The organism is Stenotrophomonas sp. TWI819, from assembly GCF_039673075.1.
Taxonomy (GTDB): Bacteria; Pseudomonadota; Gammaproteobacteria; order Xanthomonadales; family Xanthomonadaceae; genus Stenotrophomonas; species Stenotrophomonas rhizophila_B.
In genome coordinates, this window is record NZ_JBDJKY010000002.1 from 1 (window position 1) to 56,556 (window position 56,556).

Annotated in this window: 52 protein-coding genes and 1 rRNA gene (1 of these 53 only partly in view); 34 read left to right on the plus strand and 19 right to left on the minus strand. The window is 66.2% G+C overall.

Annotated elements, in window-relative coordinates; genetic code table 11:
* A 5S ribosomal RNA gene (gene rrf / locus ABE463_RS02670) occupies positions 1-108 on the plus strand; the annotation flags it as partial.
* A 451-nt stretch (positions 109-559) separates the two neighbouring features.
* Here the strand turns inward: rrf and ABE463_RS02675 are convergent.
* Together ABE463_RS02675 and ABE463_RS02680 are read right to left on the minus strand one after the other, a co-directional pair.
* A complete protein-coding gene (locus tag ABE463_RS02675; RefSeq protein WP_346467172.1) occupies positions 560-2,290 on the minus strand; it encodes a M28 family metallopeptidase in 1,731 nt (576 codons plus the stop codon).
* Between the two features lie 54 nt (positions 2,291-2,344).
* Positions 2,345-3,007: a hypothetical protein gene (locus tag ABE463_RS02680; RefSeq protein ID WP_346467173.1), complete on the minus strand. Its 663-nt coding sequence runs from the start codon at positions 3,005-3,007 to the stop codon at positions 2,345-2,347.
* Between the two features lie 52 nt (positions 3,008-3,059).
* Between ABE463_RS02680 and ABE463_RS02685 the strand changes: the two genes are divergently transcribed.
* Together ABE463_RS02685 and ABE463_RS02690 are read left to right on the plus strand one after the other, a co-directional pair.
* Entirely contained in the window at positions 3,060-4,430 is a 1,371-nt protein-coding gene (locus tag ABE463_RS02685) for a peptidoglycan DD-metalloendopeptidase family protein (RefSeq protein WP_346467408.1), read from the plus strand.
* 126 nt (positions 4,431-4,556) lie between these two features.
* Positions 4,557-6,071 carry a S41 family peptidase gene (locus tag ABE463_RS02690; protein WP_346467174.1) on the plus strand — a complete coding sequence of 505 codons (1,515 nt, stop codon included), beginning with the start codon at positions 4,557-4,559 and terminating at the stop codon, positions 6,069-6,071.
* Positions 6,072-6,165: 94 nt separating this feature from the next.
* Here the strand turns inward: ABE463_RS02690 and ABE463_RS02695 are convergent, their stop codons facing one another.
* Positions 6,166-6,858: a rhomboid family intramembrane serine protease gene (locus ABE463_RS02695; RefSeq protein ID WP_313212749.1), complete on the minus strand. Its 693-nt coding sequence runs from the start codon at positions 6,856-6,858 to the stop codon at positions 6,166-6,168.
* 225 nt (positions 6,859-7,083) lie between these two features.
* Between ABE463_RS02695 and ABE463_RS02700 the strand changes: the two genes are divergently transcribed.
* The 3 genes from ABE463_RS02700 (at position 7,084) to ABE463_RS02710 (ending at position 9,872) form a co-directional block, all read left to right on the plus strand.
* Complete coding sequence (locus tag ABE463_RS02700; RefSeq protein ID WP_259262086.1) at positions 7,084-8,427, plus strand: outer membrane protein transport protein; 1,344 nt, start codon at positions 7,084-7,086, stop codon at positions 8,425-8,427.
* Positions 8,428-8,625: 198 nt separating this feature from the next.
* Entirely contained in the window at positions 8,626-9,150 is a 525-nt protein-coding gene (locus ABE463_RS02705) for a Rossmann fold nucleotide-binding protein (protein WP_346467175.1), read from the plus strand.
* An 89-nt stretch (positions 9,151-9,239) separates the two neighbouring features.
* Complete coding sequence (locus tag ABE463_RS02710; protein WP_346467176.1) at positions 9,240-9,872, plus strand: hypothetical protein; 633 nt, start codon at positions 9,240-9,242, stop codon at positions 9,870-9,872.
* A gap of 55 nt (positions 9,873-9,927) precedes the next feature.
* Here ABE463_RS02710 and putA read toward each other — a convergent pair whose 3' ends face one another.
* A complete protein-coding gene (putA, locus tag ABE463_RS02715) occupies positions 9,928-13,167 on the minus strand; it encodes a bifunctional proline dehydrogenase/L-glutamate gamma-semialdehyde dehydrogenase PutA (RefSeq protein WP_346467177.1) in 3,240 nt (1,079 codons plus the stop codon).
* A 21-nt stretch (positions 13,168-13,188) separates the two neighbouring features.
* Between putA and ABE463_RS02720 the strand changes: the two genes are divergently transcribed.
* From ABE463_RS02720 to ABE463_RS02750, 7 genes are all read left to right on the plus strand, one after another.
* Positions 13,189-13,359: a hypothetical protein gene (locus ABE463_RS02720; protein ID WP_346467178.1), complete on the plus strand. Its 171-nt coding sequence runs from the start codon at positions 13,189-13,191 to the stop codon at positions 13,357-13,359.
* An 84-nt stretch (positions 13,360-13,443) separates the two neighbouring features.
* Positions 13,444-13,920: a DUF2244 domain-containing protein gene (locus tag ABE463_RS02725; RefSeq protein ID WP_121042248.1), complete on the plus strand. Its 477-nt coding sequence runs from the start codon at positions 13,444-13,446 to the stop codon at positions 13,918-13,920.
* 11 nt (positions 13,921-13,931) lie between these two features.
* The gene (gene coxB / locus ABE463_RS02730) at positions 13,932-14,867 is read left to right on the plus strand and encodes a cytochrome c oxidase subunit II (RefSeq protein ID WP_346467179.1); all 936 of its coding nucleotides are present in this window, start codon (positions 13,932-13,934) and stop codon (positions 14,865-14,867) included.
* 64 nt (positions 14,868-14,931) lie between these two features.
* Positions 14,932-16,542 (plus strand): cytochrome c oxidase subunit I, encoded by a 1,611-nt coding sequence (gene ctaD / locus ABE463_RS02735; RefSeq protein WP_019185997.1) that lies wholly within the window; start codon positions 14,932-14,934, stop codon positions 16,540-16,542.
* A gap of 8 nt (positions 16,543-16,550) precedes the next feature.
* A complete protein-coding gene (locus ABE463_RS02740) occupies positions 16,551-16,685 on the plus strand; it encodes a hypothetical protein (protein ID WP_259462181.1) in 135 nt (44 codons plus the stop codon).
* Positions 16,682-17,269, plus strand: coding sequence for a cytochrome c oxidase assembly protein (locus tag ABE463_RS02745; protein WP_121042251.1), 588 nt, complete (start codon positions 16,682-16,684; stop codon positions 17,267-17,269). The genes ABE463_RS02740 and ABE463_RS02745 overlap by 4 nt, the downstream gene beginning before the upstream one ends.
* A gap of 20 nt (positions 17,270-17,289) precedes the next feature.
* The gene (locus ABE463_RS02750; protein ID WP_259262093.1) at positions 17,290-18,165 is read left to right on the plus strand and encodes a cytochrome c oxidase subunit 3; all 876 of its coding nucleotides are present in this window, start codon (positions 17,290-17,292) and stop codon (positions 18,163-18,165) included.
* A gap of 40 nt (positions 18,166-18,205) precedes the next feature.
* On the opposite strand, the gene ABE463_RS02755 is transcribed toward ABE463_RS02750, so the two are convergent.
* Entirely contained in the window at positions 18,206-18,424 is a 219-nt protein-coding gene (locus tag ABE463_RS02755; RefSeq protein ID WP_019185993.1) for a twin transmembrane helix small protein, read from the minus strand.
* 57 nt (positions 18,425-18,481) lie between these two features.
* Between ABE463_RS02755 and ABE463_RS02760 the strand changes: the two genes are divergently transcribed.
* From ABE463_RS02760 to ABE463_RS02785, 6 genes are all read left to right on the plus strand, one after another.
* A complete protein-coding gene (locus tag ABE463_RS02760; protein ID WP_259262094.1) occupies positions 18,482-19,216 on the plus strand; it encodes an SURF1 family protein in 735 nt (244 codons plus the stop codon).
* Between the two features lie 27 nt (positions 19,217-19,243).
* On the plus strand, positions 19,244-19,819 hold the full coding sequence (locus ABE463_RS02765) for a hypothetical protein (protein WP_102788907.1): 576 nt from the start codon (positions 19,244-19,246) through the stop codon (positions 19,817-19,819).
* Between the two features lie 11 nt (positions 19,820-19,830).
* On the plus strand, positions 19,831-21,042 hold the full coding sequence (locus tag ABE463_RS02770; RefSeq protein WP_152153735.1) for a COX15/CtaA family protein: 1,212 nt from the start codon (positions 19,831-19,833) through the stop codon (positions 21,040-21,042).
* 4 nt (positions 21,043-21,046) lie between these two features.
* Positions 21,047-21,937: a heme o synthase gene (gene cyoE, locus ABE463_RS02775; RefSeq protein WP_121042261.1), complete on the plus strand. Its 891-nt coding sequence runs from the start codon at positions 21,047-21,049 to the stop codon at positions 21,935-21,937.
* 72 nt (positions 21,938-22,009) lie between these two features.
* The gene (locus ABE463_RS02780) at positions 22,010-22,834 is read left to right on the plus strand and encodes a calcium-binding protein (protein WP_346467180.1); all 825 of its coding nucleotides are present in this window, start codon (positions 22,010-22,012) and stop codon (positions 22,832-22,834) included.
* 491 nt (positions 22,835-23,325) lie between these two features.
* Positions 23,326-24,192 carry a hypothetical protein gene (locus ABE463_RS02785; protein ID WP_346467181.1) on the plus strand — a complete coding sequence of 289 codons (867 nt, stop codon included), beginning with the start codon at positions 23,326-23,328 and terminating at the stop codon, positions 24,190-24,192.
* 98 nt (positions 24,193-24,290) lie between these two features.
* Here the strand turns inward: ABE463_RS02785 and ABE463_RS02790 are convergent, their stop codons facing one another.
* The 3 genes from ABE463_RS02790 to ABE463_RS02800 form a co-directional block, all read right to left on the minus strand.
* Positions 24,291-25,271 (minus strand): bile acid:sodium symporter family protein, encoded by a 981-nt coding sequence (locus ABE463_RS02790; protein ID WP_152153742.1) that lies wholly within the window; start codon positions 25,269-25,271, stop codon positions 24,291-24,293.
* Positions 25,272-25,371: 100 nt separating this feature from the next.
* Positions 25,372-27,102 carry a DNA primase gene (gene dnaG, locus ABE463_RS02795; protein WP_346467182.1) on the minus strand — a complete coding sequence of 577 codons (1,731 nt, stop codon included), beginning with the start codon at positions 27,100-27,102 and terminating at the stop codon, positions 25,372-25,374.
* Between the two features lie 64 nt (positions 27,103-27,166).
* The gene (locus ABE463_RS02800) at positions 27,167-28,090 is read right to left on the minus strand and encodes a YihY/virulence factor BrkB family protein (RefSeq protein ID WP_313212962.1); all 924 of its coding nucleotides are present in this window, start codon (positions 28,088-28,090) and stop codon (positions 27,167-27,169) included.
* A 138-nt stretch (positions 28,091-28,228) separates the two neighbouring features.
* Between ABE463_RS02800 and ABE463_RS02805 the strand changes: the two genes are divergently transcribed.
* Entirely contained in the window at positions 28,229-29,164 is a 936-nt protein-coding gene (locus ABE463_RS02805; RefSeq protein WP_259262099.1) for a hypothetical protein, read from the plus strand.
* A gap of 69 nt (positions 29,165-29,233) precedes the next feature.
* Here the strand turns inward: ABE463_RS02805 and ABE463_RS02810 are convergent, their stop codons facing one another.
* Positions 29,234-29,680, minus strand: coding sequence for a GatB/YqeY domain-containing protein (locus ABE463_RS02810; protein WP_176990535.1), 447 nt, complete (start codon positions 29,678-29,680; stop codon positions 29,234-29,236).
* Positions 29,681-29,816: 136 nt separating this feature from the next.
* Positions 29,817-30,032 carry a 30S ribosomal protein S21 gene (rpsU, locus tag ABE463_RS02815; protein ID WP_002808376.1) on the minus strand — a complete coding sequence of 72 codons (216 nt, stop codon included), beginning with the start codon at positions 30,030-30,032 and terminating at the stop codon, positions 29,817-29,819.
* Positions 30,033-30,199: 167 nt separating this feature from the next.
* On the opposite strand from rpsU, the gene tsaD reads away from it, so the two are divergent.
* Positions 30,200-31,225, plus strand: coding sequence for a tRNA (adenosine(37)-N6)-threonylcarbamoyltransferase complex transferase subunit TsaD (gene tsaD, locus ABE463_RS02820; RefSeq protein ID WP_259262101.1), 1,026 nt, complete (start codon positions 30,200-30,202; stop codon positions 31,223-31,225).
* A gap of 24 nt (positions 31,226-31,249) precedes the next feature.
* Here tsaD and ABE463_RS02825 read toward each other — a convergent pair whose 3' ends face one another.
* Positions 31,250-31,903, minus strand: coding sequence for a hypothetical protein (locus ABE463_RS02825; protein WP_346467183.1), 654 nt, complete (start codon positions 31,901-31,903; stop codon positions 31,250-31,252).
* A gap of 393 nt (positions 31,904-32,296) precedes the next feature.
* On the opposite strand from ABE463_RS02825, the gene folB reads away from it, so the two are divergent.
* From folB to ABE463_RS02845, 4 genes are all read left to right on the plus strand, one after another.
* The gene (gene folB / locus ABE463_RS02830) at positions 32,297-32,665 is read left to right on the plus strand and encodes a dihydroneopterin aldolase (RefSeq protein WP_123731362.1); all 369 of its coding nucleotides are present in this window, start codon (positions 32,297-32,299) and stop codon (positions 32,663-32,665) included.
* 26 nt (positions 32,666-32,691) lie between these two features.
* Complete coding sequence (locus tag ABE463_RS02835) at positions 32,692-33,966, plus strand: mechanosensitive ion channel domain-containing protein (RefSeq protein WP_346467184.1); 1,275 nt, start codon at positions 32,692-32,694, stop codon at positions 33,964-33,966.
* 137 nt (positions 33,967-34,103) lie between these two features.
* Positions 34,104-36,278, plus strand: a complete 2,175-nt coding sequence (locus ABE463_RS02840) for a glycoside hydrolase family 3 N-terminal domain-containing protein (RefSeq protein WP_346467185.1) — start codon at positions 34,104-34,106, stop codon at positions 36,276-36,278.
* Positions 36,279-36,396: 118 nt separating this feature from the next.
* A complete protein-coding gene (locus ABE463_RS02845; RefSeq protein WP_346467186.1) occupies positions 36,397-37,053 on the plus strand; it encodes a hypothetical protein in 657 nt (218 codons plus the stop codon).
* 69 nt (positions 37,054-37,122) lie between these two features.
* On the opposite strand, the gene ABE463_RS02850 is transcribed toward ABE463_RS02845, so the two are convergent.
* The 7 genes from ABE463_RS02850 to ABE463_RS02880 form a co-directional block, all read right to left on the minus strand.
* A complete protein-coding gene (locus ABE463_RS02850) occupies positions 37,123-38,277 on the minus strand; it encodes a PQQ-dependent sugar dehydrogenase (protein ID WP_346467187.1) in 1,155 nt (384 codons plus the stop codon).
* Positions 38,278-38,424: 147 nt separating this feature from the next.
* Entirely contained in the window at positions 38,425-38,772 is a 348-nt protein-coding gene (locus ABE463_RS02855; RefSeq protein WP_152153756.1) for a hypothetical protein, read from the minus strand.
* A gap of 105 nt (positions 38,773-38,877) precedes the next feature.
* Complete coding sequence (locus ABE463_RS02860) at positions 38,878-40,179, minus strand: amino acid permease (RefSeq protein ID WP_346467188.1); 1,302 nt, start codon at positions 40,177-40,179, stop codon at positions 38,878-38,880.
* Positions 40,176-40,934, minus strand: a complete 759-nt coding sequence (locus ABE463_RS02865) for a L,D-transpeptidase family protein (protein ID WP_346467189.1) — start codon at positions 40,932-40,934, stop codon at positions 40,176-40,178. The genes ABE463_RS02860 and ABE463_RS02865 overlap by 4 nt, the downstream gene beginning before the upstream one ends.
* A gap of 18 nt (positions 40,935-40,952) precedes the next feature.
* Positions 40,953-41,801: a MurR/RpiR family transcriptional regulator gene (locus ABE463_RS02870; RefSeq protein WP_121042293.1), complete on the minus strand. Its 849-nt coding sequence runs from the start codon at positions 41,799-41,801 to the stop codon at positions 40,953-40,955.
* A 10-nt stretch (positions 41,802-41,811) separates the two neighbouring features.
* A complete protein-coding gene (locus ABE463_RS02875; protein ID WP_123731355.1) occupies positions 41,812-42,921 on the minus strand; it encodes a dipeptide epimerase in 1,110 nt (369 codons plus the stop codon).
* A complete protein-coding gene (locus ABE463_RS02880; protein WP_346467190.1) occupies positions 42,922-44,367 on the minus strand; it encodes an SH3 domain-containing protein in 1,446 nt (481 codons plus the stop codon).
* A gap of 134 nt (positions 44,368-44,501) precedes the next feature.
* Between ABE463_RS02880 and ABE463_RS02885 the strand changes: the two genes are divergently transcribed.
* From ABE463_RS02885 to ABE463_RS02925, 9 genes are all read left to right on the plus strand, one after another.
* Positions 44,502-45,986 carry a transglutaminase domain-containing protein gene (locus ABE463_RS02885; protein ID WP_346467191.1) on the plus strand — a complete coding sequence of 495 codons (1,485 nt, stop codon included), beginning with the start codon at positions 44,502-44,504 and terminating at the stop codon, positions 45,984-45,986.
* A 43-nt stretch (positions 45,987-46,029) separates the two neighbouring features.
* Positions 46,030-49,056 (plus strand): TonB-dependent receptor, encoded by a 3,027-nt coding sequence (locus tag ABE463_RS02890; protein ID WP_346467192.1) that lies wholly within the window; start codon positions 46,030-46,032, stop codon positions 49,054-49,056.
* 138 nt (positions 49,057-49,194) lie between these two features.
* Positions 49,195-50,772: a serine hydrolase domain-containing protein gene (locus tag ABE463_RS02895; RefSeq protein ID WP_346467193.1), complete on the plus strand. Its 1,578-nt coding sequence runs from the start codon at positions 49,195-49,197 to the stop codon at positions 50,770-50,772.
* Positions 50,726-51,463, plus strand: a complete 738-nt coding sequence (locus ABE463_RS02900; protein WP_346467194.1) for a M15 family metallopeptidase — start codon at positions 50,726-50,728, stop codon at positions 51,461-51,463. The genes ABE463_RS02895 and ABE463_RS02900 overlap by 47 nt, the downstream gene beginning before the upstream one ends.
* 43 nt (positions 51,464-51,506) lie before the next feature.
* Complete coding sequence (locus ABE463_RS02905; protein WP_121042305.1) at positions 51,507-51,884, plus strand: hypothetical protein; 378 nt, start codon at positions 51,507-51,509, stop codon at positions 51,882-51,884.
* Positions 51,885-52,103: 219 nt separating this feature from the next.
* Positions 52,104-52,520 carry an EF-hand domain-containing protein gene (locus ABE463_RS02910; RefSeq protein ID WP_259262113.1) on the plus strand — a complete coding sequence of 139 codons (417 nt, stop codon included), beginning with the start codon at positions 52,104-52,106 and terminating at the stop codon, positions 52,518-52,520.
* Between the two features lie 109 nt (positions 52,521-52,629).
* A complete protein-coding gene (locus ABE463_RS02915) occupies positions 52,630-53,382 on the plus strand; it encodes an HAD family hydrolase (protein WP_123731350.1) in 753 nt (250 codons plus the stop codon).
* A complete protein-coding gene (locus tag ABE463_RS02920; protein WP_346467195.1) occupies positions 53,379-53,924 on the plus strand; it encodes a hypothetical protein in 546 nt (181 codons plus the stop codon). Before ABE463_RS02915 ends, ABE463_RS02920 begins: the two co-directional genes overlap by 4 nt.
* A gap of 99 nt (positions 53,925-54,023) precedes the next feature.
* Positions 54,024-55,391 carry a VOC family protein gene (locus ABE463_RS02925; RefSeq protein ID WP_346467196.1) on the plus strand — a complete coding sequence of 456 codons (1,368 nt, stop codon included), beginning with the start codon at positions 54,024-54,026 and terminating at the stop codon, positions 55,389-55,391.
* Positions 55,392-55,431: 40 nt separating this feature from the next.
* On the opposite strand, the gene ABE463_RS02930 is transcribed toward ABE463_RS02925, so the two are convergent.
* Positions 55,432-56,556: the 3' portion of an acetyl-CoA hydrolase/transferase family protein gene (locus ABE463_RS02930; RefSeq protein ID WP_346467197.1), read on the minus strand. The gene runs 390 nt beyond the window's last position; 1,125 of the gene's 1,515 nt are visible here — the last part of the coding sequence; its start codon lies beyond the right edge, outside the window; it ends in the stop codon at positions 55,432-55,434.

Sequence of the window (56,556 nt, forward strand, 5' to 3'; positions counted from 1 at the left end):
AAATTAGCGCTGTGGAACCACCCGATCCCATCCCGAACTCGGAAGTGAAACGCAGCTGCGCCGATGGTAGTGTGGCCTAAGCCATGCGAGAGTAGGTCATCGCCAGGGTTTACACCCAAAACCCCGCTGCTCACGCAGCGGGGTTTTTTTTGTCCTTCTCCCAACGGATGGGAGCGCCTCATTTCATGTGCCACAGCAGATGAGCACGGCCATGCGTATGCGGCCAGTGTCCCCCGGTCCCCCGGCCGCCGCCTGACGGCGACGCCCTCCTCGTTGATTCTGCCCAGGGACCTACCGGCCGCTACGACGCTCGGATGCGGTACGCGCACTGCTAACCGGAGCTTGCTTTGAGGCGCCAGTGGTCTCCACACGTGGGGCGCGATGCCCTTGTGGGCGAAATCAAGGAGGAGGGCGTCGCCGCAAGGCGGCGGCCGGGGGCGTCACCGGCAAGGGTATCGCGCCCCAAAGCCCGACCAACCCAGCCGCCGACCCAAAAAAAACGGCGCCTAGAAAGGCGCCGTTTTCATGAAGCAAAGATCACGTCACAGCAATCAACCGCTCAGCGTGCAGACTCCGCGGCCGGCGCCTCAACGCCCTTGCCCTTCATCATCGCATCGCGTGCCGCCTTGAACGGATTGCCTTCATACCAGTTCGGCCACCGGTCGCCGCCAGCCAGTTCCTTGCCAACCCCGTACAGCAGCTGCAGGTCCTCAACCGTGCCATCCAGCTTCCAGGTGGCCGGATCGAACTCGTCCTTCGGGCCGTGGTAACGGTTGCTGCCATAGTCTTCGGCGGCCTTGCGGCCCGCCTCGACACCGCCGTCGCGCAGATCCTCACCCCCGTCCGCATAGAGCGCCGGCACACCCGCCTTGGCGAAGTTGAAGTGATCCGAACGGAAGTAGAAGCCGCTCTGCACCGCCGTTTCGCCGTGCAGGGTACGACCCTGATTGGCCGCCAGCGGCTTGAGGATGTCTTCCAGCTCGGAGCTGCCGAAGCCGGTCACGGTCATGTCCTTGGCACGGCCTGCCACCGACATCGCATCGATGTTGATCACACCGGCGATCTTGTCCAGCGGGAAGGTCGGGTGGCTGACGTAGTACTTCGAGCCCAGCAAACCGGACTCTTCCAGCGTCACTGCCAGGAACACCACCGAACGCTCCGGTGCTGGCTGCTGGTGCACCATCGCGTCAGCGACTTCCAGGATGCCGGCCACGCCGGTCGCGTTGTCGACAGCGCCGTTGTAGATGTTGTCGCCCTGCTCACCCTCGTGCTTGCCCAGGTGATCCCAGTGCGCCATGTAGAGCACGGCTTCATCGGCACGCTTGCTGCCCGGCAGGACACCGACCACGTTGCGCGACTTCTTCTCGGCGATGGTGCTCTTCAGATCGAAGGAGACCTTGGCCTTCAGCGGGACCGGCTTGAAGCCGCGCTTGCTGGCGTCCTTGTAGGCCTTGTCCAGATCCAGGCCGGCCTCAGCGAACAGCTGACGGGCGGCATCGGCGCTCAGCCAGCCCTGTGCGGGCAGACGCGCTTCCGGGTCGTCCTTGGCCGGCAGGTCGTACTGCGGGCCGGCCCACGAGTTCTTGACCACGTCCCAACCGTAGGATGCACCGGCGGTGTCATGCACGATCAGCGCGGCGGCGGCGCCCTTGCGTGCGGCCTCTTCGAATTTGTAGGTCCAGCGCCCGTAGTAGGTCATGCGCTTGCCGTCGAACAGCTTCTCATCGTTGACGTGGAAGCCGGGATCATTGACGAACATCACGACCGTCTTGCCCTTCCAGTCCTGGCCGGCATAGTCGTTCCATTTCTGCTCGGGCGCATCCACGCCGTAGCCGACGAAGACCAGATCGCTGGCCTCGACCTTGACGTCCGGCTGGCCGCTGCGGGTACCGATCACCATGTCGGTGCCGAACGTCAGCTCGCGGGTCTTGCCGGCCTGGTCCAGCGTCAACACGGTCGACTCATCGGCCGTGGTCTCGGTCATCGCCACGTCCTGGAACCAGCTGTCGCCGTTGCCCGGCTGCAGGCCGATGCGCTGCATCTGGTCGCGGATGTAATTGACGGTCAGCTCTTCGCCCTTGCTGCCCGGCGAACGACCTTCGAACTCATCGGAGGCCAGGGTCTTGACCAGCTCGGCGAAGTCGCCGGCGTTGATCTCGGGCGAGAAGGCATGGCCCGGCGCGGTCGGTGCCGCGTCAGTGGCGGGTGCCGCGGTGGGCGCGGTGGATTCGCCCTTGCACGCGGTCAACGCAGCGGCAGCGGCAAGGCACAACAGAAGTTTGCGGGGCATCATCGGTTCCTGGAACGGGAAAGGCGGGTGCGCAGCGCACCAGCGACCACCATATCAATCCTGTGGCGCGGTGTCGGTATCGAAGGGAACGGCCACGGCGCCGCTGATCGGGCCGATGCGGGCAGTGCGGTGCACATACAGGGTGACCTCGCGCTCGAACTGCAGGGATCCATTGACCGACGCGTTCGGTCCGATGATCACGCGCGGTTTGCGGCCGGGCGTCAGCGACAGATTGAAGTTCGGCTTCTTGACCTCGATCCCGCCCTCGACCTGCGAGCCCACGCCGACGGTGATGTCGCCGTTGACCGTCTCGATGCCGCGCGCCACGCGCGTTTCGACCAGGCCGATGCTGCCATTGACGGTTTCCAGGCTGCCGTCGACCTGGGTGCCACGATCGAGGAAGATGCCGCCATTGACGGTGTCCACCCCGCCGCTGGCAATCACTTCGCGCCCGACCCGCACACTGCCGTTGACGGTGGAGATGCCGCCGGTACGTGCGCGATCGGCGACGCGGATGCCACCGTTGACCGTTTCAATGCGGCCGGTGACGACGCCTTCGGCGACCTTGATGCCGCCATTGACGGTCTCCAGGTTCCCGTAGGTCTGGCCGGCCTCGGCGGAGATGCTGCCGTTGACCTTGCTGATGTTGTCGTTTGCGATGGCCGGCGCACAGGGCAGCGTCAGGGCCAGCAACAGCGGAAGCAGGGAGCGTTTCATGAGGACCTCGATGGTGGAGCGCGGCTGGCAGGCCGCCTGCAGGAATGTCACCATGCATCGTTGCAATCCGCATCTGCCTGAAGTCACTGGAAAGCCCTTGCGCCACAACGCTTTTTCCTCACGCCGGGATAACAATCCGACCGATGGACGCGGTCGCACGCAGTGGCTGACCCCGGCGTTGCGTGCACTGCTGCTGGCGGTGGCCGTTCTGGGGGCCAGCCCGCTGGCCGCGCAGTCCTCCAAGGAAGCCGAGCGCAAGCTGCAGAAACTGCGCAGCGAGCTCAAGGGCGTGGCGCAGGAACGGCGGAATCTGGAAGGGCAGCGGGGACAGGCCTCGCGCCAGCTGCGCGAAGCCGACGAAAAAGTGGCCCGCACCGGGCGCGTCTTGGCCCAGACCGAAACCGCGCTGCAGCGCGAGACCCGCGCGATGAACGAACTGCAGGCCAAGCGCGATGCGCTGCAGGCCGGCCTGGAGCAGCAGCGCACCGAGCTGGCCTCGCTGCTGCGCGCGGCCTACCGCATCGGCAACAACGCACCGCTGAAACTGCTGCTGTCGCAGGACCGCGTCGCCGATGCGAACCGCAGCCTGGCCTATCACCGCTACCTGCAGCGTGAGCGCGCGCAGCGGATCCAGTCGCTGACGGCCGACCTCACCGAGCTGCAACGCGTGGAGACGGAGATCGTCGAGCGCCGCAAGGCGCTGGAAGGCACACGGCAGCAACAGAAACAGCAGGTCGCCACGCTGGCCGATGACCGCCGTGAGCGCGCGGCCACCGTGGCCACGCTGGACGAACGCTACAAGGACCGCAGCGAGCGTGAGAAGGCGCTGGGTCAGGACGCCAAGGCATTGGAAACCCTGCTCGCGAACCTGCGTGCGGCCGCCGCCCGTGCCGAAGCCGAGCGTCGTGCTGCCGCGCGACGTGCCGCTGCGGAGAAAGCGGCTGCCGACAAAGCCGATCGCGCGGCGGCTGCCAGCGGTACCCGCCCGCCGCCGCGAGCGACCAAGACGCCCCCTCCCGTTGCCTCTGCGCCTGCCCCCAAGGTGGGCGGTCTGGGCTGGCCGTTGTCGGGCAATCTGCTCGCCCGCTACGGTGGCAAGCTGCCCGATGGACGCACCAGCAGTGGCGTGCTGATCGGTGCACCCGCTGGCAGCACCATCACCGCCGTGGCGGATGGCACGGTGGTGTTTTCCGACTGGATGACCGGCTACGGCATGATCCTGATCGTGGATCACGGCAACGGCTACATGAGCCTCTATGCGCACAACGACACGCTGCTGCGTGATGCCGGCGCCACGGTGAAGAAGGGCGAGGCGGTGGCCAAGGTCGGCAATTCCGGTGGCCAAGGCGTGACCGCGCTGTACTTCGAACTGCGCCGCAATGGACAGCCGGTGGACCCGGGCAGCTGGCTGCAGCGGCGATAAACCGCGCCCAACACGGGCGCGCCGCCAGGCACGGGGTTCAACGGGAATTTATCGTCGCTTCGCGCATAATCGGGCGACGCGCCCCTGTGCGTGGTCAACCGTCCCCCGCTCATCCTGGAGTGCTTCATGCGCGTAGCCCGTTCCGCCACCTTGCTGCTGGCCCTGTTGCCCGCGGTGTCCTGGGCGCAGCAGACCGCCGAAGCGCCGGCACGCGGGGCCGATGCGGCCACCACGGAAGAAGCGGTGACCTCACGGGTTCCGTTGGAAGAGATCCGCCGCTACGTCGCCGTCTACAACGCGGTGCGCGCCGCCTATGTGGATCCGGTCGACGACAAGAAGCTGATGCAGTCCGCCATCCGTGGCCTGCTGCTGGACCTGGATCCGCACAGCACCTATTTCGACAAGGAAGACGCCGAAGCCTTCGATGAGCAGGCCAACGGTGCCTACGATGGCATCGGCGTGGAGCTGCAGCAGCAGCCCGACAACAGCAGCCTGAAAGTGATTTCGCCGATCGACGATACCCCGGCCGCACGCGCGGGCATTCTCGCCGGCGATCTGATCATCGCCATCGACGGCAAACCGATCAGCGCGATCGAAGCCACCGAACCGCTGCGCGGCGTGGCCGGCACCAAGGTGGTGCTGACCCTGGTGCGCGAAGGCAAGCCCAAGCCGTTCGATGTCACCGTCACCCGCGAGACCATCCGCGTCACCAGCGTGCGCAGCAGGATGCTGGAACCCGGCTATGGCTACATCCGCCTGAGCACCTTCCAGGCCGACACCGGTGCCGATTTCCAGAAGCACGTTGGCCAGTTGCAGCAGCAGGCCGGTGGCAAGCTCAAGGGCCTGGTGCTGGATCTGCGCAGCAACCCGGGTGGCCTGCTCACCGCCGCTGTGCAGGTGGCCGACGATCTGCTCGAGAAGGGCAACATCGTCAGCACCCGCGGCCGCATCTCGATCAGCGATGCCCGTTTCGATGCGACCCCGGGCGATCTGCTCAAGGGTGCGCCGGTCGTGGTGCTGGCCGACGCCGGTTCGGCCAGTGCCTCCGAAGTACTGGCCGGCGCGCTGCGCGACAACGGCCGCGCCCGCGTGGTCGGCAGCCGCACCTTCGGCAAGGGCTCGGTGCAGACCGTGCTGCCGCTGGACAATGGGGACTCGGTGAAACTCACTACCGCGCGGTATTTCACGCCGAGCGGCAAGTCGATCCAGGCCACCGGCATCATCCCCGACGTGCTGCTGCAGCCGGAAAAGCGCGCCGGCGATGACGACCTGCCAGCCAGCCTGACGGACTACAGCGAAGCCACCTTGCCCGGCCACCTGCGCGGTGACGAAGAAGGCACCGAAGGCTACAAGGCCGGTGACGTGCTGCCCGGCGATGGCCCGATCAATGACGCGCTGGCCGAATTGAAGCAGCCCGGTTCGGTGCTGGCCAGGCAGAAGGCGGACGCGGCGAAGAAGCCGGCGGTGGCAGCGGTCAAGCCGGCAGATACGAAGCCGGCCGACGCGAAGTCATCAGATGCGAAGCCGTCAGAGACGAAGCCGTCAGAGACGAAGCCGGCCGAAGCACCTGCGGGTGCACCGGCTCCTCCCGCGCCTGCCAAGCCGGATGCACCGGCGTCGACAGCACCGGTCAAGCCCTGAACGGTAGTGCCGGCCGCTGGCCGGCTCAGCAGAAATCCAACCGTACGTGGAGCCGGCCAACGGCCGGCACTACCCGTAGGCCATGGCTGTTCTTCTAGAACCCATGCCGCTTGCGCAGCCGCCGCGCGATCGCGGCGCGCACATACACGCCGTAGCCCAGACCGAACACGAAGCCGGCGATATGCGCCCACCAGGCCACCATGCCGAAGGTCGGGCCGATGTAGGCGAACACCACCTGCAGCGCCGCCCAGACCCCGATCAGCAGATAGGCGGGGGCGCGGACGAATTCCAGGAACAGGCCCAGCGGGATCACCACGCCCAGCCGCGCGCCCGGGAACAGGGCCAGGTAGGCGCCGATCAAGGCCGACACCGCGCCGCTGGCACCGATGATGATCTGGTCCGGGTTGCCCATGGTGTAGATCGCGGTCAGATTCGAGATCGCTCCGCCGACCAGGAACAGCAGCATCAGCCGCCACGGCCCCAGCACGCGTTCGGCCGGCAGCCCGAAGATCAGCAGGAACACCAGGTTGCCCAGCAGGTGCGACCAGTCCGCGTGCAGGAACAGCGCGGTGAACAGCCGCAGCACGCTGCCATCCTGCAGCGTCGCCCACCAGTCCAGCGGGTGGGTGAGACCGGTCGATAGCGCCCCCCAGTCCATCCATAGGCTGCGGCGGGCATCATCCGGCCGCGAGATCGACCACAGGAAGGCCACCCACAGCGCGGCGAACAGCAGGGGAGTGGCCCAGCGGTAGGCGGCTTTCTTGCGGGAGGGGGTGGACACGAACATGCGGCACTAGCCTAGCGCGGAGGCCGACCTGACGGGGATATGTCGCGTTCAGCATGAATAGCCATAACGGCCAACCGCGTTATTGTTTCATTAACCGCTCTCGGTATACTCGCATACGGCGTCGTATGTCGGGAGGGGAATCCGGCGCGTTGTCCTGACCTGAAAAGGGAAGGGAAACGCAGGCGCGCGTTGCCAAACATGATCGCTATCCGGAGAGAACCAACAATGCATACCGCTTCCACGCTTGCCCGCGTCACCGCCCTGGCTGTCGGCATTGCCGGCGTCCTGGCCGTCGGCCACGTCCACGCCGCCGCCTTCCAGCTGAAGGAAAACAGCGCCAAGGGCCTCGGTCGCGCCTTCGCCGGTTCCGGCAGCGCCGCCGGCGATGCCTCCATCATGGCCGTCAACCCGGCTGGCATGCGCCAGCTCGAAGGCATGCAGGTCCAGGGTGACCTGAGCGCCATCAGCTTCTCGGCCAAGTTCAACGGTACCGGCCGCAAGCCGACCGGCCAGCCGCAGACCGGCGGTGACGGCGGCGACGCCGGCATGATCGCTCCGGTTCCGGCCGCGTACTTCCACATGCCGATCGGTGAGAAGGCCCATTTCGGCGTCTCGCTGACCGCGCCGTTCGGTTTCAAGACCGATTACGACAATGGCTGGGTCGGCCGCTACAGCGGCATGAAGACCGACATGAAGGCCATCGACCTGGGCTTCGCCGCGTCCTATGACGTCAACCCGTACGTGTCCTTCGGTGCGTCCGTGTTCGTCGAGCACCTGACCATCGAGCTGAGCAACAACATCGACTTCGGTACCGCACTGGCGCAGTCGCGCGTGCCGGGCTTCGCGCCGGGCAGCGCCGATGGCAAGCTGACCGTGGAAGGCGACAACAATGCGGTGGGCTGGACCGTCGGCGGCTTGTTCAGCCCCGATGAGAACACCCACATCGGCATCAGCTACCGCTCCAAGGTCGAGCACAAGATCACCGGCGGCGATGCCACCTTCGATGTCCCGACCAACGCTGCTGCCGTGCTGGCTGTCGCTCAGCCGGGCCGCTTCACCAGCACCTCGGGCAAGGCGACGCTGACCCTGCCGGCTTCGGCCACGCTGAGCGTCACTCACAACGTCAACGACCGCTGGACCGTGATGGGTGATGTCACCCGTACCGCCTGGTCGACCGCGTTTGACCAGGTCACCATCGATTACGCCTCCAACCAGCCCGATTCGGTGCTGGAGTTCGGCTACCGCGATACGACCTTCGTCTCGCTGGGTACCGACTTCAAGCTGAGCGACACCGTGACCCTGCGTGGCGGTATCGCGCTGGATCAGACCCCGACCACCAACGCACACCGCGACGTGCGCGTGCCGGACACCAGCCGCAAGTGGCTGTCCGTGGGCCTGGGCTGGACCCCGTCGGCGAACACCGAGTACAACTTCGGTTACACCCACCTGTTCACCAAGGATCCGGACGTGAACATCGCCGGTACCACCAACAACCAGGGCAACTCGCTGACCGGCAAGTACAAGGTCCGTGGCGACGTGCTGGCCGCTTCGTTCAACTACAAGTTCTGATCAACGCAGCACTGATCGGTTGAATGCAGCAGCAGAAAACCCCGCGAAAGCGGGGTTTTTTGTTGTCTGCGCCCTGCTCGTGCGGCATCCGCTGCGCGCAGCGTCCACGGTATCGGCGTTCACGTCGAAGGCGTGACGCGATAGGATCGCACTCCTGTGCCGACCGCTACACCGGCACGATCATTTAAAAGGACATGAATGAAGTCTCCGCATCGACGACCGCAGGTCTGCATTCTGGGCAGCGCCGAACCGGGTTCCGCCGCGTACGAATTGGCTGGAGACGCTGGCGCGTTGATGGCCAGACTCGGCATCACTGTCGTCAGCGGCTGTGGAAGTCCTGCCACCCGTGTGGCCGCCGAGCGCGCGATAGCCGCAGGCGGCCTGGTGGTCAGCATCATTCCCCCTGATGTGATGCCGGCGGCTGACTGGCCGGCAACCGTCGTGTTGCCGTGTGGCATGGGCGATGCCCGCAACCTGATGATGGCCTTGGCCGGCGATGCCTGCATCGTCATTGGCGGTCGCGCGGGCACCATCTCCGAAGTCTGCCTGGCGTGGCTGCACAAGCGGCCGTTGTTGCCGCTGGAAGGATGCGGTGGCTGGTCCGATACGTTGCGGACGCATCCGCCGGATGAGCGTCAGAATTCGCCCATCCTGCCGTGGACCAGCCTGCAGACCCTGGAAGCGCAGCTGCGCCACCTCGATCTGGCATCACTGCCGGCCTAGGTATCTCCATTGAATCAACCTCCCGTTGGCGACGCAGGTCGCCAGCGCAATGCCGTTTCGCCTCCACTCTTCTCCCCACGGGTTCTCCCATGACGTCTGCTCTGCTCCGCTCCACCCTTGCCATGGCACTCGCCGCCATCTCGCTGCCCGCAGCGGCCGCGCCGGATTTCGCTGCCTGTTTCACCCTGACCCCGGGGCTGTCCTGGTCCAACGCCGATGAAACGCTGACCATCGAAAAAGTCACCTTCGCCGGCCAGAACGCCATCAAGATGCACAGTGCTGGTGGTGGCATCGGGATGGCCACGTTCCATGACATCAGCGGCCGCCAGCTGCTGGGCCAGGAGCGTTACAGCATGTCCAGCGACGGCCCCACGCGGACCGATACCTTCAAGCCGGCGCCGACGTTCCCGCAGAGCGCCAAGCCGGGCGATCGTTTCGAGGTCACCGGCACGGGCGAGCGCACGAACCATGTCGACGAAACCGTTGAACCGGTCGACTACGACGGCTTCTCCGACTACACCTTCGTCGGATTCGAAGACATTGACGCGGACGTCGACAACCAGCCGCGCACGTTCAAGGACACCTGCCACGTCACCGCGACCTTCGAAGACAACCGCATCGAGGCGTGGTACGCCGCCGGCTTCGGGCGCATCAAGTTCGAGCGTTACATGGGTAACGAGCTGCTGATGCAGGACCAGATCGAGTCCATCGAAAGCCCGTGACCTACAAAAAACCCCGCTTTCGCGGGGTTTTTTGTTTACCGCAGGACGCCGGAGATCAGTCGCCCAGGGTCAGCAGCGAGGCATTGCCGCCGGCTGCCGTGGTGTTCACGGTGACGGTCTTCTCGGTGGCAAAGCGCAGCAGGTAGTGCGGGCCGCCGGCCTTCGGGCCGGTGCCGGACAGGCCCTGGCCGCCGAACGGCTGCACGCCGACCACTGCACCGATCTGGTTGCGGTTGACGTACACATTGCCGACATTGATGCGCGATGAAATGCGGTCCACGGTTTCATCGATGCGCGAATGCACGCCCAGGGTCAGGCCGTAGCCGGTCGCGTTGATCTGGTCGATCACCGCATCGAGCTGATCGCCCTTCCAGCGGATCACGTGCAGCACCGGCCCGAAGATCTCCTTGTGCAGCTGGTCCAGGTTCTTCAGCTCGTACGCACGCGGGGCGAAGAAGGTGCCGTGCGCGGCGGCGTCGCTGAGCGTGGCAGCGGCGATCAGGCGGGCGTCCTTCTCCATGCGCACGGCGTGATCCTTGAGGATCTGCAGCGCGTCGGCGTCGATCACCGGGCCGACATCGGTCGACAGCAGGCCCGGGTCACCGACCTTCAGTTCGGCCATCGCGCCGGACAGCATGGTCATCACCTTGTCGGCGATGTCGTCCTGCACGAACAGCACGCGTGCGGCCGAGCAGCGCTGGCCAGCGGAGGTGAAGGCCGATCCGATCGCATCCTTGACCAGCTGCTCCGGCAGCGCCGAGGAGTCGGCGATGAAGGCGTTCTGGCCGCCGGTCTCGGCGATCAGCACACCGATCGCAGCTTCGCGTGCGGCCATCGCGCGGTTGATCGCACGGGCGGTGTCGGTCGAGCCGGTGAAGGCCACGCCGGCCACGCGCGGGTCGGCGGTCAGTGCGGCACCGACGGTCGCGCCGTCGCCCGGCAGGAACTGCAGCACGCCTTCCGGCACGCCGGCATCGAGCAGCAGCTTCACCGCGTAATAGCCGATCAGGTTGGTCTGCTCGGCCGGCTTGGCGATCACGCTGTTGCCGGCGGCGAGCGCGGCGCTGACCTGGCCCAGGAAGATCGCCAGCGGGAAGTTCCACGGGCTGATGCAGACGAACACGCCGCGGCCGTGCAGCTGCAGTTCGTTGGATTCACCGGTCGGGCTCGGCAGCTTTTCGGCGTGGCCGAACTGCTCACGCGCCTGCTTGGCGTAGTAGCGCAGGAAGTCGACTGCTTCGCGCACTTCGGCGATGCCGTCGGGCAGGCTCTTGCCGGCTTCCTTGACGCACAGCGCCATGAACTCGGGCATGCGCGCTTCCAGCTGGTCGGCGGCGTGTTCCAGGATCGCCGCGCGGCTGGCGGCCGGGGTGCGGTTCCAGGCCGGCTGCGCGGCCACGGCATTGGCCAGCGCCTTCTCGACGGTGGCGCTGTCGGCCGGCTGCCACTGGCCCACCACCTGGCGCGTGTCGGCCGGGTTGGTCACGTTCAACAGTGCGCCGGTCGGGTTGGCACCCGGCACCAGCGGCGCGGCGTGCCACCCGCTCTTACCCGGCGCGGGCACGGCGGCGTTGAGCTGCTCGGCCAGGGCGCGCAGATCGTTGTCGTTGGCGAGATTGACGCCCATGGAGTTCTTCCTGTCATGGTTCTGGCTGCGCAGCAGATCGACCGGCAGCGGGATTTTCGGATGCGGGATGGACGCGAACGAGGAGACCACCTCGACCGGATCGCGGATCAGGTCGTCGATGGCCACGTTCTCGTCGGTGATGCGGTTGACGAAGCTGGAGTTGGCGCCGTTTTCAAGCAGACGACGCACCAGGTACGGCAGCAGGTCCTCATGCGAACCGACCGGCGCATACACGCGGCACGGCACGTTCAGACGGTCGGCCGGCACCACTTCGGCATATAGGTCATCGCCCATGCCGTGCAGTTTCTGGTGCTCGTACTGGCCGCCCTTGGCGATCGCCTGCACGGCCGCGATGGTGTGCGCGTTGTGCGTGGCGAACATCGGGTAGATCGCATCGCTGTGCGTGAACAGACGCTTGGCGCAGGCCAGGTAAGACACGTCGGTGTTCTGCTTGCGGGTGAACACCGGGTAGGCCGGCAGGCCGTCGATCTGCGCGCGCTTGATCTCCGCATCCCAGTACGCGCCCTTGACCAGGCGCACCTGCAGGCGGCGACCGATGCGACGGGCCAGGTCGGCCAGATAGTCGATCGTGTACGGGGTGCGCTTCTGGTACGACTGCACGACCACACCGAAGCCTTCCCAACCGGCCAGCGAGGCATCGCTGACCACGGTCTCGATGATGTCCAGAGACAGTTCCAGACGGTCGGTTTCTTCGGCATCGACGGTGCAGCCGATGCCGTAGGACTTGGCCAGCTGCGCCAGTTCCAGCACGCCCGGCACCAGGTCGGCCATGACGCGTGCGCGCTTGGCGTGCTCGTAGCGCGGGTACAGCGCGGAGAGCTTGATCGAGATGCCCGGTGCCGAATTGACGTCGCCATCGGGACGGCCGCCGCGGGCCTTGTGGTCGCCGCCGATCGAGTGGATCGCGCGACGGTAGTCTTCCAGGTAACGCTTGGCGTCCTTCATGGTCAGCGCGCCTTCGCCGAGCATATCGAACGAATAGCGGTAGCTGGCGTTGTCGCCCTTGTGCGAGCGCGACAGTGCTTCGTCGATGGTGCGGCCCATGACGAACTGGTGGCCCATGATCTTCATCGCCTGGCGCACGGCCAGGCGGATCACCGGCTCACCCACGCGGCCGATCAGGCGCTTGAATGCGCCCGGCACATCGGCGCGGGTGGCATCGTTGATCTGGACCAGGCGGCCGGTCAGCATCAGGCCCCAGGTGGAGGCGTTGACCAGCACCGAGTCGCTGCCGCCCATGTGCTTCTTCCAGTCGGCATCGCCGAGCTTGTCGCGGATCAGCTTGTCGGCGGTCTCCTGGTCCGGAATGCGCAGCAGGGCTTCGGCCACGCACATCAGCAGCACGCCTTCTTCGCTGCCCAGATCGTACTGGCGCATGAAGGCTTCGATCGCGCCCTGGTCCTGGGCGCGCACGCGCACGCGCTTGACCAGATCGGCAGCGGTGGCCTGCACCTTGGCCTGCTCGGCGGCCGGCAGACGTGCCTGCTCGAGCAGCTCGCGCACATGGGTGGCCTCGTCCTTCAACCAGGCATCGGTGATCGCCTGGCGGAACGCGTTGGGAACGGCCGGCAGCTCGGGGGCGAGCAGCGGCGGGCGGGCGGCGCCGGACGATGCCGGGGCAGGGGGAAGGACAGAGGATGCAGTCATGCCGGTCGGCTCGTGGAGAACTTGACCATTTTAATCGTTTTTTTGGCGAGTCAAGGGGTTTTCATGGTCGCGCCCATGCGGCGCATAGCCTTTCATACAGGGGGATTCGGCGGATTCGACCCGGCTGCCATTTATTATGCTGTTTTCGTCAAAACCGCCGCCGCAGGCAATGCTGTATTGCAACATTTCTGAAACTGTGAATGGACCCTTGCTACTCGCTGGAGAGCGGGGCTACCATCGAGACGTTTCCCGCGGCAGGAAAAACGCGGTTGCGACATGATCGAGGTGCTCATCGCTCCGGACGGATCAGGGACGCAACTGCGGCTGCGCCCCCCACGGGCGCTCGATGCCCGGCAGTTCGTCCTGTTGTTTGTGGTGTTGGCGGGGGTGATGTGGCTGGCGGCCGGCCTGGGCTGGTTCACCGGCAATGTATTCGCCCCCGTGTTTGCTCTGCTGTACAGCGTGTTGCTGGCAGTGGCGCTGCGCACGGTGTGGCGCAGTGGAGAACGTCAGGAAGAGATCCGGGTAGTGCCGGCGTGCGTGGAAGTGATTCCCGCACCCGGGCATTCGCCGGTGTTCAGCGCCCACCCGCACTGGGTGAGGCTGATCGCCGACGAACGCAGAGTCCGGCTGGCATCCAGCGGTCGGCAGGTGGACGTGGGGAGTTTCCTCGCACCGGCCGAACGTCAGGTACTGGCTCAGAAACTAGAAGGCTTGCTCGCGGCCAATGACGGCCGCAACCGACGACGCTAAGGGTCTAGGCAATGAAGCAATGCAGAAAGTGGGGCAGGACGTTCGGGAAGTCAGTGTTGGGCGGGGCTGCGCTGCTGGCGCCGGCCATGGCGTGGGCCCAGGCGGCCGACCCCAAACCGTGGCAATTGAACATGGGCAAGGGGGTGACCCAGAGCTCGCGGTTGGCGTGGGAGTCCAACCTGTTCTCGCTGTGGGTCTGTACCGTGATCGGGGTGCTGGTGTTCGGCGCGCTGTTCTACGCGATCTTCAAATTCCGCAAATCCAAGGGCGCGGTGGCCGCCACCTTCAGCCACAACACCAAGGCCGAGATCATCTGGACGGTGATCCCGGTGATCATCCTGGTGGTGATGGCCTGGCCGGCCACGGCCAATCTGATCAAGTTCTACGACACCCGCGATTCGGAAATGACCGTCAAGGTCACCGGGTATCAGTGGATGTGGAAGTACGAATACCTCGGCGAGAACGTCAGCTTCACCAGCCGCCTGGACCGTGAGTCCGACCGTGTGCGCCAGAGTGGCGTGGTGCCGACCCGCGACAGCCATCCGCATTACCTGCTGGATGTCGACAACCGCCTGGTGCTGCCGGTCGATACCAAGGTGCGCTTCGTGATCACCTCCGACGACGTCATCCACGCATGGTGGGTGCCGGCGCTTGGCTGGAAGCAGGATGCGATTCCCGGCTTCATCAACGAGGCCTGGACCAACATCGAACAGGTCGGCGTGTACCGCGGCCAGTGCGCCGAGCTGTGTGGCAAGGACCATGGCTTCATGCCGATCGTGGTCGAGGCGGTTTCCAAGGAGGATTACCAGAAATGGCTGGCCTCCAGGAAGCCTGCGCCGGCCCCTGCGCCGCAGGCCGCTCCGGCGCCTGCGCCGGCTGCCCCGGCCGAGGCCACCCCGGCACCGGCCAGCGAGCCTGCCGCGGCAGCAACAGACAGCAACGCCTGAAATCGAGCCGCGTCCGCCAGCCGGCGGATGCGGGTACCACCGGATACAGTGAGGTGTAGTTGCGATGGCGCATTCCGCAGTTGACCACGACGGGCATCACGGGCATCAGCAGGGGTTCTTCGAGCGTTGGTTCTTCTCGACCAACCACAAGGACATCGGCACGCTCTACCTGCTTTTCAGCTTCATCATGTTCATCATCGGTGCGGCGATGAGTGTGATCATCCGCGCTGAGCTGGCGCAACCGGGCCTGCAGTTCGTCAAGCCCGAGTTCTTCAACCAGATGACCACCGTGCATGCGCTGGTGATGATCTTCGGTGGCGTGATGCCGGCCTTCGTCGGCTTGGCCAACTGGATGATCCCGCTGCAGATCGGGGCGCCGGACATGGCGCTGCCGCGCATGAACAACTGGTCGTTCTGGCTGCTGCCGGTGGCCTTCAGCCTGCTGCTGCTGACCCTGTTCCTGCCCGGCGGCGCACCGGCCGGTGGCTGGACGCTGTACCCGCCGCTGTCGCTGCAGGGGGGCTACAACGTGGCCTTCAGCGTGTTCGCCATCCACGTGGCCGGCATCAGCTCGATCATGGGCGCGATCAACATCATCGCCACCGTGCTCAACATGCGCGCGCCCGGCATCGATCTGCTGAAGATGCCGATCTTCTGCTGGGCCTGGTTGATCACCGCCTTCCTGCTGATCGCGGTGATGCCGGTGCTGGCCGGTGCGGTGACGATGCTGCTCACCGACAAGTTCTTCGGCACCAGCTTCTTCAACGCCGCCGGTGGCGGTGACCCGGTGATGTACCAGCACATCTTCTGGTTCTTCGGGCACCCGGAGGTCTACATCATGATCCTGCCGGCGTTCGGCGTGGTCAGCGAGATCATCCCCACCTTCAGCCGCAAGCCGCTGTTCGGCTACCAGGCCATGGTCTACGCGATCGCCGCGATCGCGTTCCTGTCCTTCATCGTCTGGGCTCACCACATGTTCACCGTGGGCATGCCGTTGGGCGGTGAGATCTACTTCATGTTCGCCACGATGCTCATCTCCATCCCGACCGGGGTGAAGGTGTTCAACTGGGTCAGCACCATGTGGCGCGGCTCGCTCACCTTCGAAGCGCCGATGCTGTGGGCGGTGGCCTTCGTGATCCTGTTCACCATCGGCGGCTTCTCCGGCCTGATGCTGGCGATCGTGGTGGCCGATTTCCAATACCACGACACTTACTTCGTGGTCGCACATTTCCACTACGTACTGGTCACCGGTGCGGTGTTCGGGTTGATCGCCGCGGTGTACTACTGGTGGCCGAAGTGGACCGGGCGCATGTACAGCGAAACCTGGGCCAAGGTGCACTTCTGGTGGTCGATCGTGTTCGTGAACCTGCTGTTCTTCCCGCAGCACTTCCTCGGCCTGGCCGGCATGCCGCGGCGTATTCCCGATTACAGCGTGGCCTTCGCGGACTGGAACCTGATCAGCTCGATCGGCGCGTTCGGCATGTTCGTCACGCCCTTCATGATGGCCGCGATCCTGTGGCACTCGCTGCGTCACGGCGCGAAGGCCGCCGACCGCTGCTGGGAAGGCGCACGTGGCCTGGAGTGGACGATTCCCTCGCCCGCACCGGCGCATACCTTCACCACGCCGCCGACCATCCGTCCGGGTGATCTGGCCCATGACGACATCACCCATTGAGGCCGCTCATGACCAGTACCACCCGCACGCCGGATGAGCAGGCCCTGCAGCGTCGCCGCGCGCATCGCACCGCGTGGGCGGTCGGGATCGTCGCGCTGATGGTCTATGGCGGCTTCATCCTCAGCGGGGTGATCGGGCGATGAGCGATCCGCGCCCGGCACCCGCGCGTCATGCGGGCCTGCCCCGCCTGATCGGGGTGGCGCTGGCGGTGTTCGTGCTGACCTTCTCGCTGGTGCCGCTGTACCGCATCGCCTGCGAGAAGGTGTTCGGCGTGCGCCTGGAGCGTGGCCCCGGCGCGGCGGCAGGCACTGCAGCCGCCACCGGCAAGCGCACGGTGCGGGTGGAGTTCGATGGTGGCGTGAATTCCAAGTTGCCGTGGGCGTTCCATCCCGAACAGCTGACGATGGACGTGGTGCCCGGCGAGCTCAACGAGGCGCTGTATTACGCGCGCAATGACAGCGATCGCGCGCTGGTGGGCAGCGCCGTGCCGTCGGTGGCACCGGCCAAGGCGTCGGGCTACTTCAGCAAGACCGAGTGCTTCTGCTTCACCGCGCAGACCCTGCAGGCCGGTGAGAAACGCGACATGCCGGTGCGCTTCATCGTCGATCCTGACCTGCCGGCCAACATCACCACGATCACCCTGTCCTACACCTTCTACAAGAACGACGCCTTGTCCGCGCAGCTGGCTCCGGCCAGCCTGCCGACCGGCGCGCGTGCAGCTCCCTGATCCGGACCGGACCCAAGACCATGGCCCAGCAAAGCCCCGATGCGAACGTGTACTTCGTGCCCACGCACAGCAAATGGCCGTTCATCGGTTCCATTGCGATGATGGTGACCATGGTCGGCGTGGCCAGCTGGCTCAACGATTCCGGCTGGGGCAAGTGGACCTTCTACGCCGGCATCGCGATGCTGGTGCTGACCCTGTTCTGGTGGTTCAGCGACGTGGTGCGCGAATCGCAGGCCGGCAGCTACAACCGCCAGGTGGATGGCTCGTTCCGGATGGGGATGGTGTGGTTCATCTTCTCCGAAGTGATGTTCTTCGGCGCGTTCTTCGGGGCGCTGTTCTACACCCGCAACCTGGGCCTGCCGTGGCTGGGCGGCGCGGGCGATGGCGTGATGACCAATGAGTTGCTGTGGGACGGGTATTCGGCGGCGTGGCCGACCAATGGCCCGGGTGCGATCGGCGGCCATTTCCAGACCATTCCGGCCTGGGGTCTGCCGCTGATCAATACGCTGATCCTGCTCACCTCCGGCGTCACCCTCACCATCGCGCATCACGCGCTCAAGGCCGGTCATCGCCGCCAGCTGCTGGTCTGGCTGGGCATCACCGTGCTGCTCGGCGTGGGCTTCCTCACCCTGCAGGTGGAGGAGTACATCCACGCCTACAAGGAGCTCAACCTCACCCTGGGCTCGGGCATCTACGGCTCGACCTTCTTCATGCTCACCGGCTTCCACGGCGCGCACGTGCTGCTCGGCACGATCATGCTGGCGGTGATGTGGCTGCGCTCGTCGAAAGGGCATTTCACCCGCGACAACCATTTCGGTTTCGAAGCCGCCGCGTGGTACTGGCACTTCGTCGACGTGGTGTGGCTGATGCTGTTCCTGTTCGTCTACGTGCTGTAGCGTCGGTGCGACGTCCTGCCGCATCGACGCCGGTGCGGCCTCAGCCGCCGATGCCGTGGGGCTTGATCCAACCGCTGTAGATGCCGATGACCACCAGCACGATCAGCGCCACCGATACCGCGATGCGGCGGGTGAGGGCATTGACGGTGCGCTTGGTCTGGCCGCGATCGACCAGCAGGTAATACAGCCCGGCGCCCAGATTCCAGACGATGACGATCAGAAACGCGATTACCAGCAGGGTCTTCAACGAATCATTCATGCGCGGCTCGATGGCGTGGCGGGTGCGCCTATATCACCGCGTTTTGCCGGCGTTGTCATGATGCGCAAGCACACACGCCTGATCGGCTGGATCGCCGCGGTGCTGGTCATCCTCGCTTTCTGCCAGTTGGGCCGCTGGCAACTGCAGCGCATGCACGCCAAAGAGGCGTTGCTGGCCCAGCAGGTACCCGCCCGCGCGCAGTCGCTCACGCTGCGCCAGGCCCTGGCCGCCCCGCCGCTGCTGCGCTGGGTGGAGGATCACGGTCGCGTCCTGCCCGGCACGATCCTGCTCGACAACCAGACCCGCGAAGGCCGCGCCGGCCTCAAGGTGTATCAGCCGTTCCAGAGTGACGACGGCGCACGCGTGCTGGTCGATCTGGGCTGGCTGCCGATGCCGCCGGATCGTGTCATCCCACCGATCACACCGCTTGCCGGCCATACGGCCATCAGCGGCCTGCTGGCGCCGTCACCGGCCACCGGGCTGGCCCTGGGGCCGGCGCTGTCGCCCGCGCCACAGCCGGGCGTGTGGCTGGCCAGCCGGATGCCACCCGACGACATGGCCCGCGCGCTGTCACTGCCGACGGGCAGCCTGGGCGCGCGCGTGCTGCGGCTCGATCCGGCACTGCCAGGCGGTTACGCGCGCGATCTGGAGCTGCTGCCCAATACCCTGCCGCCCAGTCGCCATCTGGGCTACGCCGTGCAATGGTTCGGCCTGGCGTTGACCGTGCTGGTGGTCGCGCTGGTCCTGGAACTCCGTCGCCATCGCCGCCGGCGTGGCACTCCCCGGCGCTGACCGGCTCAACATGAGAAAATGCCGCCCATGAATGCCACTTCCCCGGCCCGGCTGCCGTCCCGTTCACGCGGCCGCTGGACCCTGATCGCGTTGTTCGGCGTGTTCTTCGGCGCCATGGCGCTGGCGGGCGTGCTGCGCTTCTCCGGCTGGCAGCCGACCTCGCACCGCAATACCGGGCAGCTGCTGCAGCCGCCGGCCGATCTGCGCGCGCTGCCGCCCACCCTGGCCGATGGTCAGCCGTACCCGTGGAACCCCAACGATCGCACCTGGCGGATCCTGGTGGCCCCGTCTGCCAGCTGTACCAGCGAGTGCGTCACTTTGTCGCAGGGATTGGGCAAGGTGTGGCAGCTGTTCGGCCATAACGCCGATAATGTCGAGATCCTGTGGCTGGGCACGCCGCCGGCCGAGGTCCAGGGCATGCCCGCACTGCGCGCGCTGCGCGCCCAACCGGACCTGCGTGCCGCTTTGCCCGCCGTGGATGACGCCGCCGGCACGCCTGTGTATGTGATCGATCCCAATGGATTCGTGATCATGCGGTACGCGCCGGGATTCGATATGGCCGGTCTGCGCAAAGACCTGGCCACGCTGCTGAAACTGAAGTGAGTTCCGTTTAGATGAGCCTCTCCGCACGCCCGGTGCTGCACCGCAATTTCCACCGTCTGGCGTGGTTTGCGCTGATCATGACCGCCAGCACGATCATGTTCGGTTCGTTCGTGCGCCTGTCCGATGCGGGCCTGAGCTGCCCGGACTGGCCGACCTGCTATGGCCGTGTCACCTGGCCGCAGCACGCCGAGGAAGTGATCGGCCACGAGGCCGCCAAGATCCGCCCGCTGGAAACGCACAAGGCGTGGCGCGAGCAGGTGCACCGTTTCCTGGCCGGTGCACTCGGCATCGAGATCCTCACCCTGGCGCTGCTGGCCACGCGCCGCCGTCGCTGGGGCAGTACGGCGGTGATCACCGCCTGTGTGCTGGTGGCGACCGGCATACCGCTGTACATGATGGGCATGCACGTGCCGGCGAGCATCATCGCCCTGATCGGCGAAGCGATCCTGCTGATCGCCGCGCTGCGCTGGACCAACATCGACCTGGCCCGTGCCGCCTTGCTGACGCTGGCGGTGGTGATCTTCCAGGCGCTGCTCGGCATGTGGACGGTCACCTGGCTGCTCAAGCCGATCGTGGTCATGGGCCATCTGCTCGGCGGCATGCTCATGTTCGGCCTGCTGGTGTGGATGGCGTGGCGCGCCACGCATATGCCGATCACCCTGGCCGAGGCGCCCAAGCTGAAGTGGCTGATCCGCGCCGGCGTGGCCGTGCTGGTCGCGCAGATCGCGCTCGGCGGCTGGGTCAGCGCCAACTACGCCGCACTCGCCTGCGGTGGCGGCAGCGCCTCGCTGGACAACTTCCCGCGCTGCGTCAGCCAGTGGTGGCCGCCGCATGATTTCAAGGAAGGCTTCACCCTGTGGCGTGGCATCGGCGTGGATTACGAAGGGGGCGTGCTCGACGGCGCCTCGCGCATCGCGATCCAGATGGCGCACCGCTTGATGGCGATCGTGGTCGCCGTGTACCTGCTGTGGCTGTCGGTGCGCCTGTTCCGCCTGCCGAGCATGCGCGGCTGGGCGAGCGCCCTGGGTCTGCTGGTGGTGCTGCAGATCACACTGGGCATCCTCAACGTGAAGCTGGCGGTGCCGCTGGAAGTGGCTGTCGCGCACAGCGGGGGCGCCGTGGCCCTGCTGTTCGTGCTGGTGACCTTGCTGGCGCGCCTGCGTGCGCCGGATGCCGAGGGTGGCAAGGCCAGCGCTGCGTCCACTGCCGTGCAGGCAGGCTGACGGCATGGCCAGTTACCGTCAGTACTGGGATCTGACCAAGCCCAAGGTCGTCGCCCTGATCGTGTTCACCGCGCTGGTGGGCATGTTCCTGGCCATCCCCGGCGTGCCGACCGCGCAGCAGGCGCTGGACGGCGCCCTCGGCTTCCTCGGCATCTGGCTGGCCGCTTCGGCCGCCGCCGCGATCAACCAGCTGCTGGACGCGCGCATCGATGCACAGATGGCGCGTACCTCGTGGCGCCCGCTGGTGGTGGGCAAGGTCAAGCCGTGGCAGGTGCTCGTCTTCGCCGGCCTGTTGATCGCGCTGTCGATGACGATCCTGGTGGTCTGGGTCAACGTGATCACCGCCGTGCTGACCTTCGCCTCGCTGATCGGGTACGCGGTGATCTACACCGTGTACCTCAAGCGCGCGACCTCGCAGAACATCGTCATCGGCGGCCTCGCCGGTGCTACCCCGCCGATGCTCGGCTGGGCCGCGATCACCGGCATGCAGGGCCCGTGGGACTGGGCCTACGCGTCGCTGCTGGTGCTGATCATCTTCATCTGGACCCCGCCGCACTTCTGGGCGCTGGCGATCTTCCGCCGCGAGGATTACGCCAAGGCGGAAATCCCGATGCTGCCGGTCACCCACGGCGTGGCGTACACCCGCAAGTCGATCATGGTCTATTCGATTGCCCTGGCCATCGTCAGCCTCCTGCCGGTCGTGGTCGGCATGAGCGGCATGTTCTACCTGGGCGGTGCGATCGTGCTCAACGCGGTCTTCCTCTGGTACGCCTGGCGCATGCTTAATCCGCCGGACGAACTGTTCTCGATGAAGATGTTCGGCTACTCCATCGTCTACCTGATGGCGCTGTTCGCCTTCCTGATGGTGGACCACTGGATGCTGCCGTTCCTGTGAGCTTCCTGCGCCGGCCTTGAAACCGGCCATAGCATCGCCATTGCTTTCATGACCCCAACAGGACGTGACGGTATGAAGCGATGGCTCTGGATGGCTGTAATGGTGGCTTCGATGGTGTGCGGCACAGCCGCTGCCGTGCCGGCAGGCAGTGTCGCTGACACCGCAACGCAGATAGTGACCTTGGCGGGCAACCACCGGCTGGTGATGCTGGGCGAATACCACGGCACCGCCGAGACACCGCTGCTGGTGACCGACCTGATGGAACGCTACAGCCGCGACAACGCACCGGTGCGGTTGGGCTTGGAACTGCCGATGAGCGAGAACGCCGCGCTGGCGCGTTACCTGCGCTCCAGCGGCGATGCTGATGCGCGGGCGGCACTGCGCACCTCGCCGTTCTGGCAGGTAAAGGACGACCAGCACGACGGGCGCCGCAGCCGGGACATGCTGGCGCTGATCGAGACGCTGCGCGTGCTGCGCCTGCAGGGGCGCGACGTAGGCGTGGCCGGCTATGACATTGAAATCAGTACGTACGACAGCGATATGGATCGCGACGCTGCGATGGCCACGCACTTGCGCCAGCAGTTCAACGCACTGCCGGCCGGGGCGCGGATGGTGGTGCTCACTGGTAACGTGCACGCGATGCGCCACCCCTTCGCGGACGCCCCGCCGGAGATGAAGCACCGCACCATGGCGTCGTACCTGCTGGACCTTCCGCTGTACAGCGTGCGTGTGGAAGCGCTGCGTGGGCAGTTCTGGGGCTGCATGAACCCCTGCCGCGCGCTCACGCTGCGTGAATTGCCGGCGCAGGATCCGGTCGTCGAAACGGATCCGGAACGGTCCTACGACGTGTGGGTGCATCTGCCGGCGCTGAGCGTGGGGACGCTGACGGACCCGTAGCGAGGCCGAATGCCGACGATGCGGTGCCCTGGTAGGGTCGCTTCCCAAACGACCGCACGCAGACACCACCAGCCCGGCAAGGCATGACCTTTACCGGAGTTCGGCTTTGTAAGCGCCGTTACGTTTGCGACCGCGCTTACCCTCCGCCAATCATCGATACCGGCGGGGCGCTTCTCCGCATCCTGCGACCGCGCCGCGCTGCATCCATGCGCGGTGTCATCTGGGAGACGACCTCCCGGCACTCCCCTCACATGGATGGCGCTTGAGGCACGGTCTCTTGTAAGGAACCCCCGCGTCGAGGGGGGGGGACAGATTGCACGACCTGCAACGATACACAGCGCTCACTTTCATCAGAAACAACCCCGTAGAAATGACGTCGCGAGACTTTGCTCGCTCAATCTCATGGTGCTCAAGTGACGTCCATAAGAGACATCGGGGTCGTAGCCGCTACGGCTACTGGCCTGCTCATCAGTGCAGAAGCATCTGCTGCGATGAAAACCCTGAGTCGTGCCAACTGTCTGTTGTCCGTCAATGAATCAATCACGTATGACAGGCCGCTTTTCAGGAGAATGCCGGGATCAGCAGCGAGCACACATCATGCGCAAGGTGTGACCTTCATGAATTCTTTGGCCGTGTCGTTGCTGATTGTCGCGTCGCTGTACAGTGCCCCGAGCTTCAGTGCCCAGAACGACGTGGATGCGGTAGGAAAGTGGTTGAATGAGCGAACCATGCGCGCCGCAATGGAAGACAGCAGCAATGGAGTGCGCCGCTCGTCGGAGCAGGGTACCTATCAGGTCATTCCCCTGTCTGAGTTGGATGCACCCGAAGAAGTCAAGCAACACTTCCGTGCCGAAATAGCGCTAAGTCGAGCCGGAGTGCGACGGGTTTCCAATGGCGAGATCCCATCGCAGGGCCAGCTGATCTCTTCGCTTCCGAGAACCGTACGTTCCAACGCAGAACTGCGTCGGCGATTGCCTTCGCCGCCATCCGATCTCCAACGCACAATTCTCGGTGCGGCGGAGCTGATCGGAATGGAGCCAAGCGGCGCACTGGATGGGCTCAAATCCACCGGTCTAACCCGTTTCTATCGCGTGAATGGCGTGGGTATCGTCGAGTTCAATGAACACAACGTTCGTGCCCCAGGCAGCAAAGTAGAGGTGATCGCAGAGTTTCAGAACATCCGCGTTAACGGTGTGCCTGCGCAGCTGGAACAAGTCTCGGATGATCTTGGGCGCAGCCGCGCAACGTTGGAATGGGCAGGGGAAAACAAGGCCTACTCGCTGATCGCTATCGGGGAAGGCGACGTGGAGCAAAAAGCCATCGTGTTGCAACAGATCGCCGCTGGTGTGAAAGATTGATACGACGGCGATAACAGCGCAACGCTTCCACGGGCTGTCCTCCGGTAGGGTCGCTCGACAGATGACTTGCGATATCGGCGGGCGTCTGTCGAGCGACCCTACCGCGGGGTGACCGGATCACGCGCATACCGCTGCGCGATCATCGCGCAGACGATCAACTGGATCTGGTGGTAGATCATGATCGGCAGCACGATCGCCCCGAGGCTGCCGCCGGCGAACAGCACCTTGGCGATCGGCACGCCGGTGGCCAGGCTCTTCTTGGAGCCGCAGAACAGGATGGTGATCTCGTCTTCGCGGTTGAAGCCCAGCCGGCGCGCGATGAAGCGGATCAGCGGCATCGCGATGCCGAGCAGCACCGCCGCCACCACCGCCACACTGAGCAGCGACAACAGCGGCGTCTTGCTCCACAGCCCTTCGCTGACCGCTTCGCCGAAGGCGGAGTAGACCACCAGCAGGATCGTGCCCTGGTCGGTATAGCGCAGCAGCGCGCGCTGCTTCTCGACCCAGCGGGCGATCCACGGGCGCAGCAGATGGCCGGCCACGAACGGCACCAGCAACTGCAGCATGATGCTGACGATGGCCTGGCCGGGGTTGTGCATGCCGCCTTCGGTGCCGGCCAGCAGGGCCAGCAGCAGCGGGGTCAGGAAGACGCCGAGGATGCTCGACAGCGAGGCGCTGCACACCGCCGCCGGGACATTGCCACGGGCGATCGAGGTGAACGCGATCGAGGACTGCACGGTGGACGGCAGCGCGCACAGGAACAGCACGCCGATGTACAGCTCGGGCGTGAGCAGCCAGCCATCCAGCGGTTTGAACATCAGGCCCAGCAGCGGGAACATCACGAACGTGCAGGCCAGGATGGTCAGGTGCAGGCGCCAGTGCAGCAGGCCGGCGACGATCGATTCACGCGGCAGGCGCGCGCCGTGCAGGAAGAACAGCGCGGCGATGGCGACGTCGGTGACATCGTCGAGCACCATCGCGGCGGCGCCGTGCATCGGCAGGAAGGACGCCAACAGCACGGTACAGAGCAGGGCGAGGGTGAAGTTGTCCGGTCGCAGGCGCGACCACCAGCGGGTCATGGTGGGCAGGTTCCTGTAGAGCAGGGAAGTAAGCGGGGGAACGAAGACGGCATCGCTGCAGCGGGGTTCGCGAGGTGGGATGCCACGGCGGCTCCGTTGGTCAGAAGCGGAGGGTGCTGCGCGCCTTGAGCAGTTCGCGCAGCTCGTACTTGTCAGTATCGTCCAGACCCTGCTGGCTCTGCTTTGCCTGAAGCTCGTCCAGACGTTGCATCAGCAGCTGTTTCTCCAGCTGGGCCACCGCGTCATGCAGCTCCTGGGTCCACATCGCTTCGTCGCCGGGCAGGGTCTGCGCGGCCAGCTTGTGCAGCGACTCCTGTTCCTCGCGGCCTTCGAAGTGCTCCAGCAGCGCGCCGGTACTGATGTCCGGGCGCTGCTCGACCAGGGTCAGCAGTTCGGTCAGCAGTTCGATGCCGGGCAGGCGCAGGCCGGTGAAGTGATGGCCGTCCAGGGTCATCGCCAGCGAGGGCTGCTGCAGCAGGATCGCGATGGCCGCGCGCACCAGGCTGCGGCGCTGGGCCGGTGCCACCGCGCGCTGCGGTTGGCGTGAGGGCTGCGCGGACGCACTGGGCTTGGCGCCCAGGCCGGTCAGCGTGGTCAGCTGCTGCTTCATCAGGTCGCCGAAGGCGCCATCGGGAATCTGCGCCAGCATCGGCTTGGCCCGTTCGGCCAGCCGCGCCTTGCCGTCGAGCGTGCCCATGTTGACCTCACGGGTGAGCTCGTCGAAGAAGAACTGCGACAGCGGCGTGGCCTGCTGCAGGCGGGCATCGAAGCCCTCGCGGCCTTCCTTGCGCACGATGGTGTCCGGGTCTTCGCCATCGGGCAGGAACAGGAAGAAGGCCTGGCGGCCGTCCTTCATGCGCGGCAGCACCGACTCCAGCGCACGCCAGCCGGCGCGGCGGCCGGCGGCATCGCCATCGAAGCAGAAGAACACGTCCGGCGCATTGCGGAACAACAGCTCGGCGTGGTCCGGCGTGGTCGCCGTGCCCAGTGTCGCCACCGCCTGGGTGACGCCGAACTGGAACAGCGAGACCACGTCCATGTAGCCCTCGACCACGATCAGCCGCTCGATCTTCTGGTTGGCCTGGCGCACCTGCCACAGGCCGTACAGCTCGCGGCCCTTGTGGAACAGCGCGGTCTCGGGTGAGTTGAGGTACTTCGGGCCGTCGTCTTTTTCCATGACCCGACCGCCGTAGGCGATCACGCGGCCACGGCGGTCGAAGATCGGGAACATGACCCGGTCGCGGAACTTGTCGTAGACGTGGCCGCGGTCGTTCTTGGAGAACAGGCCGGCGCGGTCGAGCAGCTTCATCCGCCGCTCGTCCTTGCCCAGGGCATCCTTCAGCGCGCTGTAGCCGTCCGGTGCGTAACCGATGGCGAAGCGCTCGCGGTTCTCTTCATCGACTCCGCGCTGGTCCAGGTAGGCGCGTGCCTTGTCGCTGCCCTTCAGCGCGGTCTGGAAGAAGCGCGTGGCCGCGTCCAGCGCCGAGTACAGATCGCGGCTGTCGTCCTGCTGCTGTGCGGTGCGCGGCTGGGTATCGCGCGGCACTTCCATGCCCACGCGCTTGGCCAGCTCATCGACCGCGTCGAGAAACTCGAGGCGGTCGTAATTAATCAGGAAGCTGATCGCCGTGCCATGCGCGCCGCAGCCGAAGCAGTGATAGAACTGCTTGGTCGGCGAGACCGTGAACGAGGCCGAGCGCTCGTCATGGAACGGGCAGCGCGCTGCGTATTCCTTGCCCTGGCGCTTCAGCGGCACGCGACTGCCCACCACCTCGACTATGTCGGAGCGGGCCAGCAGGTCGTCGATGAATGCGTCGGGGATACGGGCCATGGGCAGCAGGCGGGGGGCATGGCCGGTCACGGCCACGCACGGAAGCGGGGGTACCGCTAGTCTACTAGCTGCCGGCCGGTTCGCCCGGTTTCGGTGGCTCCACTCCAGCCTCGGCGAGGACGGCATGGGCGCGCAGGCGCTCATCGATCACCGAGGTCATCAGTGCACCGACGAAGAAGACCACGGTGGCGTAGTAGATCCACACCAGTGAGATCACCAGGGCGCCCATGGAGCCATACGCGCTGCCCGGTGCGACGGTGGCGATGTACAGGCCGATGCCATAGCGGCCCAGGGCGAACAGGGCCGAGGTGATCGCACCGCCGATGAAGGCCTGGCGCCATGCCACGCGGCGGTCGGGCAGGTAGTGGTAGAGGAAGGCGAAGCCCACGGTGTACAGGGCCAGGCTGGTCAGGTAGCCGATCGCCGGCAGTACCGAGGGCAGGTGCGCGAACACGACCTGCAGCATGGTGGTCGCGGTCATCGACAGAATCAGCAGGAACCCCAGCGCCAGCACTACGCCGAAGGAGAACACGCGCTTGCGCAACCAGGCCACGATGCCATCCAGGCGCTCGCCGCTGGTATTGAAGATCAGGTTCAGGGCGTTCTGCAGCTGGGCGAACACCGCCGTGGCACCAATGAACAGCAACAGGGTGCTCCACACGCCGGCCAGCGTGCCGATGTCGGGCTGGTTGTTGGCATTGCTGAGCACGGTCTCCGCCACCGAGGCGGCGCTGGTGCCGGCCACGTCATTGATCTGGCCCAGCAGCGCCTGCTGCGCCGGCGGGTACAGCGAGGCGGTCAGCCACAGCAGCAGCACCAGCAGCGGCGCCATCGAGAGCAGGGCGTAGAAGGCCAGCGCGGCGGCCTGGGTCATCACGTCCGCATCGATGAAGCGGCGCAGCAGCACGGCGGGGAAGCTCTGCTCCAGCCGCGCCATGTGTTTGCGGATCCTGGAGAGGGAATGGCTCGGCGGGTGCATGGACGGCATCAGGTCGGAAGCGAGGCCCCCGTTCTAGCAAATGGACGGATTGCACCGGGTGAAGTGATCCGATCAGGTCAAGATCTTGACGGATATCGCGCTATCCTTTTGCCCGGTTTTCCACCTTCACAGCAGAAAGGACGCTTCATGAAAGGAATGGTCTACACGACGATGGTGCTGTTGGCCGCTGCGGGCCCGGCGGCGGCTTCCGGGGCCTGCGACAAGGCTTTCAAGACGGTAGGGGATGCGCGCAACGGTGCGCTGTACATGGCCGATGTCACGGTGCCGGGCCTGAAGGTGCAGAGCGCACTGGACCAGCTGCGCAAGATCGGCGGCGATGACAAGTTCGAAGTCGCGGGGCAGCTGGTGGAGGGCGATACCGGCGACCAGTACCTGATCCAGCGCACAGGGCTGCGTGTCCCGTTGGTCCTGGTGGGCACCGCCGATCGCACCGGTCGCGTCACGCTGGCGACCAAGCTGGCCCGTGGTCAGTCGATCGAGCCGGCGGCGGCCAAGCAGTCGATGTGCGGGATGCTGGACAAACTCAAGGCGGGCAGCCAGGGCGACACGGTTGCCGCGGCCGGGCGCACCCAGTACCCGATGCCGGCCATCGAGGCAGTGGCGGCCCCGGATCTGTCCAAGCGGATGGGCAAGGAAGTGAAAGACACGATGGCGCTGTACCGCAGTGCCGGTGCCTTCAAGGATCTGATGCTGGGGACCAACACGAACAAGGAAGACAAGGGCGACCGTTCGGCCACCTTCCTGCCGCTGTACGCAACCTACGTGGGGCGGCGCTATCAGATCGATGGCCAGATCTATACGGTCAATCCGAGCACGTATTCGACCAAGCCCGGTGACATCGGCTCGATCAACTACCTGGTCACGCCGACCCGCGGCCTGCTGCGCGTCCGCCAGAACGACACGTACAACAACAACAACTACACCATCCGCTGCGAATTCGCGTCGGACCAGGCCGCCAACTTCACCATGCTGCGCGAGCGCGACTGGGCCAAGCTGGAAGGTGAGATCAGTTCGATCGAAGAAAGCTCGATGACGCTGCGCAACTGTCGCCAGGCCTCGTAACAACGGACCTGTTGAAACGGAAAAGGCCCGCGAGATGCGGGCCTTTTCACTGCGGCGTGGCGGCGCGATTCAGCCAGCCAGCTGCTGCTTGACCAGCTTGGACACCAGGCCCATGTCGGCCTGACCGGCCAGACGGGGCTTGAGCGCGCCCATCAGCTTGCCGATGTCGGCCGGGGTGGTCGCGCCGGTTTCGGCGATGGCGGCCTGGATGGCGGCCACGATCTCGGCCTCGCCCAGCTTGGCCGGCAGGTACTGGTCGATCACCACGATTTCCTCGCGCTCGATCACAGCCAGGTCTTCGCGGTTGGCGGCTTCGAACTGGGTGACCGAGTCCTTGCGCTGCTTGACCATCTTTTCCAGTACGGCGAGCACGGCGGCGTCGTCCAGCTCGATGCGCTCGTCGACTTCGCGCTGCTTGATCGCGGCGTTCATCAGGCGGATCACGCCCAGGCGGTGCTTCTCGCCGGCCTTCATGGCGGCCTTCATGTCATCGGTGAGCTGCTGCTTCAGGCTCATGGGAACACCTCGTGTCGGTGGAAAAGGAAAGCGGGGCGCCGAAGCGCTGGAACGCAAAAAGCCGGTAACGCTCGCGCGTTCCGGCTTCGGCTCCGTCACGACAGGCCAAGGCCTGCCGTATCGAAGTTGCGTCCGATCAGTACAGGCGCTGACGCTTGGTAACGTCGCGCGACGAACGGCGCAGCTGACGCTTCACAGCAGCGGCAGCCTTACGCTTACGCTCCTGGGTCGGCTTTTCATAGAACTCGCGCTTGCGGGTTTCGGCCAGCACGCCGGCCTTTTCGCAGGTGCGCTTGAAGCGACGGAGCGCAAACTCGAAGGGCTCGTTCTCGCGGACTTTAACGCTGGGCATGGAATCTCCGGGACACAGTAGAACCGGGTCACGCCCGGTGAGAGCCGCACATTATAGCGGCGAGAAAAGAAGTTGCAACCCACCCCGGCGAACTTCTTGGCCACGGGTGATGCGCAGACAGGCCAGCGTACGTCTGCCGGGGCCTGAAGAGGTCCATAATACCCGTTATGCGAGTCCTTGGTATCGAATCTTCCTGCGATGAGACCGGCGTGGCGGTGTATGACACCTCCCTGTCCGGGATCGACGCCCTGCGCGCCCACGCCGTCTACAGCCAGATCGCCCTCCACGCTGAATACGGCGGGGTGGTGCCCGAGCTGGCCAGCCGCGACCACGTGCGCAAGCTGCTGCCGCTGATCCGGCAGACCCTGGCCGAGGCCGACATGACCGTGGCCGACATCGACGGGGTGGCCTATACGGCCGGCCCCGGGCTGGTCGGTGCGCTGCTGGTGGGGGCGGGCGTGGCCCGTTCGCTGGCCTGGGCGCTGGAGGTGCCGGCGGTCGGTGTACATCATATGGAAGGCCACTTGCTGGCCCCACTGATGGAAGACGACCCGCCGCAGGCGCCGTTCGTGGCGCTGCTGGTGTCCGGTGGGCATACCCAGCTGGTCGCCGTGGACCGGATCGGCCAGTACCGCCTGCTCGGCGAGACCCTGGACGACGCCGCTGGCGAGGCCTTCGACAAGACCGCCAAGCTGATGGGCCTGCCGTACCCCGGTGGCCCGCAGCTGGCCGCCCTGGCCGAGCGCGGCACGCCGGGCCGGTTCAAATTCACCCGCCCGATGACGGACCGCCCCGGTCTGGATTTCAGCTTCTCCGGGTTGAAGACCCAGGTCCTGCTGGCCTGGCGCGACAGCGACCAGAGCGAGCAGACCCGCGCCGACATTGCCCGCGGCTTTGAAGATGCGGTGGTCGACACCTTGGCGATCAAGTGCGAGCGCGCGCTGGATGCGGCGGGCACCGATGTGATCGTGGTGGCCGGCGGGGTAGGGGCCAACAAGCGCCTGCGTGCCAAGCTGCAGCAGATGGCCGCCCGCCGCGGTGGCCGCGCCTGCTTCCCGCGCCCGGCGCTGTGCACCGACAACGGCGCGATGATCGCCTTCGCTGGCGCGCTGCGTCTGGAAGCTGGCCAGCACACTCCGCCCCAGGTGCAGGTGACGCCGCGCTGGGATATGGCGACGCTGCCGGCGGTGTGAGGTTGGCGGCTGGCCTGCAACACCTCAGACAGGCCTCCGCTTCAGCCACGATGTTACGGACTCATGGCGGGTCATCCACCGCTCGGTATGGGGGCAACGCATCTGGACGATTCGTCCAATCGTGGCCAGATCCAGCGCGAGATCGCGTGCGAAGATCGGCTCGTGATGCGCAATCCGGTTGCGCAACTGCCTTACCTGTTCCAGGTCGCCATGCAACTGCGCGCGCAGAAGGTATTCCGGCATGTCCGGATCCGCGCCTGGAAGGACGCGCCTTAGAGCCTTGGACCACAGCGTTCTGTCGAACCGTTGGGTAAACAGGTGCTGCCAGAACGCGAATCTCAACGATGCGATGACGGCTGCCGTTGACGTGTGGTTCGACGCCACGCGTCGCAGCTCTTCGCGTGCGTTGTAGCGCGCCGTGCCGCCGGGAAGACTGGCGCGGAATCCTTCCTGCCACGGCCAGAGTGCACCATGCTGCTGGGCTACCGCTTCAGCCACTGCATTGCGGGTGACTACTTCGCAGGTGTGGAGGGGCAGTAGAAATGCGCCGCTGACACGCATGTTCCATCGATACAGCTCGAATGGATGGGCGCGCAGTTGGGCGCGTGCGACGGCTCCTTCATACGTTGTCATGCGTGCTGCGGAGAACGAGCGGTGGATCAGGTGCTGATCGTGCACGACAGAGCTTTGCGGGGTCCACGGGCCTCCACCGTAGAGGGCAGCTCTGGCCTGCGGTATCAGGGAAGTCGCTCCGTCGTAACGGGTTTGATCTATCGAAAATACTTCTTGGATCAATGAGCTACCGAGTTCTAGGGGGCTGAGCACTACGTCGTAAATCCGGATTCAGACCGTTGACCCTATTCGGCAACACCGGTACCGTTGCCACGTGTGCCACCGGGATCAGCTGATGGGTCAGCCCATTTCCCCCGGGGACAGTGGTGGTAAGCAAAGGGTCCCGCGCGGGACCCTTTGTCTTTTCCGGCACCGGTGCGGACGGCCCCCTCACCCCGGTTCCCGGCACATTCCGGACAGCCCCGTTACCATGGTCGCCATCTTCCACGTGGCATGGCTATGGACAAGGTATTCATTGAAGGGCTCGAAATCGATGCCCTGATCGGGATCTACGACTGGGAACGGCGGATCCGCCAGACCCTGCGTTTCGATCTGGACATGGGCTTCGACAACCGCCGCCCGGCGGCCAGCGACGACATCGCCGATACCCTCAATTACAAAGCCGTCAGCAAGCGCATCGAGCAGTTCGTGCGTGACTCGGACTATGGCCTGGTCGAAACCCTGGCCGAGCGCATCGCCGAGATCGTGCTGCGTGAATTCAACGTGCAATGGCTGCGGCTCAAACTCAGCAAGCCCGGTGCGGTACGCGGCGCGCGCGCGGTCGGCGTGATCATCGAGCGCAGCGCGCAGGACCTGGCAACGCCCTGATACCCCAGATAGGAGAGCAATACACGATGTTGGATGCGGTAGCGGCAACCCGATGGCTGGACGGCCTGCAGAACACCCTCGAACCCTGGCCCTGGGCCTACACCCTGCTGGTGCTGGCAGCACTGGCCCTGGCCGCCTGGCTGGCCAACTTCGTCACCAAGAAGATCCTGCTGCGTGGCCTGCGCAAGCTGGTCAACCGGCTGCCTGGCCACAGCGCGGGCAATGAAGGTGGCAACAACCTGCGGGTGATCTCGCGGTTGTCCAACGTGGTGCCGAGCATGGTCATCGCCGCCGGCATCCGGATCGTGCCGGACCTGCCGCCGGAGCTGGTGGAGTTCGTGATCGGGGCGTGCCGGGCGTGGGCGGTGCTGACCGTGGCGCTGGCGGTCTCGCATGCGCTGGACGCCGCCAACGATCTGTACGAGCGCCGCCCGGATGCGCGCAACAAGCCGATCAAGGGCTACCTGCAGGTCGTGAAGATCATCGTCTTCGTGATCGCCGGCCTGTCGATCGTGGCGACCCTGCTGGGGGTGAAGCTCGGCCCGCTGGTCACCGGCCTCGGCGCGGCCACCGCGGTACTCATGCTGATCTTCCAGGACACCATCCTGTCGCTGGTGGCCAGCGTGCAGATCAGCGGCGATGGCCGGGTGCGGCTGGGCGACTGGATCGAAATGCCCAGCCAGAACGCCGATGGCGATGTGATCGATATCGCCCTGCACACCATTACCGTGCAGAACTTCGACAAGACCATCACCACCATCCCGACCAAGAAGCTGGTGACCGAGTCGTTCAAGAACTGGCGCGGCATGCAGGAAGCAGGCGGCCGCCGGATCAAGCGCGCGCTGTACCTGGACCAGCACAGTGTCGGCTTCGTCGATGCGCCGATGCTGGCCGAGCTGGAGCAGTTCGCGGTGTTGGGCGATTACCTGCGCGAGAAGCAGGCCGAACTGCAGCAGTACAACGCCGGGTTGCGGGCCAAGGGCATGGCGGCGGTCAACGCGCGCCGGGTCACCAACCTCGGTACGTTCCGCGCCTACGTGGAGCGCTATCTGAAGCAGCATCCGGGCATCCATACGGAGATGACCCTGCTGGTACGGCAGCTGCAACCGACCACCGAAGGCCTGCCGCTGGAGATCTACTGCTTCACCCGCAGCACCGCCTGGGGTGAGTACGAAGGCGTGCAGTCGGACGTGTTCGATCACCTGCTGGCGATCCTGCCGGCCTTTGGGCTGCGGGTGTTCCAGGCCTCCAGCGATGCGATGCTGATGGCTGGGCAGCAGCGGCTGGCGGCGGAAGAGTAAGCTCCTCTGCCCCTGTCGGCGTGCCGGCGGGGGTGGAGATCTTCCCGCGGGGAAGAAAAATGAACGCAAAAGTCATTCACAACCGCTTCGGGAACGCTAGAATCCCGGGCTTGTAAACGTTTTCATAAGGACAGCCGGTGGCCGCCGATCGTATCGAAACCCTCATTGCCCAGATGACCGTCGAAGAAAAAGTCGGCCAGTTGGGTGTGTTCGCCGACATGGTCCGCCCGTTCGCCCCGGACGTGAACCCGGAAGCCAATGTCCTCAACGCCGACCAGGTGCTGCAGCAGGTGCGCGAGGGCAAGGTGGGCTCGCTGTTCAACGGCGTCGGCGTGGAAGCCGGCCGCCGGATCCAGCAGGTCGCGCTGGAAGAAAGCCGCCTGAAGATCCCGGTGATCCTGGCTGCCGACGTGATCCACGGCATGCGCACCGTGTTCCCGATCCCGCTGGGCGAGGCCGCGAGCTTCGAGCCGGACCTGGCTGAGCGCACCGCACGTGCCACCGCGGTGGAAGCCACCGCCGCCGGTCTGCACTGGACCTATGCACCGGCCGTGGATATCGCCCGCGACCAGCGCTGGGGCCGGGGTGCCGAGGGTGCCGGTGAAGACGTGGTGCTGGGCTGTGCATTCGCCGCCGCCCGTGTGCGCGGCTTCCAGGGCCCGGACCTGCGCGCCGACGATGCGCTGCTGGCCACGCCGAAGCATTTCGCCGCCTACGGCGCGGTGATGGCCGGCATGGAATACAACATGGTCGACATCTCGCCGCAGACCCTGCGCGACGTCCACCTGCCGCCGTTCAAGGCCGCCTTCGACGCGGGCGCGTTGACCGTGATGTCCTCGTTCAACGACATCAACGGCGTGCCGGCCAGCGCCAACGCCGAGCTGCTGACCGACATCCTGCGCGGGGAGTGGAACTTCCCGGGCGTGGTGATCTCCGATTACACCGCCGACATGGAGCTGGTCGCGCACGGCTACGCCGCCGATGACCGCGACGCCACCGCCAAGGCCTTCACTGCCGGCCTGGACCTGAGCATGCAGAGCGGCTTCTATGCCGAGCACCTGCCGGGCCTGATCGAGAGTGGCGAAGTGCCGATGGCCACGCTGGACGAATCGGTGCGCCGCATCCTGCGTCTGAAGGACGCGATCGGTCTGTTCGACGACCCGTACCGCTCGCTGGATCTGGCACGCGAAGCGGACACTTCGCACATCGCCGCACATGATGAGCTCTCGCGCGATGCCGCGCGCCGCTCGATCGTGCTGCTCAAGAACGCCGAGTCGGTGCTGCCGTTGAAGAAGGCCGGCCAGAAGATCGCGCTGATCGGGCCGTTCGTGCAGGACCGCGAGAACATCGAAGGCTGCTGGACGCTGTTCGGCGACAAGTCGCGCTACGTCACGCTGGAAAGCGGCGTGCGCGCGGCGATCAGCGACGAATCGCTGCTGGAAATCGTGCCGGGCTGTGATCTGGAAGCGGCCGTGCAGGACGGTATCGAACAGGCCGTGGCCGCCGCGCTGCGTGCCGACGTGGTGGTGCTCGCCCTGGGCGAACCGCAGCGCTACAGCGGTGAAGCGCAGTCGCGCGTTGAGATCACGCTGCCGCCGGCGCAGCAGGCGCTGGCTGAAGCGGTCGCGATGACCGGCAAGCCGCTGGTGGTGCTGCTGCGCAATGGTCGCGCGCTGGCCCTGCAGGGCGCCGTGCGCAATGCGCACGCCGTGGCGATCACCTGGTACCTGGGCACCCAGACCGGGCACGCCGTGGCCGATGTGCTGTTCGGTGACTACAACCCGTCCGGGCGCCTGCCGGTCAGCTTCCCGCAGGTCTCCGGCCAGCAGCCGTACTTCTACAACCACGCGCGTACCGGTCGCCCGGAACTGCCGACCATGTCCGAGTTCAAGGCACGTTGGCGCGAGATTCCGAACGAGCCGGCGTACGCCTTCGGCCACGGCATCGGCTACACCACGTTCGCCTATGGCGTGCCGCAGCTGAGCAGCGCGCAGCTGGGCTGGGACGACACCCTGACCATCACCACCACGCTGACCAACACCGGTGCGGTGGCGGGAGAGGAAGTGGTGCAGCTGTACATCCACGACCGTGTGGCCAGCCGTGTGCGGCCGGTGCGCGAGCTGAAGGGCTTCGACAAGATCGCCCTGCAGCCGGGTGAGAGCACCGAGGTGCAGTTCACGCTGGACCGCCATGCGCTGGGCTTCACCGGCCGCGATGGCGTGTTCCGCGCCGAGCCGGGCCAGTTCGAGCTGTGGGTGTGCGCATCGTCGGCCAGCGGCGAGCCGGTGATCTTCGAGCTGCTGGCCGCCTGAGCCGGCCTCGCGTCACCCGGTAGTGCCGGCCGCTGGCCGGCGCCACCGTGAGCCATCATCGGCGGCTGACGTTTCGGCGGGTACGCTGGCTCCCTCGTGAAACCGATGGAGCCCCCCCATGCGCCTGACCCGTACCCCGTTGCTGTTGGCCCTGGCCAGCCCGTTGTGGCTGGCCGCCTGTAGTCCGTCGGCGCCGCCGCCGGCCGATACCGCCGCCGATCCCGCCCAAGGCCCGGCCACGGCCATTCCCGAAGGCCGGCCGACGCCAGGTGACAGCGTGCCGTCCTCGGGTCTCTCGCCGGATGCGGTCACTGCCGGCAGCCCCGCGCCGGATGCCGCTGTGCCTGCTTCGGGCGGTGCCACGACACCTGCTGCGGACGCCACCGCGACACCCGCCGCGCCGACCAGCGCTGGCACCCGCGATGTCCGTCAGCGCATCGACCAGGTCCTCGGCGATTCTGCCCAGTACGAAACGGTCTTCAATGCCTTCCAGAAAGCCGTCAATGGCGGCGATCGCGCCGCCGTGGTCGAGGAAGTCCGCTTCCCCTTGAACATCGCCAACGGCGCCAGGATCACCGGCCCCGGCGAGTTCCAGCGCAACTATGAGCGCATCCTGACCCCGGCCGTGCGCAAGGCCATCGCGGCGCAGAAATTCGACGACGTCATGGTCAACCAGCAGGGGGTGATGATCGGTGACGGCCAGGTCTGGCTCAACGGCACCTGCCTGGATCAGGCGTGCAGCCGCACCGAGGTCAAGGTCGTGACCATCCAGTAAGCCGGTGCAGCGCCGGAACGCGTGTGAGTCATGCAGGCTGCCGGCGATGCGCCGGCAGCCTGGCAAGGCTCAGGCCTTCGGCGTGAGCTTGAGCAGCTTGCCGTTGCTGCCGTCTTCCAGCAGCCAGATCGCGCCATCCGGACCCTGTTCGATCTCGCGGATGCGCTCACCCATGTCGAAGCGCTCGGCCTCGCGGGCGTTGTCGCCGTCGAAGGCCACGCGGACCAGCGCCTTGGACGACAGGCCGCCGATGAAGCCGCTACCCTTCCACGCCGGGAACTGCGTACCGTTGTAGATGATGAAACCGGCCGGGGAGATCACCGGGGTCCAGGTCACCTTGGGTGCAGCGAACTCCGGACGGGTGTCGTGGTCGGGGATGTCGCGGCCGTCGTAGTGGCTGCCGTTGGAGACGACCGGGTAGCCGTAGTTGGCACCGCGCTCGATCAGATTCAACTCGTCGCCGCCGGCCGGGCCCATTTCGTGCACCCACAGCTTGCCGCGCGCATCGAAGGCGATACCCAGCGCATTACGATGGCCCAGCGACCACACCTGCGCGGCCACGCCACCCTGCGAGGCGAACGGATTGTCGGCCGGTACGCTGCCGTCGTCGTTGAGGCGGATCAGCTTGCCGAGATTGCCGCTCATATCCTGGGCGGGGTCGAACTTCTGGCGCTCGCTGGAGGTGATCCACAGTTTGCCGTCCGGACCGAAGGCGAGACGGTGGCCGTAATGCCCCTTGCCGCTGACCTTCGGGGTCTGGCGCCAGATCACCTTGAGGTCTTCCAGCGTGCCGCTGCCATCGGCCGCCAGTGCCAGGCGCGCACGCGCCACCGCAGCACCGCGGGTATCGCCATCGCCTTCCTCGGCGTAGCTGAGATAGATCAGCTGGTTCGTCGCGAAGTCAGGATGCGGCAGCACATCGCCGAAGCCCCCCTGACCGCCGTAGGCGACCTCGGGCACGCCGGTGATGGTGGCGGTCTTGCGGGTCTGCACGTTGAAGTGCTTCAGCGCGCCTTTCTTCTCGGTGACCAGCAGGCTGCCGTCGGGAAGGAAGCTCATCGCCCACGGTTCGTCGAAGCGGGCGAATTCGGTGGCCGCGAACGGCCACTGCGCCTTCTTGAGCACGGGCGCGGTGGGGCTGGCCGTGTCTGCCGCGACGCAGGCGGTGGTGAACAGGGCGGGGGTGAGACTGATGGCGAGGGTGAGCAACAGCTTGCGGGTCATGGAAGTCTCCGTCGGGGAGGCGATGGCCAGCCCCTGTTGTACACCATGGCCATCAACGCCGCGTGGACCAAAGGTCCTGCAGACATGACAACGGCGACCCGAAGGCCGCCGTTGCCGTTTGCGCCGTTGCTCTGCGGGCAAGCGCGATCAGGTGCCGCGCGGCACGCCCTTGTCCAGGTGCGCCTGGCGCAGCGCGGTGGATTCATCCCAGCCGCGGCGCACGGCATTGCGGGCCTGTTCCCAGCTCAGCTTGCTCTGGCCGTGTTCCTGCGCCCAACGGGACTGCAGCTCCGCCTCCACTTCTTCATACGCGCGGATCATGTCGTCGGCACGGGTGCGATGACCGAGCTGATACGCGGGCTCGTAATCATCGAAGAACTGGTTGTTGTCGTAGTACGGTTCGCTTGGAAAGCGCTCACGCCAATAGTCCGATACGGCCTGGCGCGGGACACCGTCTTCCGGCACCCGGCCGGGAATCTGATAGTCAGTGCTCATGTGTTGGCTCCGGTTGGGTGAGGTTTCACCGTACCCAAAGCCGGGTTAACGTCATGGACCGGCGAGGTGAATGACACATCAAGCGCCATTCACCTGCGCATCTGCTCAGCCCTGGTGATCGCGGCGCGGGAACATGTAGATCACCGCACCCACGGCGAACGCGATGCCCGCCGCGGCGATGTTCTGCCAGCTCGCACTGGCGAACAGGGCCAGGCACAGCACCAGCGCGAGGATCGGAATCAACGGGCCACCCGGCAGCTTCAGTGCACCCGGGCGATCACGGAAACGCCGCGCCAGCACCAGCACCGCGGCGGCCGTGCCGATGTAGGCGAACAGGCGCGTGGTCATCGACAACAGCGCCAGTTGCACGAACGAACCGGACAAGGCCAGCGCCAGCGCGATCAGGCCCTGCGCGATGATCGCCGCCGCCGGTGTGCGCAAGCGCGGGTGCACCTGGGCCAGGATCTTCGGCCCGTAGCCATCGCGCGCCAAGGCGAACAGGAAGCGCGGGCCCATCATCATCGTGTTGCTGTTGGTGCCGAGGATGGAGATCGTCGCGCCCACCGTCAGGATCAAGGCGAGCGTGAGTCCACCGAAGCCGGCGGCGGCATCGGCCAGCGGCGTCGGCGAGCTGGCCAACCCGGCCAGCGTGCCCTGCGCGATGAACTGCACCGCGCCGTAGATCACGGTGACGGTGATGATCATGGTGATCAACGCGAACGGAATATCGCGGCGCGGGTTCTTGTACTCGCCGGCGGCGGCCGGAATGTTCTCGAAGCCGGCGTAGGCATACAGCAGCAGCAGCGCGGCTTCGCCCATGCGCTGCAGATCGTGCGGGTCCGGGCGCACGCCGGAGAAGGCCAGATCGGTATCGACGTAGAACACGCCGATGGCCACGAACAACAGCAGCGGCAACAGCTTGCCGATCACCAGGATGACCCCGGTGCGTGCCGCCGAGCGCACGCCGGCCACGTTCACCGCGGTGAGGAAACCGAGCGAGACGACGATGATCGCGACGCGGCCGATGTCATGCCCGGCCCACGGCCAGAAGCGTGCCACCGCATCGGCCAGTGCATTGCTGAGCGCGGCAGCGGAGCTGATGCGGGTCAGCCAGATCATCCAGCCGATCTCGAACCCGGCAAACCGACCGAACGCCTCACGCGCATACAGATAGCTGCCACCGGGCTCGTCGAAGTAGCTGGCCGCCTGCGCGTAACAGAGCACCAGCAGCGCGACCACGATGCCGGCGGCGACCACGCCCCACAGGCTGAAGGGGCCGAGCAGGGCAACGGTGGCGGCCGGCAGCAGGTAGATGCCGCTGCCGATCACATCGTTGATGGAGAGGCCGACGATCTGCCAGCGGCTGACCGCGCGTTCGAGCTGCGGATCCGGCGGTGCGGTACTCAATGCACGCTCCCCGCCAGCACGGGCAGTTGCCACTCGGCCTGCAGGCGCTGGTACTCCGCACGCGGCAGCAGCACGAAGCGCGGCCGCGCGCTGGCATTCAACCAGGCCAGCAGCGTGGTCATCCGTGCGGGGTCCATCGCGGTGCAGCCGGCGGTGGCCTCACCGGGCGCGCGCCACAGGTGGGCAAAGATGCAGCTGCCACGGCCGGGCGTCGCTTTCGGGTTGTGATCGATCACGAAGCCTTCGCGATAGCGCACGTCGCCCTTGTTGTGCAGGTCCAGCCGCATCGGCTCGGTCGAGCCCTCCACGGCCTCGGCGCCGACCACCTCCGCATCGACGATGCGGTTGTAGTACGGCGAATCCGGTACATCCATGCAGTAGCTGGTATCGCGCATCGGCTGGTAGGGCAGGCCGCTGGTGACGCCGGGCGCATACCCGAACGCCGGGCCGATCGCGAAGATGCCGGCCGGGCTGCGGCCGTCGCCTTCCTGCTTCTGCGGGGCTGCGGACTGGGCCGGGTGCAATCCTTCGCCCCAAGCGCTGCCGCTGCGGCCCACGGCCACATCGAAGGCGGCGCCATGTGGCTGCCAGCCCGTGTCGATGCGCTCGAAAGCCTGCAGCCTGCCCTGGGTGGCCTCCCAGCCTTCGGTGGTGACCACGACCAGCTGCGTGCTGCCGTCCAGTGGGGTGGCCAAGAGGGGCGCGCTGACGACCAGCAACACGGCGGCGGTGACGGAACGGAACAGCGACATCATCGTGGCGGACTCCAGGGATCAGCTGTCGATCAGGTGTTCGATCCGTTCCAGGTTCACCCCGAGCTGGCGGTGGCGGTCCGGGTTGGCGTGGCACAGCAGGACGAAGACAACATCCAGCAGGGACTGCAATGAGGAACGGTACAGCAGTTGCGCCACGTGCGGCGCCGGGTCGTGGGCGCACAGCACCAGGCTGGCATCGGCATGCGCGCGCAGCGGGTTGGCGCTGTGGCGGGTGATCGAGACCACCTTGCCGCCCATGTCCTGGAACTGGCGCGACAGCTGGAACAACTGCGGCAGCTTGCCGAACTCGGAGAACACCAGCATCGCATCCCCGGGCCGCGCGGCCGAGAGGTTGGCCATCATCAGGATCGGGTCGGCGTGGTGCACGGTGAGCATGCCGAGCAGCGACAGCCGCATGGCGAACTCACGCGCGTACAGGCCGTCATCGCCCAGACCGTAGACGAACACCTTGGGTGCCCCGTCGATCAGCTGCACGATGGCTTCGATGTCGGCCTGTGGATTGGCCAGCCAGGTTTCTTCTTCGGCGGCGGCTTTGCTTGCGCGCAGCCGCTCGGCGATCTGGGTGAAGCCGTCGGCCGCCTCCGGCGCGGGTGGTCGGCTGTGCGGGTCATTGCCGGCGCGCGCGACGGCCTCGCCGATGGAGTACTTGAGATCGGGGTAGCCCTTGAAGCCGAGCTTCTGGCTGAACTTGACCACGCTGGACTGGCTGATCCCCAATGCACTGGCCAACTGCTGGGAGGAGTAATCGCGCAGGAGGTGGGCGTTGTCGAGGATGAAGTCGGCGATGCGACGTTCGATCGCCGACATGTGGTCACGCTCGGAGCGGATTTTCACCAGGGGCGGCATGGGCACGGGGTCAGGACCACCGCCGCGGCGTGATCATTTCCAGCCCACGCACCTCGGTGATGCCCAGCCCGGGCGCATCGCTGATGGTGATCTCCGATTCGTTGAAGTTGACCCCACCGGTGACCGGGTTGAACTGGCCCAGTGATGGCCCGTCCAGATCCACCTTGGTGATGATGTCGCTCTTGGCGACGGCCAGGTGCACGGCGGCGGCCACCGAGATGCTCGATTCGATCATGCAGCCGATCATGCACGGCACGCCGTAGATCGCGGCGATGTCGGCGATGCGGATCGCGTTGGACAACCCGCCGGTCTTCATCAGCTTGATGTTGATGATGTCGGCGGCGCGCTGCTGGATCAGGTCGAATACCTGGCCGGGGTTGAACACGCTTTCATCGGCCATCACCGGGGTGTTGACCCGGTCGGTGACGTACTTCAGGCCACTGATGTCGGCGGCCTTGACCGGCTGCTCCAGCAGCTCCAGCACCACGCCGGCTTCTTCCAGCGCACGCATCGCGTGCACGGCCTGCTTGGCGGTCCAGCCCTGGTTGGCATCCAGGCGCAGCAGGGCGCGACCCTGCACCGCGGCGTGGATCGCCTTGACGCGCTCGATGTCCAGGCCGATGTCCTTGCCGACCTTGATCTTCAGCGACTCGAAGCCGCGTTCGATCGCCGAGAGCGAGTCGGCCACCATCTTGTCGATGTAGTCCACGCTGATGGTGATGTCGGTGGTGATCACCGGGTCGCCACCGCCGAGCATGCGGTACAGCGGTGCGTTGTGCAGCTGCGCCCACAGATCGTAGACCGCGATCTCCACCGCCGCCTTGGCGCTGGTGTTGCGTTCCATCGAGGTCTGGATCAGGCCGCAGAGCCGGTTGAGGTTGGCCACGTCCTCGCCGATCAGGCGCGGTTTGATGAAGCTGTCGATGGCCTCGATGATCGAGCCGTGGGTATCGCCGGTGATCACCGCCGTGGCCGGCGCCTCACCGTAGCCGGTGTGGCCGCTGTCGGTGCGGACCAGCACCACCACGTCTTCAACGGTGTCCACGGTGCGCAGCGCGGTCTTGAACGGAGTTTTCAGCGGCACGCGCAGCATGCCGAGTTCGATGTCGGTGATCTTCATTCAGGGGGTCTGTGGCCGAAGGCGCTGGATGTTGGTGATGCGGTCGATGTAGCTCACGGTATCGCTGGCCATCATCGGCTCCAGCGGAGTGACCGACACGCCGTTGAGATGGGCCTGCACGCGCTTGCCGTCCGCACCGATCCAGCCGCCGCCGGCGGTGTCATGGATCAGCCAGGTACGGCCGTCGATGTGGCCGATCGCCATCATCACGTGGCCGGGGATGTAGACCAGATCGCCGACCTGCAGTGCTTTTACCGCGGCGTCGCGCGTGGGCTTGCCGTCTTTCGCGGTGAAGGCGATGCGGTCCAGCGCGGGGCTGATCGCCTGCGCGCTGGTGTTGCGTGGCATCAGCACGCCGACGCTGCGGTAGATTTCCGAGACGAAGCCGCTGCAGTCGCGGGTGTCGTAATCGTGGCCCCAGCCGTAGCGTTCGCCGAGGAACTTGAAGGCCTGGGTCAGCAGTGTGCGCGGGGTCAGCGGCAGGTAGTCGTCCGCGGTGTCCTGCGAGCGCGGCAGCAGCGCCGGGATCAGTGCCAGACGGCCCTCGGCATCGCGCACCGGCAGCCGCACCACATGCGCCGCGTGGGCCTGTTGGCCATTGACGGTCTTCTCCAGCGGCCAGTCGGCGATCACCGGCAGGCGCACGCCCATGTCCAGTTGAAGCCGCGACACGCGCGGTTCCTCGGGGGTGTAGGCGGTGAACGCCGTGGCGCCGGTGACCACGCGGTAAGGACCGCGTTGACCGTAGCCGAGCACGGTGTCCGCGTTACCGATACCCACGAAGCGCTTCTCGATCCACGCCGAGTAACGTTCGCTGGTGATGAACAGCCAGCGCCCGTCGGCGCTTTCATGCAGCACCGCCACCGCGTCGCCGGGGAACAGCGCCGACTCCTGGAAGCGATCGATGTCGGTGTCGCCCTGACTGCTGAAGACCCGCAGCGTGGTCGGGAACGCCCGCAGCGCGGCACGATGGGTGACCAGGCCGTACTGCAGGGGGCGCTGCGCCGGTATCGCGTCCAGCGCGAGATTGGCCAGCGTCTCCCTGCGCTGCCCGTCGCTGATGGGCTTGCCATCCTGGCCATACAGCGTGCGCTCCGGCCACGTGGACAGCGACTGGATGCTGCCCAGCACTTGAGCACGGGGCAGCTGCGCCGGCAGCGTACGGAGATCGTGGATCGAGCCGTCTTCGGCACGCATGCGGGCGTTCTGCGCGGCGATAGCCGCGCGATCGAGGATCACGCGGTCCGGATCGGGCAGGCGATCGGCCCAGAAGCCGGGCGCGAGATACGCCTCGCGCAGGGCGATGACCCCGCCGAAATCGGCGGTGGGCGCAGCACGCGGCGCCTCGGCCCATGCCGGCGCCAGCGTCGTCGCAAGGACCGCCGCCAGTAAAGTGCGCGACAACCAGCGGGACCGCACGGGGCGGTGGGGGGAAGCCAGGATCATCACGCGGTCACCCTCCTCGGAAGCATCAGGAATATTTATTCCTTTTTTCGGCGAAAGCAAGAATAAATTATTGACCGGCTATCAGGCCCGTGTTACACAGCGATTACCCCACCCGCACCTTGGGAAGTGTCGCCGTGGATCCTGTGATGCGCAAACCGCGATTGCCTCTGCCTGCTGTCTGGTGCCTGTGCGCTGGTCTGCTGGCAACGCCGTGGGGGCTGGCCGCTGCGCCGGCCGCGCTGCCGACGGTGATCGCCGGGATCGACCGCGGTGCGTTCGCGCAGGCCGAGGCGGACATCGCGACGGCGTTGCAGGATCCGCGCCTGTCGGCAGCCGATCGTCAGGCCTATGCCTTCGAGCGCGAACGCATGCGACGCATGCGACTGGACTTCACCCTGGATGCGGCGGCTGCCAAGGCGCAGCTGCGCAAGCAGATCCCCGACCTTCGCGAGGACGACTTCGCGCGCTGGGACGCCGCCGGCCTGATCGAACACCTCGATGTCGACGGCCAGCGCCGCTACTTCAAACGCGCGCCGTCCAATCTGTTCCGGATCAGCGCGGAGGCACGCGCCCGGCGGGCACCTGATGCCCCGTTGCCGAAGGATGGCCCCTATGAGCATCTGCATCCGCACCACGAGGAGATCGTCGCCGCCGCCCGCGCCACGGGCGCGACCAGCCTGGTGCCGCGCCGCATCGAGGTGACCCAGTCGCTGGTGGTCAAGCCCGATGCGGTGCCTGCCGGAGAAACCATCCGCGCGTGGATTCCGTACCCGCGCGCCATTGCTGGCCAGCAGGAAGACATCACCTGGATCGCGAGTACGCCGGCCGGTGCGCAGGTGGCGCCTGAAGCCACGCTGCAGCGGACCGCCTACCTGGAGCGCAAGGCGGTGGCCGGCACGCCCACGGAGTTCCAGATCCGCTACGCAGTGACTGTGTACGCGCGGCATATCGAGATCGATCCGGCCAGGGTCCAGCCCACCCCGGACGATCCTGCGCTGAAGCCGTACCTCGCCGAGCAGGCGCCGCACATCGTGTTCACCCCGGCGCTGCGTGCGTACTCGCAGCAGGTGGTCGGGACTGAGACCGATCCCTACCGGATCGTGCAGACGCTGTTCGACGCGGTGGACGCCATTCCGTGGGCCGGTGCGCGCGAGTACGCGACGATCGCCAACATCAGCGATTACGCCCTGCACGCCGGCCATGCCGATTGTGGGCAGCAGACGCTGCTGCTGATCGCCCTGTTGCGCCTGAACGGCATTCCCGCGCGCTGGCAGTCCGGCATGGTCTATTCGGACGATGCGGTCGGCTACAACAACCTGCACGACTGGGGCGCGGTGTATCTGGCCCCGTATGGCTGGGTGCCGATGGATGTCACCACCGGGCGGCTGGACAGCCCGCAGCCGGCGCTGCGCGATTTCTATCTGGGCGGGCTGGATGCCTATCGCATCGCCTTCAACGACGACTACGGCCAGCCGCTGGTGCCAGCCAAGCAGCACGTCCGCTCGGACACGGTGGATTCCCAGCGCGGTGAGGCCGAGTGGTCCGGCGGCAACCTGTACTTCGATCAATGGCATTACGACGTCCAGTCGCACGTGGTGCCACTGGCGGCAAAGCGGTAAACGGCGGTATCCACGATTCCACATCTGCAGGAGAGAGCAGGGAATGAATGCAAAGCGATTGAAGCGTGCGGCGTTGTACGCCGCGCTGGGGGTGTGTCTGGGCAGCCTGGTGCCGATGGGCGCTTCGGCACAGAACGTCAGTGGTGCCGTGGCCGGTCGTGCCACGGCCGGTGACCAGGTGACGGTGGTCAGCAACGCGACCGGCCTGACCCGTACGGTCACCGCCAGTGGCGATGGCAGCTACCGCCTGGGCCAGTTGCCGGTCGGCGATTACCAGCTGCAGCTCAGCCGTGATGGCCAGAAGCTGGGCGAGCCGTTCGCGGTGAGCGTGGCGGTCGGCGGCACCACCACGGTCAACCTGGCCAGCAGCGGCGACGTGGTCAACCTCGATGCGCTGCAGGTGATCGGTGCCCGCGTGGTCAATCGCGTGGATGTGTATTCCACCGAAACCTCGTTCAACGTCAACCGCCAGGAGCTGTCGCGCCTGCCCGTGGCGCAGGATCTATCGGCAGTGGCATTGCTGGCACCCGGCGTGGTCGGCGGCAATTCCTCGTTCGGTGGCCTGTCCTTCGCCGGTTCCTCGGTGGCTGAGAACGCGGTCTTCATCAACGGCCTGAACGTCACCGACATGTACACCCGTCGTGGCTTCTCCAGCGCGCCGTTCGGGTTCTTCAACGAATTCCAGGTCAAGACCGGTGGCTACTCGGTCGAGTTCGGGCGCTCCACCGGCGGCGTGATCAACGCGGTGACACGCTCGGGCACCAACGAGTTCCAGGGCGGTGTGGAAGTCACCGCCGAACCGAGCGCGCTGCGCTCCAGCCCGCGTGACCATTTCCACCGCGACGGCACGCCGCATTCCTATGCCAGCCGCGACAACAGCTCGTTCCTGAAGACCAACGTCTGGGGCTCCGGCCCGATCATCAAGGACAAGCTGTTCCTGTTCGCGATGTATGAAGATCGCGACGACACCGGCCACAACACCTCCTCCGACGCGCTGAGCTGGTTCAAGAACAAGAGCGACAACGGCTTCTGGGGCGCCAAGCTGGATTGGAACATCAACGACAACCACAGCCTGGCGCTGCTGGCGTTCTCCGATGAGGGCGAGATCACCAACGGCGCGTACAACTACGATTGGGATGACGATCAGATCGGTGCGTGGGGCGGCGATTCGGTCACCGAGACCGGTGGCAAGAACTGGTCGGCGACCTATACCGGTCACTTCGGCGAGAACTTCACCGCGCGTGCCATGGTCGGCGAAAACAACCAGCGCGCCTTCACCAACTCCTCGCTGGATGAAGCGTGCAGCCCGGTATTCACCGATGCCAGCTATGCGTCACGTCTGGGCAAGCTCAATGGTCTGCGACCGGGCTGCCATCCCACCGGCGCGGCCGTTGCCGAACGCGACGACACGCGTGAAGTCGCGCGGTTGGACTTCGAATGGCAGCTGGGCACGCACCTGCTGCGCTTCGGTGTTGACCGCGAGCTGATGACCACCGAACAGTCCACGCGTTACCCGGGGCCGACCCAGCTCAGCTACACCGCCTACGTCGCCCGGCCCGGCGATGAAGTGTGGGATGGCGCCAACGCCTATGTGCCGGCCGGCGTGACCGAGATGCTGCGCGCACGCAACCGCGTGTCCGGCGGCACCTTCGAGACCGAAGCCAACGCGTTCTACCTGGAAGACATCTGGAACATCACCCCGAACCTGATGTTGAACCTCGGTGTGCGCTGGGACCGCTTCGAGAACCGCACCGCCGATGGCGACGCCTTCATCAAGATGGACGACCTGATCGCGCCGCGCTTCGGCTTCTCGTGGGACATGAAAGGCGACGGCAGCACCAAGCTGTTCGGCAATGCCGGCCGCTATTACCTGCCGGTGACCAACAACATCAACGTCAACTTCGCCGGCGGCCTCACCGACGAGTACTCCTATTACGTGCTCAACGGCTGGCAGCAGCAGGCCAACCCGGTCACCGGCGCGCCGTACATGGCTCCGGTCATCGGCCAGCAGATCGGCCCGGTCGATACCCGCATGAACACCGGCGCGGCCGACCTGCGCCAGAGCGTGGACAAGGACCTGAAGGCGGTCTACCAGGACGAGTACATCCTCGGCTTCCAGACCATGATCAACCAGGCCTGGTCGTGGGGCGTCAACGCGACCTACCGCAAGATGGACCGCGCGCTGGATGACATGCGCATCAACCACACCCCGTGCGGCCCGACGGGCACCACCCTGTGGCCGATCGCCAACCCGGGCGAGAGCCTGACCATCTGGGGCGACTCCAGTATCGGCTGCGCCACCGAAGGCTGGATCACCATCGACACCTCCAAGGATGGCTACCGCAAGGGCGGCAGCCTGGAGGTGGTGGGCTATTCCAAGCCCAAGCGCACCTACAAGGCGCTGGAATTCCAGATCGACCGTGCGTGGGATGAGAAGTGGCTGTTCAACGCGTCCTATCTGTGGTCGCGCAGCGATGGCAACTTCGAAGGTCCGGTCAATTCGGATACCAACTACGGCGACACCGGCATGGTCCAGCACTGGGATCATCCGTCCAACAACCAGCGCTATGGCCCGCTGTTCAACGACTTCCGCCATCAGTTCAAGTTCCGCGCCGCCTACGCGCTGAACGAGCAGTGGTCGTTCGGCACCACGCTGCAGGTGGTGTCCGGTGGCCCGATCACCGCCTTCGGCGTGATGTGGCCCAACGACACCGTGGCTGGCGGCAGCACCTCCAGTGAAGGCAGCGGCGGCGGTACCGGCTGGCTGTGCGTGGCCAACTGCTCGGGCGCGTACAACCAGCGCCAGTTCGAGTACAGCCCGCGCGGCGCCTTCGGTCGCCTGCCGTGGACCTGGACCATGGGCGCCAACGTCACCTGGCGGCTGCCGGTGGAGGGCATCGACCTGAGCGCACGCCTGTCGGTCTACAACCTGTTCAACAACCAGACCGTCATCAACGTGCACCAGCGTTATGAAGCCCAGCCGGGCCAGGTGCGTGAGAACACCTTCAACACCGGCACCCGCTGGCAGGCCCCGCGGTACACGCAGCTGATGGTGACCTGGAACTTCTGATCCGGTGCGCATGTGGCAGGTGCCGACAGCGAGTCGGCACCTGCCTTCACCGCGATCCGGCAGGTACCGACCGGTGGTCGGTACAGCTTTCAACCGGCGGCCAAAGAAGCACGCCCTCCGGTCATGACGAGGGAACCCATGCCGTCACGCGCTTCAACACACAGTCGATCCCGCCTTCTCACGCTTGGCCTGTCCTGCACCCTGGCCATCGCCCCCAGCGCATGGGCAGCCGAGCCCGCTGACACCTTCAATCGCCTGCTCGATCAGACGGTCGCCCACGAACAGCTGCCGGGCATCGCCATGGCCGTCGTCGACGATGGCAACCCCGTCTTCATCGGCACCCGTGGCGAGCGCCGCGCCGGGCAGGGTGAGGCCATCGATCCGGATACCCTGTTCAAGATCGCCTCCAACAGCAAGGCGATGACCGCCGCGCTGCTCGCCCGGCTGGTCGACCGCGGTCTCCTGCGCTGGGACGATCCGGTCATCAAGTACCTGCCGCAATTCCGCATGCATGACCCGTGGGTCACGCAGCAGATGCAGGTCCGCGATCTGCTGATCCATAACAGCGGCCTGGGCCTGGGCGCCGGCGATCTGATGCTGTGGCCCGAGCCGAACCGCTTCACCCGCCAGGACATCATCGCCGGGCTGGCCCACCTCAAGCCGGTCACCAGCTTCCGCAGCGGCTATGCCTACGACAACCTGATGTATGTGGTCGCCGGCGAAGTCGCCGCCGCCGCCGGTGGCAAGCCGTACGATCAACTGCTGCGCGAGGAAGTCTTCTCGCCACTGGGCATGGATCGCTGCCAGGTCGGCGCGTGGTCGGTCGCGGCGGTCGGCAACGTTGCCCAGCCGCACGCGCGGAAAGACGGCCGCAACGTGGTGCGTGGTGCCGATGGTGACACCAGTGCCGATCTGACCTCGATGGCCGCCGGCGGCATCCGCTGCAGCCTGCGCGACATGACCCGCTGGATGCAGGTGCTGCTCGATCCGGCGCTGGTTCCTGGTTGGCTGAGCACGGCGCAGCGCCGCGCGCTGTGGACCGCGCACATGCCGATGCCGCTGGGCGAGCGCCAACGTCGCTGGGACAACGCACATGTGTCCGCCTACGGCTACGGCTGGCGCGTGTCGGACATGGACGGCCAGTGGAAGGTGGCCCACACCGGCACGCTGTCCGGGATGTATTCCTCGCTCGCACTGCTGCCGGACCGCAAGGTCGGTGTGGTGATCCTGATCAACAGCGACGCCGAGGATGCACGCACCGCGCTGATGCAGGCCGCGTTGAAGACCTACACCGCACCGGACGACACGGCCGATGTGAGTCATTATCTGGCCCTGCTGGACCAGGAGCGCACTGGCCGCCGCGATGCCGGGCAGGTGCGCCCGGATACCGGCGCGCGCCGACCCGCCTCGCTTCGCACCGCCGCCGCCGCGCACGGCCGTTATCGCGATCCGTGGCTGGGCGAGGCGCTGCTCTGCCCGGCGCAGGGCGCGCTGCGTTTCAGCGTCGCCAAGTCGCCGATGCTGCGCGGCCAGGTCATGCAGCTCGGTGAGCGCTGGCTGGTGCAGTGGGATACGCTCGGGGCCGATGCCGAGCCCTGGTTGCAGTTGCAGCCAGGCGCGACGCCCGCCCTGACCTTGGCCGCGATCGATCCGGAGATCGACTTCAGTTATGACTACCAGGACCTGCACTTCACCCGCACCGGCGATTGTCCGTAGCGCGCTGCTGCTGGCGCTGCTGGCCGGCAGTGCCCACGCGGCAGCGCCAGCGGTGACGATCTCGCCCGCGCGCGATGTGGCCGAGGCCGGACTGGTCGACATCCGCACGCTGGCACCGGTGATCGAACAGGACATCCGCTACGCCGGCCCCGACAACTTCACCGGCCAGCGTGTGCCCGGCTATGACGCACCCAAGTGCTATCTGCTCGCCCCGGCGGCGACCGCGCTCGCACAGGTGGAGGCCGACCTGCGGGCACAGGGCTACGCGCTGCGTCTCTACGATTGCTACCGCCCGGCTCACGCGGTGAAGGCCTTCGTCGCCTGGGCACAGGATCCCAAGGAGCAGTCGCGCAAGCCCCTGCAGTACCCGGACATCGACAAGCCGGCCCTGCTTGGCGACTACATCGCCGAGACCTCCGGCCACAGCCGGGCTGCCACGGTCGATCTGACCCTGCTCGATTGCCGCGACGGCTCCTGCGCGCCCGTGGACATGGGCACCGACTTCGATTTCTTCGGCCCGCGCGCGCATACCGATGCGCCGGAGATCAGCGAGGCCCAGCGCAGCCACCGCCAGCACCTGCGCCAGGCGATGGCACGTCGCGGCTTCGCCAACTACCCGATGGAGTGGTGGCATTTCACCCTGCAGCCCGAGCCGGCGCCGACCACCGCCTACGATGTGCCGGTCCGCTGAGGCACACCGCTACACTGTGCACTGACCGCCGGATCGGACCACGATGAACCTGCCGCTGCACGTTGGATTGCTGGGAACGCTGGAGGCAGGGCTGATCGCACTGTTGGTCGGGCTGCTGGTGTATGCGCTGTGGCATCGCCTGTGCCGCTGGGCAGGCTGGACCGACGGGCATGCGATCGGCTGGGCCTGCGTGATCGCGGTGGTGGCCTCGGCCGGCATCGATGCGTGGAATCTCTTCTACATGGGCATGATGCGGCTGGAGTCGCCGCTGTATGCGCGGTTGTTCCTCGCCGGTATCCATGATCCGAACGAGCTGGGCTCGCGCGTGGTGCTCGAAGTGGCCGGTGCGATCGGCGGTGTGGCACTGGGGTGGCTTTTGTTCAGTTCCCGCTCAGGCGAAAAAAACAGCAACACCGCGTGAGATTGCGTTCGCATCCGGTTAAATCCGGGGCCAATGAATGGGCGTATTACCAACCGCTCACCTGTGGCTAACCACTGCGGTAATGCACGCGTTCGCGCAGGTGGTTAAGGCCGCGTGCGCAGCGCGGTCGAGGGGCAATATCGATTCACAAACGGGGTGGCAGTGTGGGGCCGTGCGGAAACAACAGGCCGCGCAATACCTACCAAGGAGACCACCCCAATGACTATTCGCAACCGCAAGCCCCTGATCGCCCTGATCGTCGCAGCAGGCAGTGTGCTGGCCATTCCGGCGATGGCCCAGTCGGCACAACAGAGTGCCGCGCAGGCGCAGAATCAGGCCGCCCAGGCACAGCAGGCGGCAGCGCAGGCGGGCGACGCAGCAGATACCGCTGCCAACGCCGCAGCGCAGGCCTCCGCGCAGGCCGGTGGTGGCGGTGGCCAGACGTGGGCCAGCGTCGATACCGACGGCAACGGCACCATCAGCAAGGCCGAGGCACAGGTGAACGCGGGCCTTGCCCAGGTGTTCGACCAGGCCGACACCAACAAGGACGGCGAGCTCTCGCCGGATGAATACAAGGCGTACGTGGCCGCCCAGCAGGGCAAGGCCGCCGGCAATGGCGCCCAGCAGAGCAAGTAAGGACCGGGGACACCGGTAGCGCAGTGAGGGGGAAAGGGCGGCTTCGGCCGCCCTTTCTTTATGGGCCGCCGGGGTGGGGCCGCTGGGCCGCTGTTGGTATCCTTGGCCGATGATGACTTCCCTGCCCACGCCGCAAGGCGCTATCGGCCTGGTTGGTTTTGACGGTGATGACACGCTGTGGAAGAGCGAGGATTTCTACCGCAAGGCCGAGCAGGACTACCTGGATATCCTGTCGCGCTACATCGACGTGCACGACACGCAGACTGCGCGCCACCTGCTGGAAGTGCAGCAGCGCAACCTCGGCGTGTTCGGCTATGGCGTGAAGGGCATGACCCTGTCGATGGTGGAAGCCGCCATCGAGATCACCAACCAGACCATCAGCGCCCGCGACCTGCAGCAGATGCTGGACATCGGCCACGACACCCTGCGCCACCCGGTCGAGCTGATCGACGGTGTGCGTGAGTCGGTCACCGAGATCGCCCGCGATTACCCGGTCGTGCTGATCACCAAGGGCGACCTGTTCCATCAGGAGGCCAAGATCAAGGTGGCCAACCTGCGCGACCTGTTCCCGCGCATCGAGATCGTCTCCGAGAAAGACCCGGAAACCTATGCTCGCGTGCTGGAAGAGTTCGATCTGCCGATCAAGCGCTTCGTGATGGTCGGCAATTCGCTGCGCTCGGATATCGAGCCGGTGATCACCCTCGGTGGCTGGGGTATCCACACCCCGTACGCAGTGACCTGGGCGCACGAGACCCAGCACGGCGTGGCCGACGACGAGCCGCGCATGGTCGACGCACCGACCGCCTTCGACTGGCCGCAGGCCCTGCGGACCATCGAAGCCAAGGCCGCACAGGCCGGATGATGCGCGCCGGCCTGCTCGCGCTGCTGCTGATGCTGCCCTGTGCAGCCACGGCCGAGCAGACCCCGGAGAAGTCCGCCGCCTACGTGGTGGACACCGGCGATGCCTGGGTGGATGCCCAGCTGCAGGACATCAACCACTACGCCGAACGCTACCCGGACAGCTTTCTGGATGAAGTCTCGCGCTATGCCGGTGTCTCGCGCGGCTATATCGCCGCGCTGATGCACACCCACGGCTGGCAGGCCGGCGACGTCTACTTCGCCTGTTTCTGGGCGCATGTGATCGAACGTTCCTGCCGCGAGAGCGTGCAGACGTGGTCGCGCACGGTACCGGAGGAGGGTGAGGCCAAGCGCTGGGAAGCGGTGGTGGCCCAGCTGCCGGTCACGCCGACCAACCTGCACTGGCGCGCCCTGCGCCACGCCATCGTCGCCAGCCATGACCACTGGGACCGACCGGTGACGCTGGACGCGACGCTGCAGCGCCAGCTCGGCAACCGCGAGCAGCGCCAGCGTGCGGCGAGCAGCCCCACGCCACCCGCGCGCTGAGGGACTTCTTTGTTGCTGTGCAGATCGCGGTAACCCACGCCCTCGGCGACAATGCAGCGCTTGCTGCACCTTCCCCCGTGATCCGTTGCCGAGTACGTCATGAGCACCGACCGTTTCGTTTCACCCGACGATATCCGCAGCCTGTTCGCCCAGGCGATGTCCACCATGTACCGCACCGAGGTGCCGCTGTACGGCACGCTGGTCGACCTGGTGGCCGAGATCAACGATGCCGTGCTGACCGCCCATCCGGCGCTGGCCGAGCAGTTGGACCGCACCGATGAACGCGCCCGGCTGGACCAGGAACGCCACGGTGCGATCCGGGTCGGCACGGCAGAAGAACTGGCCACGCTGGGCCGCCTGTTCGCGCTGATGGGCATGTACCCGATCGGCTACTACGACCTCTCGGTGGCCGGCGTGCCTGTGCATTCCACCGCCTTCCGCCCGCGCACCGCGCAGGCGCTGGCGCGCAATCCGTTCCGCGTGTTCACCTCGCTGCTGCGGCTGGAGCTGATCGAGAACGCCGCGCTGCGCGAGCAGTCCGCTGCCATTCTTGCCCAGCGCCGGATCTTCACCGACACCGCGCTGGCCCTGATCGCGCAGGCCGAACGCGAGGGTGGCCTCGACGAAGCCGATGCGCGCCGCTTCGTCATCGAGGCGCTGGAGACCTTCCGTTGGCATGGCGACGCCACGGTGTCACTGGATACCTATCACGCGCTGCATGACGCGCACCGGCTGATCGCCGACGTGGTCAGCTTCCGCGGCCCGCACATCAATCACCTGACCCCGCGCACGCTGGACATCGACGCCGCGCAGGACGGCATGCTGGCCCGTGGCATCGACGCCAAGGCCGTGATCGAAGGCCCACCACCGCGTCGGTGCCCGATCCTGCTGCGCCAGACCAGCTTCAAGGCGCTGGAAGAAACCGTGCACTTCCCCTCGGGGGACGCTGGCGATACCGGCACGCATACCGCGCGTTTCGGTGAGATCGAACAGCGCGGCCTCGCCCTGACGCCCAAAGGGCGCGCGCTTTACGACCAACTGCTTGCGCAGGCACGCGACAGTGGGGGTGCCGGCAGCACCGGCCAGGATTACCCGACCCGCCTGGCCGAGGCATTCATCGCCTTCCCGGATGACCACGACACCCTGCGCCGCGAGGGCCTGGGGTACTACCGCTACGCCCTGACCGACGCCGGTCGCGCCAACCCGGGAGCGGTGGGTGATCTGCCGGCCGAAGCGCTGATTGCCGCCGGGCTGGCCAGTGCCGATCCGATCGTCTACGAGGATTTCCTGCCGGTCAGCGCTGCGGGCATCTTCCAGTCCAATCTCGGCGGCGACGAACAGCGCGCCTACGCCGCACATGCCAACCGCGATGCTTTCGAGCAGGCGTTGGGTATGACGGTGGAGGACGAGTTCGCGATCTACGCGCGGCTGCAGGCCGAATCGCTGGCAAGCCTGCGGGGCGGCTGACGGAAGGTGCCGGCCAGCGGCCGGCACTACCCTCGGACGATTACGCCTTCATCGTCCCGGTATCCAGCCACCGCTGGTGCCACGACAGCGCTTCGGGCAGCAGATGCGGGGTGTGCTTGCCATAGCTCTCGCGGCTGGCGCGGTCGAAGTAATCGTTCAACTGATCGCGGAAATCCGGATGCGCGCAGTTGTCGATCACCACCCGCGCGCGCTTGCGCGGGGTCAGCCCGCGCAGATCGGCCAGGCCCTGTTCGGTGACGATCACCGACACATCGTGTTCGGTGTGATCCACGTGGCTGACCATCGGCACGATCGCCGAGATGCTGCCGTTCTTCGCCGTCGAAGGACTCAGGAACGCGGACAGGAAACCGTTGCGCGCGAAGTCACCCGAGCCGCCGATGCCGTTCATGATCCGGCTGCCCATCACGTGGGTCGAGTTGACGTTGCCGTACAGGTCGGCCTCGATCATGCCGTTCATGCCGATGCAGCCCAGGCGGCGCACCAGCTCCGGATGGTTCGAGATCTCCTGCGTGCGCATGATGATGCGCTCGCGGTAGAAATCGATGTGTTCCTTGAAGGTCTCGTTCGCCTGCGGGCTCAGCGCGAAGCCGGTGCACGAGGCGTGACTCAGCACGCCATCGCGCAGCAGATCGAGCATGCCGTCCTGGATCACCTCGGTGAACGCGCTCAGATCGCGGAAGCCGCTCTTGGCCAGCCCGGCCAGCACCGCGTTGGGGATGTTGCCAACGCCGCTCTGCAGCGGCAGCAGATTGGCCGGCAGGCGGCCCTTGGCCACTTCGTGCTTGAGGAATTCGATCAGGTACTGCGCGATCTGCTCGCTGGTGGTGTCGATCGGGCTGAACGGACTGTTGCGGTCCGGGCCGTTGGTACGCACCACGGCGACGATCTTGTCCGGGTCGCAGCGCAGCGCGGTCTCACCGATGCGGTCGTTGGCGTGCACCAGCGGGATCGGCTTGCGGTGCGGCGGCAGCGCGGTGCCGTAGTAGATGTCATGCATGCCGTCCACGCCGGCCGGCTGCCATTCGTTGACCTCGACGATCACCTTCTTGGCCAGGTCCAGCCAGGTCTTGTTGTTGCCGACCGAGGTGGAGGGCACCAGCGAGCCGTCCTCGCGGATCGCCGAGACCTCGATCACCGCGGTATC

Coding starts and splice junctions, on each gene's coding strand:
- ABE463_RS02675 (WP_346467172.1), bottom strand. CDS start 2,290: ATGCCCCGCAAACTTCTGTTGTGCCTTGCCGCTGCCGCTGCGTTGACC.
- ABE463_RS02680 (WP_346467173.1), bottom strand. CDS start 3,007: ATGAAACGCTCCCTGCTTCCGCTGTTGCTGGCCCTGACGCTGCCCTGT.
- ABE463_RS02685 (WP_346467408.1), top strand. CDS start 3,060: ATGCATCGTTGCAATCCGCATCTGCCTGAAGTCACTGGAAAGCCCTTG.
- ABE463_RS02690 (WP_346467174.1), top strand. CDS start 4,557: ATGCGCGTAGCCCGTTCCGCCACCTTGCTGCTGGCCCTGTTGCCCGCG.
- ABE463_RS02695 (WP_313212749.1), bottom strand. CDS start 6,858: ATGTTCGTGTCCACCCCCTCCCGCAAGAAAGCCGCCTACCGCTGGGCC.
- ABE463_RS02700 (WP_259262086.1), top strand. CDS start 7,084: ATGCATACCGCTTCCACGCTTGCCCGCGTCACCGCCCTGGCTGTCGGC.
- ABE463_RS02705 (WP_346467175.1), top strand. CDS start 8,626: ATGAAGTCTCCGCATCGACGACCGCAGGTCTGCATTCTGGGCAGCGCC.
- ABE463_RS02710 (WP_346467176.1), top strand. CDS start 9,240: ATGACGTCTGCTCTGCTCCGCTCCACCCTTGCCATGGCACTCGCCGCC.
- putA (WP_346467177.1), bottom strand. CDS start 13,167: ATGACTGCATCCTCTGTCCTTCCCCCTGCCCCGGCATCGTCCGGCGCC.
- ABE463_RS02725 (WP_121042248.1), top strand. CDS start 13,444: ATGATCGAGGTGCTCATCGCTCCGGACGGATCAGGGACGCAACTGCGG.
- coxB (WP_346467179.1), top strand. CDS start 13,932: ATGAAGCAATGCAGAAAGTGGGGCAGGACGTTCGGGAAGTCAGTGTTG.
- ctaD (WP_019185997.1), top strand. CDS start 14,932: ATGGCGCATTCCGCAGTTGACCACGACGGGCATCACGGGCATCAGCAG.
- ABE463_RS02740 (WP_259462181.1), top strand. CDS start 16,551: ATGACCAGTACCACCCGCACGCCGGATGAGCAGGCCCTGCAGCGTCGC.
- ABE463_RS02745 (WP_121042251.1), top strand. CDS start 16,682: ATGAGCGATCCGCGCCCGGCACCCGCGCGTCATGCGGGCCTGCCCCGC.
- ABE463_RS02750 (WP_259262093.1), top strand. CDS start 17,290: ATGGCCCAGCAAAGCCCCGATGCGAACGTGTACTTCGTGCCCACGCAC.
- ABE463_RS02755 (WP_019185993.1), bottom strand. CDS start 18,424: ATGAATGATTCGTTGAAGACCCTGCTGGTAATCGCGTTTCTGATCGTC.
- ABE463_RS02760 (WP_259262094.1), top strand. CDS start 18,482: ATGATGCGCAAGCACACACGCCTGATCGGCTGGATCGCCGCGGTGCTG.
- ABE463_RS02765 (WP_102788907.1), top strand. CDS start 19,244: ATGAATGCCACTTCCCCGGCCCGGCTGCCGTCCCGTTCACGCGGCCGC.
- ABE463_RS02770 (WP_152153735.1), top strand. CDS start 19,831: ATGAGCCTCTCCGCACGCCCGGTGCTGCACCGCAATTTCCACCGTCTG.
- cyoE (WP_121042261.1), top strand. CDS start 21,047: ATGGCCAGTTACCGTCAGTACTGGGATCTGACCAAGCCCAAGGTCGTC.
- ABE463_RS02780 (WP_346467180.1), top strand. CDS start 22,010: ATGAAGCGATGGCTCTGGATGGCTGTAATGGTGGCTTCGATGGTGTGC.
- ABE463_RS02785 (WP_346467181.1), top strand. CDS start 23,326: ATGAAAACCCTGAGTCGTGCCAACTGTCTGTTGTCCGTCAATGAATCA.
- ABE463_RS02790 (WP_152153742.1), bottom strand. CDS start 25,271: ATGACCCGCTGGTGGTCGCGCCTGCGACCGGACAACTTCACCCTCGCC.
- dnaG (WP_346467182.1), bottom strand. CDS start 27,102: ATGGCCCGTATCCCCGACGCATTCATCGACGACCTGCTGGCCCGCTCC.
- ABE463_RS02800 (WP_313212962.1), bottom strand. CDS start 28,090: ATGCCGTCCATGCACCCGCCGAGCCATTCCCTCTCCAGGATCCGCAAA.
- ABE463_RS02805 (WP_259262099.1), top strand. CDS start 28,229: ATGAAAGGAATGGTCTACACGACGATGGTGCTGTTGGCCGCTGCGGGC.
- ABE463_RS02810 (WP_176990535.1), bottom strand. CDS start 29,680: ATGAGCCTGAAGCAGCAGCTCACCGATGACATGAAGGCCGCCATGAAG.
- rpsU (WP_002808376.1), bottom strand. CDS start 30,032: ATGCCCAGCGTTAAAGTCCGCGAGAACGAGCCCTTCGAGTTTGCGCTC.
- tsaD (WP_259262101.1), top strand. CDS start 30,200: ATGCGAGTCCTTGGTATCGAATCTTCCTGCGATGAGACCGGCGTGGCG.
- folB (WP_123731362.1), top strand. CDS start 32,297: ATGGACAAGGTATTCATTGAAGGGCTCGAAATCGATGCCCTGATCGGG.
- ABE463_RS02835 (WP_346467184.1), top strand. CDS start 32,692: ATGTTGGATGCGGTAGCGGCAACCCGATGGCTGGACGGCCTGCAGAAC.
- ABE463_RS02845 (WP_346467186.1), top strand. CDS start 36,397: ATGCGCCTGACCCGTACCCCGTTGCTGTTGGCCCTGGCCAGCCCGTTG.
- ABE463_RS02850 (WP_346467187.1), bottom strand. CDS start 38,277: ATGACCCGCAAGCTGTTGCTCACCCTCGCCATCAGTCTCACCCCCGCC.
- ABE463_RS02855 (WP_152153756.1), bottom strand. CDS start 38,772: ATGAGCACTGACTATCAGATTCCCGGCCGGGTGCCGGAAGACGGTGTC.
- ABE463_RS02865 (WP_346467189.1), bottom strand. CDS start 40,934: ATGATGTCGCTGTTCCGTTCCGTCACCGCCGCCGTGTTGCTGGTCGTC.
- ABE463_RS02870 (WP_121042293.1), bottom strand. CDS start 41,801: ATGCCGCCCCTGGTGAAAATCCGCTCCGAGCGTGACCACATGTCGGCG.
- ABE463_RS02875 (WP_123731355.1), bottom strand. CDS start 42,921: ATGAAGATCACCGACATCGAACTCGGCATGCTGCGCGTGCCGCTGAAA.
- ABE463_RS02880 (WP_346467190.1), bottom strand. CDS start 44,367: ATGATCCTGGCTTCCCCCCACCGCCCCGTGCGGTCCCGCTGGTTGTCG.
- ABE463_RS02890 (WP_346467192.1), top strand. CDS start 46,030: ATGAATGCAAAGCGATTGAAGCGTGCGGCGTTGTACGCCGCGCTGGGG.
- ABE463_RS02895 (WP_346467193.1), top strand. CDS start 49,195: ATGCCGTCACGCGCTTCAACACACAGTCGATCCCGCCTTCTCACGCTT.
- ABE463_RS02900 (WP_346467194.1), top strand. CDS start 50,726: ATGACTACCAGGACCTGCACTTCACCCGCACCGGCGATTGTCCGTAGC.
- ABE463_RS02905 (WP_121042305.1), top strand. CDS start 51,507: ATGAACCTGCCGCTGCACGTTGGATTGCTGGGAACGCTGGAGGCAGGG.
- ABE463_RS02910 (WP_259262113.1), top strand. CDS start 52,104: ATGACTATTCGCAACCGCAAGCCCCTGATCGCCCTGATCGTCGCAGCA.
- ABE463_RS02915 (WP_123731350.1), top strand. CDS start 52,630: ATGATGACTTCCCTGCCCACGCCGCAAGGCGCTATCGGCCTGGTTGGT.
- ABE463_RS02920 (WP_346467195.1), top strand. CDS start 53,379: ATGATGCGCGCCGGCCTGCTCGCGCTGCTGCTGATGCTGCCCTGTGCA.
- ABE463_RS02925 (WP_346467196.1), top strand. CDS start 54,024: ATGAGCACCGACCGTTTCGTTTCACCCGACGATATCCGCAGCCTGTTC.